The 57671-nt window shown below is 67.7% G+C and carries 41 protein-coding genes and 1 pseudogene (1 of these 42 running past the window's edge); 22 read left to right on the top strand and 20 right to left on the bottom strand.

All coding sequences use genetic code 11. From position 1 onward, the window contains the following. From ACFWP0_RS07735 to ACFWP0_RS07755, 5 genes are all read right to left on the bottom strand, one after another. Positions 1–1666: beta strand repeat-containing protein (locus ACFWP0_RS07735; RefSeq protein WP_377840943.1), on the bottom strand; the 1666-nt coding region annotated here is incomplete at its 3' end. Positions 1667–2331: 665 nt separating this feature from the next. After that, positions 2332–4227 carry a PepSY-associated TM helix domain-containing protein gene (locus ACFWP0_RS07740; RefSeq protein ID WP_377840944.1) on the bottom strand — a complete coding sequence of 632 codons (1896 nt, stop codon included), beginning with the start codon at positions 4225–4227 and terminating at the stop codon, positions 2332–2334. A gap of 46 nt (positions 4228–4273) precedes the next feature. Beyond that, positions 4274–6757: a TonB-dependent siderophore receptor gene (locus ACFWP0_RS07745; protein ID WP_377840945.1), complete on the bottom strand. Its 2484-nt coding sequence runs from the start codon at positions 6755–6757 to the stop codon at positions 4274–4276. A 119-nt stretch (positions 6758–6876) separates the two neighbouring features. Then, complete coding sequence (locus ACFWP0_RS07750; protein ID WP_377840947.1) at positions 6877–7941, bottom strand: FecR family protein; 1065 nt, start codon at positions 7939–7941, stop codon at positions 6877–6879. Further along, positions 7938–8606 carry an RNA polymerase sigma factor gene (locus tag ACFWP0_RS07755; protein WP_377840948.1) on the bottom strand — a complete coding sequence of 223 codons (669 nt, stop codon included), beginning with the start codon at positions 8604–8606 and terminating at the stop codon, positions 7938–7940. The genes ACFWP0_RS07750 and ACFWP0_RS07755 overlap by 4 nt, the downstream gene beginning before the upstream one ends. 377 nt (positions 8607–8983) lie before the next feature. Here ACFWP0_RS07755 and ACFWP0_RS07760 point away from each other — a divergent pair, with 377 nt between their 5' ends. The 6 genes from ACFWP0_RS07760 (at position 8984) to ACFWP0_RS07785 (ending at position 25130) form a co-directional block, all read left to right on the top strand. After that, a complete protein-coding gene (locus tag ACFWP0_RS07760; RefSeq protein WP_377840950.1) occupies positions 8984–9667 on the top strand; it encodes a TonB C-terminal domain-containing protein in 684 nt (227 codons plus the stop codon). Positions 9668–9671: 4 nt separating this feature from the next. Beyond that, positions 9672–10220: an RNA polymerase sigma factor gene (locus ACFWP0_RS07765; protein ID WP_377840951.1), complete on the top strand. Its 549-nt coding sequence runs from the start codon at positions 9672–9674 to the stop codon at positions 10218–10220. Positions 10221–10236: 16 nt separating this feature from the next. Then, entirely contained in the window at positions 10237–11202 is a 966-nt protein-coding gene (locus ACFWP0_RS07770; RefSeq protein ID WP_377840953.1) for a FecR family protein, read from the top strand. 172 nt (positions 11203–11374) lie between these two features. Next, a complete protein-coding gene (locus tag ACFWP0_RS07775) occupies positions 11375–24070 on the top strand; it encodes a filamentous haemagglutinin family protein (protein WP_377840954.1) in 12696 nt (4231 codons plus the stop codon). 9 nt (positions 24071–24079) lie between these two features. Further along, positions 24080–24769, top strand: a complete 690-nt coding sequence (locus ACFWP0_RS07780; protein ID WP_377840956.1) for an RNA polymerase sigma factor — start codon at positions 24080–24082, stop codon at positions 24767–24769. A 28-nt stretch (positions 24770–24797) separates the two neighbouring features. Beyond that, entirely contained in the window at positions 24798–25130 is a 333-nt protein-coding gene (locus ACFWP0_RS07785; protein ID WP_377840957.1) for a four-helix bundle copper-binding protein, read from the top strand. Between the two features lie 18 nt (positions 25131–25148). Here ACFWP0_RS07785 and ACFWP0_RS07790 read toward each other — a convergent pair whose 3' ends face one another. After that, a complete protein-coding gene (locus tag ACFWP0_RS07790) occupies positions 25149–26048 on the bottom strand; it encodes a LysR family transcriptional regulator (protein WP_377840959.1) in 900 nt (299 codons plus the stop codon). A 214-nt stretch (positions 26049–26262) separates the two neighbouring features. On the opposite strand from ACFWP0_RS07790, the gene ACFWP0_RS07795 reads away from it, so the two are divergent. Beyond that, positions 26263–27183 (top strand): aromatic alcohol reductase, encoded by a 921-nt coding sequence (locus tag ACFWP0_RS07795; protein WP_377840960.1) that lies wholly within the window; start codon positions 26263–26265, stop codon positions 27181–27183. 90 nt (positions 27184–27273) lie between these two features. Continuing rightward, positions 27274–27882 (top strand): LysE family translocator, encoded by a 609-nt coding sequence (locus ACFWP0_RS07800; protein WP_377840962.1) that lies wholly within the window; start codon positions 27274–27276, stop codon positions 27880–27882. 13 nt (positions 27883–27895) lie between these two features. On the opposite strand, the gene ACFWP0_RS07805 is transcribed toward ACFWP0_RS07800, so the two are convergent. After that, positions 27896–29977, bottom strand: a complete 2082-nt coding sequence (locus tag ACFWP0_RS07805; protein WP_377840963.1) for a PIG-L family deacetylase — start codon at positions 29975–29977, stop codon at positions 27896–27898. A gap of 313 nt (positions 29978–30290) precedes the next feature. On the opposite strand from ACFWP0_RS07805, the gene ACFWP0_RS07810 reads away from it, so the two are divergent. Beyond that, positions 30291–30677, top strand: a complete 387-nt coding sequence (locus tag ACFWP0_RS07810) for a BlaI/MecI/CopY family transcriptional regulator (RefSeq protein ID WP_377840964.1) — start codon at positions 30291–30293, stop codon at positions 30675–30677. Between the two features lie 87 nt (positions 30678–30764). Beyond that, positions 30765–31514, top strand: a complete 750-nt coding sequence (locus ACFWP0_RS07815; protein WP_377840966.1) for a GntR family transcriptional regulator — start codon at positions 30765–30767, stop codon at positions 31512–31514. A gap of 87 nt (positions 31515–31601) precedes the next feature. On the opposite strand, the gene ACFWP0_RS07820 is transcribed toward ACFWP0_RS07815, so the two are convergent. The 7 genes from ACFWP0_RS07820 to ACFWP0_RS07850 all read right to left on the bottom strand — a co-directional run bounded on the left by ACFWP0_RS07820 (position 31602) and on the right by ACFWP0_RS07850 (position 39204). After that, the gene (locus tag ACFWP0_RS07820) at positions 31602–32573 is read right to left on the bottom strand and encodes a Bug family tripartite tricarboxylate transporter substrate binding protein (RefSeq protein ID WP_377840967.1); all 972 of its coding nucleotides are present in this window, start codon (positions 32571–32573) and stop codon (positions 31602–31604) included. Between the two features lie 80 nt (positions 32574–32653). Continuing rightward, a complete protein-coding gene (locus tag ACFWP0_RS07825; protein ID WP_377840969.1) occupies positions 32654–33619 on the bottom strand; it encodes a tripartite tricarboxylate transporter substrate binding protein in 966 nt (321 codons plus the stop codon). 47 nt (positions 33620–33666) lie between these two features. Further along, positions 33667–34422 carry an SDR family NAD(P)-dependent oxidoreductase gene (locus ACFWP0_RS07830; RefSeq protein ID WP_377840970.1) on the bottom strand — a complete coding sequence of 252 codons (756 nt, stop codon included), beginning with the start codon at positions 34420–34422 and terminating at the stop codon, positions 33667–33669. Between the two features lie 100 nt (positions 34423–34522). Further along, complete coding sequence (locus ACFWP0_RS07835) at positions 34523–35269, bottom strand: SDR family oxidoreductase (RefSeq protein ID WP_377840972.1); 747 nt, start codon at positions 35267–35269, stop codon at positions 34523–34525. A 30-nt stretch (positions 35270–35299) separates the two neighbouring features. Then, on the bottom strand, positions 35300–37033 hold the full coding sequence (locus tag ACFWP0_RS07840; RefSeq protein WP_377840973.1) for an acetolactate synthase catalytic subunit: 1734 nt from the start codon (positions 37031–37033) through the stop codon (positions 35300–35302). A 121-nt stretch (positions 37034–37154) separates the two neighbouring features. Continuing rightward, entirely contained in the window at positions 37155–38177 is a 1023-nt protein-coding gene (locus tag ACFWP0_RS07845) for a Bug family tripartite tricarboxylate transporter substrate binding protein (protein WP_377840975.1), read from the bottom strand. Positions 38178–38205: 28 nt separating this feature from the next. Continuing rightward, positions 38206–39204, bottom strand: coding sequence for a Bug family tripartite tricarboxylate transporter substrate binding protein (locus ACFWP0_RS07850; protein ID WP_377840976.1), 999 nt, complete (start codon positions 39202–39204; stop codon positions 38206–38208). A gap of 219 nt (positions 39205–39423) precedes the next feature. Here ACFWP0_RS07850 and ACFWP0_RS07855 point away from each other — a divergent pair, with 219 nt between their 5' ends. The 11 genes and pseudogenes from ACFWP0_RS07855 to ACFWP0_RS07905 all read left to right on the top strand — a co-directional run bounded on the left by ACFWP0_RS07855 (position 39424) and on the right by ACFWP0_RS07905 (position 49401). After that, positions 39424–40332: a LysR family transcriptional regulator gene (locus ACFWP0_RS07855; RefSeq protein ID WP_377840977.1), complete on the top strand. Its 909-nt coding sequence runs from the start codon at positions 39424–39426 to the stop codon at positions 40330–40332. Between the two features lie 138 nt (positions 40333–40470). Continuing rightward, positions 40471–42096 (top strand): thiamine pyrophosphate-binding protein, encoded by a 1626-nt coding sequence (locus tag ACFWP0_RS07860; protein ID WP_377840978.1) that lies wholly within the window; start codon positions 40471–40473, stop codon positions 42094–42096. 34 nt (positions 42097–42130) lie between these two features. After that, on the top strand, positions 42131–42853 hold the full coding sequence (locus tag ACFWP0_RS07865) for a succinate dehydrogenase/fumarate reductase iron-sulfur subunit (RefSeq protein ID WP_377840980.1): 723 nt from the start codon (positions 42131–42133) through the stop codon (positions 42851–42853). A gap of 3 nt (positions 42854–42856) precedes the next feature. Then, positions 42857–43192, top strand: coding sequence for a succinate dehydrogenase (locus ACFWP0_RS07870; protein WP_377840981.1), 336 nt, complete (start codon positions 42857–42859; stop codon positions 43190–43192). After that, the gene (gene sdhC / locus ACFWP0_RS07875; RefSeq protein WP_377841188.1) at positions 43192–43539 is read left to right on the top strand and encodes a succinate dehydrogenase, cytochrome b556 subunit; all 348 of its coding nucleotides are present in this window, start codon (positions 43192–43194) and stop codon (positions 43537–43539) included. Before ACFWP0_RS07870 ends, sdhC begins: the two co-directional genes overlap by 1 nt. Before the next feature lie 3 nt (positions 43540–43542). Continuing rightward, entirely contained in the window at positions 43543–45300 is a 1758-nt protein-coding gene (locus tag ACFWP0_RS07880; RefSeq protein WP_377840982.1) for an L-aspartate oxidase, read from the top strand. Positions 45301–45313: 13 nt separating this feature from the next. Further along, on the top strand, positions 45314–46249 hold the full coding sequence (locus ACFWP0_RS07885; RefSeq protein ID WP_377840984.1) for a fumarate hydratase: 936 nt from the start codon (positions 45314–45316) through the stop codon (positions 46247–46249). Further along, complete coding sequence (locus ACFWP0_RS07890) at positions 46243–46923, top strand: fumarate hydratase C-terminal domain-containing protein (RefSeq protein ID WP_377840986.1); 681 nt, start codon at positions 46243–46245, stop codon at positions 46921–46923. The genes ACFWP0_RS07885 and ACFWP0_RS07890 overlap by 7 nt, the downstream gene beginning before the upstream one ends. A gap of 24 nt (positions 46924–46947) precedes the next feature. After that, positions 46948–47805: pseudogene (locus tag ACFWP0_RS07895) on the top strand (amidohydrolase family protein); the annotation flags it as partial. Positions 47806–47906: 101 nt separating this feature from the next. Then, positions 47907–48845, top strand: a complete 939-nt coding sequence (locus ACFWP0_RS07900) for a LysR family transcriptional regulator (protein ID WP_377840988.1) — start codon at positions 47907–47909, stop codon at positions 48843–48845. Positions 48846–48984: 139 nt separating this feature from the next. Continuing rightward, positions 48985–49401, top strand: coding sequence for a hypothetical protein (locus ACFWP0_RS07905; RefSeq protein WP_377840990.1), 417 nt, complete (start codon positions 48985–48987; stop codon positions 49399–49401). A 30-nt stretch (positions 49402–49431) separates the two neighbouring features. On the opposite strand, the gene ACFWP0_RS07910 is transcribed toward ACFWP0_RS07905, so the two are convergent. From ACFWP0_RS07910 to ACFWP0_RS07925, 4 genes are read right to left on the bottom strand one after another with little or no spacing between them, the layout of a single operon-like run. Continuing rightward, a complete protein-coding gene (locus tag ACFWP0_RS07910; RefSeq protein WP_377840992.1) occupies positions 49432–51195 on the bottom strand; it encodes a gamma-glutamyltransferase family protein in 1764 nt (587 codons plus the stop codon). A gap of 16 nt (positions 51196–51211) precedes the next feature. Beyond that, positions 51212–52234: a Bug family tripartite tricarboxylate transporter substrate binding protein gene (locus ACFWP0_RS07915; RefSeq protein WP_377840993.1), complete on the bottom strand. Its 1023-nt coding sequence runs from the start codon at positions 52232–52234 to the stop codon at positions 51212–51214. A 19-nt stretch (positions 52235–52253) separates the two neighbouring features. Beyond that, positions 52254–53240, bottom strand: a complete 987-nt coding sequence (locus tag ACFWP0_RS07920; RefSeq protein ID WP_377840994.1) for a Bug family tripartite tricarboxylate transporter substrate binding protein — start codon at positions 53238–53240, stop codon at positions 52254–52256. 10 nt (positions 53241–53250) lie between these two features. Further along, on the bottom strand, positions 53251–55170 hold the full coding sequence (locus ACFWP0_RS07925; RefSeq protein ID WP_377840996.1) for a CocE/NonD family hydrolase: 1920 nt from the start codon (positions 55168–55170) through the stop codon (positions 53251–53253). Between the two features lie 176 nt (positions 55171–55346). Here ACFWP0_RS07925 and ACFWP0_RS07930 point away from each other — a divergent pair, with 176 nt between their 5' ends. Next, positions 55347–56276, top strand: a complete 930-nt coding sequence (locus ACFWP0_RS07930) for a LysR family transcriptional regulator (RefSeq protein ID WP_377840997.1) — start codon at positions 55347–55349, stop codon at positions 56274–56276. A gap of 22 nt (positions 56277–56298) precedes the next feature. Here ACFWP0_RS07930 and ACFWP0_RS07935 read toward each other — a convergent pair whose 3' ends face one another. Together ACFWP0_RS07935 and ACFWP0_RS07940 are read right to left on the bottom strand one after the other, a co-directional pair. Further along, complete coding sequence (locus tag ACFWP0_RS07935; RefSeq protein WP_377841189.1) at positions 56299–57492, bottom strand: alpha-hydroxy acid oxidase; 1194 nt, start codon at positions 57490–57492, stop codon at positions 56299–56301. After that, on the bottom strand, positions 57489–57671 hold the 3' portion of the coding sequence (locus tag ACFWP0_RS07940) for an RraA family protein (protein ID WP_377840999.1). Its footprint extends 492 nt past the window's final position; only the last 183 of its 675 coding nucleotides appear in the window; the start codon falls outside the window, past its right edge; its stop codon occupies positions 57489–57491. Before ACFWP0_RS07940 ends, ACFWP0_RS07935 begins: the two co-directional genes overlap by 4 nt.

The following is a 57671-nucleotide window of genomic DNA, read 5'->3' on the forward strand; positions in this document are numbered from 1 at the left end:
CGTCGTTGGCCACATTGCCCACGATGGCGCCAGTGGCGCCGCCGTTGCCGAGCTGCAGCGTTCCCGCGGAAATCGTGGTGCCGCCCGTGTAGGTGTTGTCTGCCGTCAGGATCGTGGCGCCCGCGCCGGCCTGGCTGACCACGCCGCTGCCGGAGATCTGGCCTGCGAAGGTCTGGACATCGGAGCGATTGAACGCCAGCGTTCCGTCGTTGGCCACGTTGCCCACGATGGCGCCCGAGGCGCCGCCGTTGCCGAGCTGCAGCGTTCCCGCGGAAATCGTGGTGCCGCCCGTGTAGGTGTTGTTGCCGGTCAACACCGTGGCGCCTGCGCCGATCTGGCTGACAGAGCCGGCGCCCGAAATCTGGCCGGCGAACGTCATGGCGTCAGAGCGATTGAATGCCAGCGCCCCATTGTTCGCCACATTGCCCACGATGGCGCCCGTGGCGCCGCCATTGCCGAGCTGCAGGGTTCCCGCCGAGATCGCGGTGCCGCCGGTATAGGTATTGTTGGCCGTCAGTATTGTGGCGCCGGCGCCATTCTGATTCACCGCGCCGCTGCCGGAGACCAGGCCGGCGAACGTCACGGTGTCGGAGCGGTTGAAGATCAAGCTTCCGTTGTTCGCCACGTTGCCCACGATGGCGCCGCTGGCGCCGCCGTTGCCCAGCTGCAGGGACCCTCCGGCAATGGTGGTGCCGCCCGTGTAGTCGTTGTTCGCGGTCAAGACCGTGGCGCCGCTGTAGGTGCTGAGCCTGCCCGCGCCGGTGATGCCCGGAGCGAATACATAGCCGCTGGTGTTGGTGTGATTGAACACCAGCGCCCCGGTGGCGCCCAGCGTCAGTGCAGGGCCGGGACCCGTCAGCGTCAGGGCGCCGGGCGCCGCCGCGGCAGCCGATGCCGCGGCGCCGATATTGATGACGCCCTGCGAACCGGCAGCCACGCCTGCTCTCGCGCTTACCGCGCTAACCACGGCGTTGTTCGAAATGGTCAATGCGCCGGAGCCGGAATTGCCTACTGTGAGAGTGCTGGAATTGGTCCATGAGGAGCCGGTTCCGTCGACGGTGACCGCGCCCGTGGAATTCGCGCCCGCGCCTATCGCGCCGAGCGTGCTGGACACGGCGCCGCCATTGGCGATGTCGAGCTTGCCGTTGCCGGAAAAGCCTACGGTGAGCGCGGCGCTGCTGTTCCACTGCGACCCCACGCCGCTGACCGTCACTGCGCCGACGCCGGCCGGGTCATAGCCCACGTAAGCGAGGCCGTTTGTCACGACCGCGCGATCGCTGATCTGCAGCGTGCCGTTGCCCGTCTGGCCTACCCGCAGGAATCCCGTGCTGTTCAGCTGCGATCCCGGGCCGCTGACCGTCACGGTGCCGGTGCCGCTGGCCCCCACGCCCACGTAGGTGTTCGTCGTGCTTGTGACATGGCCGCCATTCGAGATGCCCAGCGTGCCCGTGCCCGAGAACCCCACGGACAGTCCCGAACTGTTCGTCCATTGCGCCCCGATGCCGCTCACGGTCACGCTGCCCGTGCTGCCGGCCTGTCGGCCGATGAATCCGGATCCGTCCGACACGGCGCCGCCGGCGCCGATTTGCAGCGTGCCTGTGCTGGTATTGCCCACCGTCAGGGAGCTGGCGCCGAGATTCCAGGGAGAGCTTTGCGAGCCGGGCACGCTGACTACCGATCCGCTATCGATAGACTGGGAAAAGGAGGGAAATGCGCCCAACGCGATCAATGATGCGCTGGAAAGCTTGAACAACAAACGTACGTCAATTGGTGACAAGGGCTGCATCTTCTCTACTCACTAAAAGGAAATCCAGTGGAGCGATCGTCTGCGCGTAATGCCTGCCAATTGTTATCGCCAGGGCGGTATCGCCGCGGCAAGGGGCAGGTGACTAGCATAAGCCTGTTTATCGTTGCTGTTGCAGCGATAAGTACGGCCGCACGGTCGGACGCGCAGGGGGATATGACCCCGTTTGTTCAAACGGAATCTGAACTTGCGTAGGATCGTGTCAGGCAGTCAGGGAACCGAGGTGACCGCAGGCAGAGGGCCGAAATGGCTGGAACCCAGGCTGCCGCGCGCGAACAGGTCGGCGCTGCGGCAAATTGAGCCAGAGAGGAGGGAGGACGAACAGGCAACGCGCATGGCGGATCGAATCGACAAAAAGAACTGCGAAGCCTCAGTTGTTCTGTTCCATGGCGCGGCAGCTGGAGCCTCCGGATTCAGCGCATGGTTGGAAATGCACGAACGAGGATTTTGCAGAGGAGGCTGTAGCCAGATTAGCGCCCAAAAAATCGGGCCTTATTGATGAAAATCAATGGCCATGCGCGGCATCTCTACAGGCGCAAGCCCAGCAGCAGCGCGCCACACAGCGCGCAAGCCATGGCCAGCCCGATCCATGCCCGCCACGCGCTGCGGGCGCCAAACACGCCCACGACGATCGCGGCATACAAGACAAAACTCAACAGCGTCCCGGCCAGTACGCCGACTGCCGGCGGTGCGCCGGCCACGGCCGGCAGGATCAGCGCCAATGCCGACATTGCCAGGGCGGACACCAGATAGCCGCCCGCCGTCGCCGCCAGCACCCGGCTGCCGACTCCCCATCGATAGGCTGCGCCAGGGTGGCCGCCGGGCTGGGCTTTCCGCGTCTGCTGAGCCATCGCAAGCGGAGCGTCCGTCCAGTGCCGCCGCAGCGCCTGGGCCGAGCAAGCCAGCGCCAGGCCGAAGGCGAGCGCGGCGATTTCCACTGCGGCAGGCTGCCAGGTCCCGTTCCTGGCATAGGCCCACAAATGCTGGCCTGTCGTTGCCCAATTCAAGACCGGCAGTCCCAGGCACAGCAACGCCGCCACGGCCATTTGCTCAATCCAGGCGCGGCGGGTCGGACGCCACAGCGCGTGAGCCAATGAGGCGGCCCACACCGCAAAGAAGAACCTGATCTCCCACGTGCTCCGTTCCGGCACGGTAGCGGGAATCAGCCTGTTGCCGTAAAGATAGGCGATGCTTGCCAGCGCAATGCCCGCCAGCGCCGCTACGTTCATTGCCTCGACCCAACGATAGACCTGCGTCGTCGCCTCGCCGAACTCATGCTCGCTTCTCTTGCGCCGCTTGATGGCGAAAAGCACCGTGCCGGTGGCGATCATCGCGGTGCCCGCCAGGCCGCTGAAAAAGTACAGCCACTTTATCGTCCATCCGCCAAAGTCCGCCTTGTGCAGGGTTTCAATCACCTCATGGACGTGCCTGGCGGCCACGTCCTCGCGATAGGCGGGCAGAACCTGGAGTACCGCTCCGCTCTCCGCATCGAATGCGACCCGGCTGACATCAGTGAGCAGGCGCGGATCGGCACTGATCAGGGGCTTGCCGCCAATCACCCGAATGACGCTGCGCGCCTCGCCCGGGTTCTCGACCCTTACCTGCGCCGCTTCTTGCCCGGTCAGCGCGCGCGCATGCGCGAGGAAGGGCGCCAGCGCCGGAACGCCGCCCATGCCCGGCCTCGCGATGCGCGGCTCGGGGACAGCCGGCGCCAGCTCCGCCTGATAGCGCCGGTAGGCCGCGTCGTCCCCGCCATACGCCGCGTGCAGTGGCCACGGCATATAACTGGTGTAGAAAAATGCCAGCCCCGTGTAGCAGATCATGAACAGGAAGGGCAGCGTCAGCACGGCCGTGGCATTGTGCGCGTCCAGCCAGCTGCGCTGGCCCTTGCCGGGCCGGAAGGTGAAGAAGTCCTTGAAGATGCGCTTGTGCACCACCACGCCGGAGACCAGCGCGACCAGCATGCCCATGGATATCCAACCCACGAGCCAATAGCCGGCCAGGCCGCCGTGCAGGGTGTAGTGGAAAGACATGAAATGGCGGCCGCCTTCTGTCTCGCGTATTCGCGGCGGCGCGGCCACGTCGCCCGTCTGGGGGGCCATCCAGATCTCATGGGCCTCGCCATCTCCGGCGCGCCAGGACAGCCGCATCGGCCAGCCGGGCCGGGCCGGCAAGGAGATGTCCCAGGAGGCCGCGCCGGCCCCCCGGGCCGCAAGCATCTGCGTGGCGCGGGCAAGCCATGGCGCCGCGTCGGCATCGCCGGGCGCGGCGTCCGCCAAGGGGCCGGCTTCCATCCACCGTGTAATGGGTTCGCGAAAGACGCTGAGCGTGCCGGTCAAGAAAATGGCGCACAACAGCCAGCCGCAAGTCAGGCCGCACCAGGTGTGCAGCCAGGCCATGCTTTGGCGGAATCCCGGCTTCATGCCGGCGTTCGGGGGTGGCCGTGACACAGCGCGGCGGCGCGGCCGGTCATAGCGTTCCGCGCAGCGTCAGCATCACATTGCGGGGTTCGCCGTAATGGTTGCCCCGGCGGATCTGGCTCAGCATCCCGTAATAGTGCTTGTCGAACACGTTCGCCACGTTCAGGCTCGCGCTCCAATGCTTGTTGATGCGGTAGCCGGCGCGCAGATCCCATACCGCGCGTCCGGGTGCCCCCATCCGGACGGACGTGTCGTCGTACGCCGGGTAGGAATAGCCGCTTTGCGCCGACACGCCGCCGCCGACAGAGAAGGCGTTCCAGCGGCCGGGCAATTGGTACGACGTGGACAAGCGGAACAGATGGCGCGGCGTCTCCGCGCTGATCGTCTCGCCCTCGTCATCGCGGCTGGTGACGTACGTGTAGCCTGCCATCACTTGCCAGCCCGGCGACAGTTCGCCGCTGGCTTCCAGTTCGATGCCCTTGCTGCGCAGGGTGCCGCCGTTTCGATAGCAATCGGGCGAGGCTAGCGACCCCGGGCAGCTTCCCGGGTTGGCGTCGTCCAGTACCGCAATGCCGGATTTCTTGACCGCGAACACCGCCGCGGACACGTTCAGGCGCCCGTCGTAGAGTTCGCCCTTCAGTCCCGCCTCGTAGTTGGCGCCGATGGCCGGATCCAGAGGCGCGCCCGAAGACGTTACATAGGTGCTCTGCGGCTGGAAGGTGTCCGCATAGCTGGTATAGACCGACCATTGCTTGTTCAAGTCGTAGACCAGTCCGGCATAAGGCGTGAATTCGTGTTTTTGTTCGTAGTCCCGGGTCTTTTCACCCGTCAGTCCGTCGGTGGACCGGTACTTCAGCCAACTGAGCCGGCCTCCCAGCAGCAAGTGCAGCGGGTCCGCCAGCTGAAGCCGCATGCTGGTGTACAAGCCGGTCTGTTCCGACTCCGACGTTTCCTTCCAGTTCCAGGCCGGACGCGCAGGCTCGGGGATGGAGGAATGGTCGGGGTTGTACACGTCGATCGGCGTGTCGCTGTCCAGGTTTGTCGACCTCTGATTGGCGCGCTTGCGCGACCAGGTGGCGCCGACCACCACCTGGTGCGTTCCGCCCAACGCCTGGAAACTGCCCGTCGTGTTCAGGTCGACGCCGTCGCTCAGCACGCGCGTGCGGCTGAAGTAGATGTCGTAGAAGCTTGAGCCGACGCCCGTCGTCCTGTCCACGCCTCCCAGGGGAATGGCCACGCGCTGGTCCAGGTCGGCCTCCGTCCAGTTGACAGACAGCCGCGCCTTCCAGTCGGCGCTGAACCGGTGCTCGGCTTCAGCGAAGATTTCGTCGACTTGCCCCTTCTGGCGGTTCCAGTCCTGGATCAGCGAGGTCGAGCGCGATACGTCCAGGGCGCCGCCGTCGGTATAGCGGGGCAGGCCGAAGAGCCAATAGCCGTCGGTGTCGTTGGCCTGGTGGCGCGCGCCGAGCGTAAGCGTCGTGTTCTGCCCGATATCGGCGTCGATCACGCCGTAGAGGAGCGGCGAGGTCGACTTCGTGCCGTCGTAGAAATAATGCCGGTCCTGGTAAGCCGTGACCAGGCGGCCGCGCACCGTGCCGGAGGCATTGATCGGGCCGCCTCCATCGAGTTCCATGCGGTAGTTGTCCCACGAACCCGCCGTCGCGGCCATATCAAGATGCGCCTCGCCGCGCGGACGCTTGCGCACCATGTTGATTGCGCCGCTGGGGTCCGCCGAGCCCAGCATCAGCCCGCCCGCGCCGCGCAGCACCTCCACCCGGTCGAACACGGCGGTATCGATGGGCAGCCAGCCCACCGGGGCATAGACGATGCCGGCGACGCCATCAACCAGGTAGTTGTTGTCGTCGACCGTAAAACCGCGTATCGAGAATTTGTGGTTGCCGAAGTTTCTTGCCGTCTTCGTCACGCCCGTCGTCTGCGCCAGCGCCTCGTCCAGCGTGGTCAGGTTCCTGTCGTCCAGCTGTTGCCGCGTGATCACGCTGACTGACTGCGGCGTCTCCCGGATCGACTGCGTCAGCTTGCCGATGGTCACTGCCCCAGTCGTGTACGAGCCGGTCAGCTCGGTGGTCGGGTCGCGCAGGCTGTTGCCGGTAACCGTCACCGCCTGCAGGGTCAGGGCATCGGCCGAAGACTGCGCCGACTGCCCGACGACCGTCAGGGTAAACACGTCAGGCCGCGCGCTGTTCACGCGCACGTTCGTGCCGGCCAGCAGTTGGTCCAGAGCCTCGCGGGGCGTATAGCGACCGTTGATGGCCGGCGAGTGCTTGCCCGCCACCACCGCCTCGTCAAACAGCACCTGATGTTTGGATTGCTCCGAAAACAGCTTCAAGGCGCGGTCCAGCGCTTGCGCCGGAATACTGAAATCCACCACTGCCGCTTGTTGCTGCGTTTGCGCCGCCGCCGGCTGCGCCAGGGCGGCAAGGGCGCACGCCACCAGCACCGGTGCTGCCTTGAGTTGCATGCCTGCCGTCAACGCGCCGCCAGCAAGCGCGTCCTTCAACATTCCCCGTCCCATTCCCGCTCCATCGTTATTGGCCGGTACCGGCCTTGCAGGAGTAAACGGATTTCAGGGCAGGATTGGGAACCCGCGCATGGCGCGCACAGAAAAATAAAATTCAACCGGAGCCCGGATGCTCAACGCTCCAGGATGAGATAGCCGCCGTCAGCCGTGCGCCGCACCTGCACTGGCAGCAGATCCGGCAACGCTTCCAGGAATGCGGCGGGAGCGTTCGTCGCGGCAAAGCCGGAGACCGGCAAGGACTTCAGGCCCGGGCTGTCCAGCGCCACCGGCTTGCCCAGGTATTGCGCCACCTCCTGGGCCACCTCGCCCAGGGGGGTGCGCCGAAACACCAGGCACCCATTGCGCCATCCGCCTACGCTGTCCGACACCGCCGCCACGGCCCGGTAGGCGGCCCCGCGCGCATCGACGGACACGCCTTGCTCCGCGCCCAGCGACAGCTCCGCGCCCGCCTTGTCGCGATCGGGCTGCACCCGCACGCGGCCATGCAACACCTTGATGACGACTTCATTCGGCGTATTGCGCACATTAAAGGCCGTGCCCACCACCGTGACGCGACTTTGGCGCGCCTCGACGGTGAAGGGCCGGCCGGCGTCCGGCGCCACGTCGAAGAATCCCTCGCCCTGGTTCAACACGAGCTCGCGGCGGCGCGGGTAGTACCGGACCTGCAGCGTGCTGCCGAAATTCAGGGCAACGCGGGAGCCATCAGGCAAATCCAGCTGGCGTACTTCTCCTGCCGCGGTGCTCACGTCCAGCACATAGCCGGGGGTGCTATCCCACCGGTGCCAACCGTAGCCTGCGCCCAGGACCAGCACCGCGCAGACGGCGGCGTACGCCTTCGAGAAGACCGGCTGGCCCAACAGCGCCCGCCAAAACCCTGGCCTGGCGGTGCGGCGGCCAAATGCCGGCTGGGGGGCCGGCTGAGGCGGCGCCTTGGGCGCGCTGGAAGCGGCCCGTCCGTCCGACGCCAGCGCGGGCCGGGGCGCATCCGACAAATCCTGCCAGGTGCGCGACACCTGCGCGTACACCTGCCGGTGCGCCGGGCGGGCAGCCAGCCAGGCGTCCAGCTCGCGTTCATCCGCGGCCGACCAGCTGGCATCCTGGCGGCGCACCAGCCACTCGGCCGCTGCCTCATGCAAGGCAAACGGATCGGGCGGGGCTGAGGAAGGCGAATCGGTCATGAGGGGGCAGAGTCGCTATTGTTGTTATTGTCCCGGCCATCGTTATCGCCGGCGGGCCGATGCAATTGCCGCATCTGCGCAACCGTAGCATAGTGCACCCGAACCTCGCAGTAGGCGATAGCCCGCGCCAGATGCTTGACGACCATGCGCCGCGATATCTGCATGCGGGCGGCGACTTCATCCTGCGTCAACCCGTCGAAGCGGCTCAGCACAAAGGCCTCGCGCTGGCGGTCGGGAAGTTCCTGCAGCGCCTCGCCCAATCGCTTGAGCCGCTGTTGATGCGCCGCCGCGCGCATGGGACATGACGCATCGCCCGCCACCCAGGCCTGGCCGCCCTCCGCGGCCTCATCGAGCGAAACCGTCTGCAGGCGCCGACCCGCCTGGCGCTCGCGGAACTCGTCCGCCACGCCGTTCAGCACCGTCTTTCGCAAGTACGCGCCCTGCTCATCGGCGGAGTCCAGCGCGGGGTTGGCGGCTACCCATTTGACGACGCCATCGTGCAGCGCGTCTTCGGCGCTGCCGATGCTGCCCTTGAACCGGGCCAGGCCGCGCAGCAGCGGCAGCCGCCAGCGCGCATAGGCTTTCGCGATCGCGCTTGAGTTTTCGTTCTGGGCGTCAGCCGGCGCGGCGCTTGCGTTGGACGCCAGCAAAGGGTTGCGGCTCATTCCGTGCTTCCCGTCTTGCGCGCGCGCGCTGGCCACGGCGTGGCGGGCCTTGGATAGGCCCAGGCCAGGGAAAGGGAGAAAAGAGGAAACGGGATGACGAACACGGAGCCCGCTGATTAGCCGTCGACCTGCCGCGCAAGCGGCGCCGGCCAGTTGAAATTGGCGGGATTGTACTGAGATTTATTCTCAGTAGCAACGCTATCGATTCCACGCTCGTCCCGCTGTCACGGCCGAGTCATGTCGCTGGGCTAGCCTGCTGGCCGGCGTGGTCCTGCCTGGACGCGCGCCGGCCCCATTCCATTTTCGGACCTCGATATCGCGCGATGATATGCACCCCGGCACCGCTCAGTGTGTTGGCGCTGGCAGGCGTGTGTCTCATGTGCCTGGAGACGCCCGCGCTGGCGGGCGGCGCCGCGTCCGCGACGTCGCCGGACCGCTTGCGCGGCGAGCGATATGACTTTGCGCTGCCTGCGCAGGCGCTGGGCGACAGCCTGGAAGCGATAGGGCGCCTTGCGGGCGTGGCGGTGCTGGTTGACGAGCGCTACGCGCGCCAACCCGCGCCGGCGCTGTCCGGCCGCCATGCGGTCATGGAGGCCCTGCGCCGGTTGCTTGACGGGTCGGGCCTGCGCATCCGCCAGACGGACGGCGAAGCCATCGTGGTCTATGCGCCGCCGGCCGACGGACCGGCCCGGGCGTCGGCGAACGCCGCAGCCCCGCTCGCTGCGCGTGACATCCCGGGCGCGCGCGCGGGCGGCGCCGATTTCAGCGGCTATATAGGACGGGTGCAGAAGGCGCTCTTGCGCACGCTATGCGGCAATGCCGCCGCGAGGCCGGGCGGATACCGCCTGGCGCTGCAGCTGCGGCTTGACGGGGGCGGTCAAGTGGCGCGCATGCGCCTGCTGGACACCACCGGCAGCGACCGGGTGGATGCGGCCGTGACGCGCGCCATCCAAGGCATGGACGTGGGCGCGCCGCCGCCTGCAGGCATGCCGCAGCCCGTGTCGGTGCTGCTGCTGCCCGGCGGCACGCATTGCGCGGCTCCGCGCCGGCCGGCGGAGTGACCGCATGTCCATGATTTCCGCCGCCCTGCTGCGATTGCGCCTGATCGCCCGCTATCCCGAACTGCGGCGCAGCCTGGAACGCATCGTCGGCTCGCGCGACCAGGCGTCGGCCGCGCTGCACGAAACCTGGTTGCGCCTGGACGTGGCCAAGCCCGCCAGCCCGGTGCTGAATCCGGATGCCTACCTGTTGCGCATGGCCGCGCGCATCGCCACCGACGACTGGAGGCGCAACCGCGAACCGCTGGGCGACGACGAGCGCGAGGCGCTGCTGCACGTGGCCGACGAGACCGCGGACCCGCAGCGCATCGTCGCGGCGCGGCGCGACGTGCGGACGCTGGAGGCGGCGATGGAGGAGCTGCCGCCGCGTCAGCGCGCCATCCTGGCCGCGGCGCGCGTGGACGGGCTGCTCAACGCCGAGATCGCGGAGCGCTTCCAGATATCGGTGGCCATGGTGAAAAAGGAACTGGCCGCGGCCATGCGGCATTGCCGCGAACGCCTGGCCGACACGGAGGCCGTGGCCAACGGCGATCTTGTAGGCCGGCGGAAATTCTGACACGATGCTCGGCGCCATGAACTCCCCAGAAAATCCCGACCGCCTGCGGCGCGAAGCCGAGCAATGGTGGTTGCGCCTGCGCGACCGCGACGCGACGCGCGGCGACGCCGAGGCGATGAAGCAATGGCGCGCGCGCAGCCCATCGCATGCGCATGCCTGGAACGAGGTGGCGCGGCTCTGGCAGGACATGGATCCGGTGTTGCGTCAGGCCGCCCGCCGCGATCCGGGGCTGGCGCATCCTCCCGCCAGGGGGCCGAGCCGCCCGGCCCGCCGGGCGTTCCTGGGATCGGCCGTGGCCGCGGGCGGCGCCGCGGTGGCGCTGTGGCCGCCGCTGTCCTTGTGGCCTTCGCTGCTGGATTTCACCGCGGACTTTCGCACCGGCACGGCCGAGCAGCGCGAGCTGGCGCTGTCGGATCAGCTGCGCGTGCAGATGAACACGCAGACGCGCATCAACCAGCGCGGCGCGCAAGCCGGGGCCGAGGCCATCGAACTGGTGGCGGGCGAAGCCCAGATCGAGGCCGCCGGCGGCGGCGCGCCCGTGACCGTCTACGCCGGGTCCGGCGCCACGCGCGCGCGGCAGGCGCGCTTTAACTTGCGCTACACCGGGCCGCAGGTCTGCGTCACCTGCCTGCAGGGCACCGTCCAGGTGGAGCAGGCCGGCGCGCTCCAGACCCTGGCGCAGGGCGAGCAAGTTATCTATGACGACGCCGGGCTGCGGACAACGCTGGCGGTGGACATGGCGCAGGTGGACGCCTGGCGCACGGGCACGCTCAGTTTCGCGGGGCAGACGCTGGCCGAGGTGGTGGACGAGATCAACCGCTATCGGCCCGGGCGCGTGCTGCTGCGCAATGCCGACCTGGCCGCCCGTCGGGTCCGCATGCGCTTCGAGATCACGCAGACCGACCTGGCGCTGCGCATGCTGCGCGACCTGTACGGCGCGCAGCTGACGCGCCTGCCGGGCGGCGTCGTGCTGCTGAGCTGATTGCGCAGTTACAAAAAAGCCGGCCGTTTCCGGTAGCCATTCCATCGCGTCCTTCCGTCTTCGAAGTATGAGCCGCCATCACGCGCACGACCGCGCCGATGACGCGCCCTTACTTCCTTGGCTACTCGGATCAGGATTGCCCGCTATGACATCGCGTTTCCGCAAACTCCCCATGACCCGTTCCGTTGCGGCTGGCGCGCGGGGAGGCCGGCTCAAGCCGCTGCCGGCCGCACTGGCGGTGCTGCTGGTATCGGGGGGCGTTGCCGTGCCGGCGTCGGCGCAGCAGGCGTTCAGCAGCGGCTGGTTTGCGGCCAAGGGCGCGGCGCAGGCCCAGGCGGCCGCCACGGGCAGGCTGCCCGGCGGCGCGCCCGTCACCACGCTTACCGGTGCGCGGCAGTCGCAGGCGGCTCGCGAGCAGCTGCGGCGTTCGGTCGACAACCTGGGGCGCACCGCGGCCTCGATTGCCGCCCAGCAGGCGGCGCAGCGCGCCGCGCGCGACGCGGCCCTGGCATCGGGCGCGCCGCTGCCGGACGGCTTGGCCGAGGGCGGCCTGAAGGTGGACGCCAATCCGCTGACGGCGGGCTGGCACAACGCCAAGGCGCCCGTGCAGACGGCCGAGGGCGGGCGCGTCAAGGTCGCCATCGAGCAGACCGGCGCGAAGGCGATCCTGAACTGGGAGACCTTCAACGTGGGCAAGCGCACTACGGTCGAATTCAGGCAGGAATCGGGCTGGGCGGTCCTCAACCGCGTCAACGATCCGCAAGCGCGGCCTTCGGTGATCCAGGGGCAGATCAAGGCCGAAGGCACGGTCATGGTGGTCAACCGGAACGGGGTGGTGTTCGACGGCACGTCGCAGGTGAACGTGCGCAACCTGGTGGCGGCGGCCGCGCGCATCACCGACGCGCAGTTCGAGAACAGCGGCCTGTACGGGCCGGACGACAAGACGCCCAGTTTCGCCGATGCGCTGGGCAAGGTGGAATTGCGGCCCGGCGCGGTCATCGAGACCAACCGCCCCGCGACCGTGACGCAGTCCGGCGGCTACGTGCTGTTGCTGGGCCGCGAGGTCGACAACGCCGGCACGATCGCGACGGCCCGGGGGCAGGCGGCGCTGGCGGCGGGCGACAGTTTCGTGATCAAGCGCGGCCAGGGCACCGAAGGCAACGCCGCATCGACCACGCGCGGCAGCGAGATCGTTCCTTCCGGCGCCGGCGTCGTGGCCAACCGCGGCCTGATCCTGTCGCCGCAGGGCGACATCACGCTGGCGGCGCGTTCCGTTGAGCAGGCCGGGGTGCTGGCGTCCAGCACGTCGGTGGATTCGCGCGGCTCCATTCATCTGAACGGCGCGGGCGCCGATGCCGCCGTGACGCTGCGTCCGGGCGCCATCACCGCCATCCTGGTGGACGCGGACAACGCCACGGCGCTGGACGGCCAGCGCGACAACCTGATGCTGCCCAGCGCCAACCCGACCGGCGCGCTGGCGGCCACGGACCGCAATCGGCGCGACCTGTCGCTGGTGCGGGTCGACAGCGGCGGCACGGTCGACTTCCAGGGCGATTCGCTGACGCTGGCGACCGGCGGGCAGGTCGCGGTCAAGGCTGGCGCGCGCAGCCTGGTGCGCGACGGCGCGCAGATCGACGTGGGCGGCGCGATCGGCGTGGCCGTTTCCATGGAATCGAACAACATCAAGATCAATCTGCAGGGCAACGAACAGCGCGATTCACCAGTCAACCGCGACGACGCCCGGCTCAACAATACCGACGTGTGGCTGGACCGGCGCACGCTGGTCCGCGTGGCCAGCGGCGCCGGCGGCTACGATGGCGACCGCTGGTACAGCGGCGGCGGCCTGCTCGAAGTGGGCGGCTATCTGGGAACCCTGGCGGCGCCGGCCAGCCATTGGCTGGCGCAGGGTGGCCAGGTCCGCTTCGAGGGCGCGGAGGTGGTGACGCAGGCCGGTTCGGCGATCAACCTGTCGGGCGGCACGCTGGACGTACAGTCCGGAACCTTGCAGCAGACCTGGCTGCGCGGTCAGGACGGGCGTCTCTACACGGCCGACCGGGCGCCCGCCGACCTGCTGTACACCGGCGTCTACCGCGGCTACGAACAGCGCTCCGAGCGCTGGGGCGAGAAGGCCACGCGCCGCTTCTACAACGAGCTGCTCGCTCCGCGCACGCGCTACGAGGACGGCTACACGGTGGGACGGGACGCCGGCGCGCTGGTCATCTCGACCCGCAGCGCGGTGCTGGAAGGCGACCTGATCGGCGATACCTACCAGGGCGTGCGCCAGGACCGCGCGCCGCTGGCCGGGCTGGACGGCTACAGCCAGTCGCAGCGCGCCGTGGCGCGCGGCGCCGCGCTGGTGGTCGGCAACGACTTGCGCTATTACGACCCGGTCGCCAAGCTTGTCCATTATCAGCTGGGCGCCACGGGCGACACCGTGGCCGAAGTGACGCTGGGCGCGGGCAGGGAGCGATTGGCCGACGGGCTGGACCTTGCCGCCGCCTTGCCGCAGGAGAACCAGGGCAAGCTGTTCCTGGACGTGGACCGGCTCAATGGCTTTTCGCTGGGCCGGTTGCGCATCGCCGCCGGACGATCGATCACGGTCGACTCGGCCCTGCGCAGCGCCGACGGCGGCGAGATCACGCTCTACGCGCCCGAGGTGGACATCAACGCCGATCTGGTCAGCCGCGGCGGCTTGATCCAGGCCGGCAACGTACTGCTGCAACCCAGCTTCCAGGCCCCTCGGATCGAGGATACGGCGCTGGCGCCCCAGCCCAAGCAGCTGGCGCGGCTGCACGTCGCCTCCGGCGCGATGCTGGATGCCCGCGGAGTCTGGGCCAACCTGCTGCGCGACGCCGACGGCCTGGCCGGACTGCCGGTGCGCGACGGCGGCCGCGTGGCCCTGCGAGGCACGGGCGACGTGACCGTGGACGCGGGCAGCGTGCTGGACGTGTCGGCCGGGGCCTCGGTGCTGACCGACGGCAAGCTGCAGGGCGGCAAGGGCGGCAGCGTGACGCTGGCCGCCCATGCGCTGAGCCAGGCGCCGTCCAGCGGAGGCGTCCTGTCGTTTGACGGTGAAGTGCGTGGCTACGGCGTCACGGGCGGCGGCACGCTGTCCGTGGCCAGCGGCGGCCGCATCGTATTGGGCGGCTCGTCGGAACCGCCGGACGCCGAGACGTTGCGGCTGGATCCGTCCTTGTTCCGCCGCGGCTTTGGCAAGTACGAGATCAACGGCTACAAGGGCCTGGCCGTCGCGGACGGCGCGCAGATCGAAGTGGCCATGCCGGTGCTGCGGCTGGAGGGCGGCGCCGCGCAGGCCCCCGGCTCCGGCGCCCAGCCTGGCGACGTCCTGTCGCTGTGGACGCCGCCGCTGTACACGGAAGACCCCTTGCGCGGCCGCTTGACGCAACGCGCCGGCGCCGACCTGGCGCTGTACTCGGACCGGGCCGCGACAGGCGGGCCCATCGTCGTGGGCGAGGGCGCGCGCGTGAGCGTCGACCCCGGCGGGACCATCCAGATCAAGGGCGCCGACCAGCTCACGTTGCTGGGCCGGCTTGACGCCTGGGGCGGGCGCATCGCCATTCTGGAGCCGCGCATCGGCGAGCAGCCCTATGTGCACAAGGCCAATCCCCGTTCGGTCTGGATCGGCGGGCAGGCCGTGCTGGACGTTGCCGGGCGCAGCCACGTCGCGGTGGACGCCAAGGGCCGGCGCTATGGCGTGGCGCAGGCCGGCGGCACGATCGAGATCGGCGGCAAGCTCGACTGGGAGGCCGACACCGATATCGCCAGCCGTCCCATCGACCGGCACATCATCCTGAGGCCGGGTTCGCTGCTGGACGCGTCGGGCACGCAGGCCGTGCTGGACCTGCCGGGACGCGGCGCCACCGTGGTGGGTACGGACGGCGGCGCCATCGTGCTGTCCTCGGCCAACAGCCTGCACCTGGACGGCGCGCTGCGCGCGGCGGCCGGGTCGGACCGCGCGGCGGGCGGCACCCTTGGCGTCTCGTTCGGCGGCGCCTTCTACCAGCGCAATCTTTCGCCGGAACTGGCGGTGCAGGCGGAGCGGCAACTGGTCCTGGCGCAGCGGCAGGGCGAGAGCAGCCTGGCCGCGGACTTGCAGCCGGGAGAAACCAGCCCCGACCTGGCCTACGGCCGCGCGCGCCTGGGCGTGGACCGCATCGCGGCGGGCGGCTTCGACAACCTGGCGCTGAATGCCGACGTGCGCGCCGACGGCAGCGTCGCGCTGGCCATGCGCCAGAGCCTGCGCCTGTCGGGGGCGCTGTCGCTGCTCGAAGGCTCGCCCGCCGCCAGCGTCGTGAGCCTGGGCGCGCCCTACGTGCTGTTCAATCAGTCGCGCTACAAGCCGCTGGATGGCGCCGATTTCTTCCTGCAGCTCGTTTCCGCGCCGCTGCGGTATTTCAAGGCGGGCCACCGGCTGGACGTGTCGGCCGGCCTGCTCGATGCGCGCGGCAATCAGAATCTGATCAGCTTTGACGACGTGCGCTTCGACGTCCAGGGCGACATGCGCCTGGGCAGCGTGGGTTTCCGCGACCGGGGCATGCCCAACAAGCTGGCGGCGCCCAACCGCCTGACCGTGACGGCTGCGCAGATCTATCCGACGACCGGATCGGGCGGCGCCATCTCCATGGGCGAGTACACGGTCAAGGGGCCGCAGGGCGATATCTACAGCTACAACCCCGATGCCGTCCTGACGCTGCGGCGCGCCGCCGGCGATCTGCCGGCGACGCCTTACTCCGCGTTCGGCTCCATCACGCTGGTCGCGCCGCTGATCGAGCAGGGCGGCGTGCTGCGCGCGCCGCTGGGCATCATCACGTTCGAAAGCAAGTCCGAGGCGCCCAGCACGGTCCGGTTCCTGCCGGGCAGCCTGACGTCCATCAGCGGCGGCGGATTGCTCATGCCCTACGGCGGCACGGTCGACGGCGTGAAGTATCTCTATGCCGGCAAGGAGGTAGAGCTGGACGCGACCCGCTCCGACGGCTTTCTGGGCCGCAAGATCAACATACAGGGCAAGGCGATCGAAGTGGCCGAGGGCGCCGTGCTGGACCTGTCCGGCGGCGGCGAATTGACCGGCGGCGCCTTCGTGCGCGGACGCGGCGGCTCGGTCGACGTGCTGCGCTACGCCATGGCCGACGCCAATCCGGGGTTCGCCTTCAGCAGTTCGGGCAATGCGGTCTACGCCATCGTGCCGGGCTACACCGCAAGCCAGGCGCCGGTCGCCGCCGACGCCGGCGCCGGCAGTCCCGCGGTGGGGCGGCAGGTAACCATCGGAACCGGCGTGCCGGGCCTGCCGGCCGGCACCTATACGCTGCTGCCGTCGACCTATGCGCTGCTGCCCGGCGCGTTCCGCGTCGAGCTGGGCGCGCAGGGCGCGAACGACGCTTCCGTGGCGGCGCGCACGCGCGGTGGCTCGTGGGTCGGCAGCGGCTGGCTGGGCACGGCCCGCACCGGGCAGCAGGCGGCGTTGCCGAACCGTCTGCTGATCACGCCGGCCGATGTGCTGCGGCGCCATGCGCAATACAACGAGACGTCCTACAACGCCTTCGTGCTGGCGGACGCGGCGCGCAAGGGCACCATGCGGGGCATGCTGACCAGCGACGCCCGCGCGCTGCACCTGAGCCTGGCGCAGGGCGCGGGCATGGAAGGCAGTCCCGCGCTGTCGTTCAAGGGCGTGGCGCGTTTCGATGTCCCGCAAGACAGCGGCGCGTACGCGGGCCGCCTGGTCGTCACCGGGCCCGCGGCGGGCCTGGAGGTCCTGGCGCCCGGGCAGTCGCCCGTGCTTGCTCCGCCGGCCGCGGCGGTGTACGCCGCGGACCTCAATGCGCTGACCCCCGGGGCGCTCTTCGTGGGCGGGCTTGCCAGCGCGGGCAGCTACGAGCAGGGCTCGCGCGACATCGGCGGCGACGCCTCGCGGGTGTTGGTGCGCAGCGGCGCCACGCTGCGCGCGCCCGAGATCTTGCTGTACGCGGTCGACGGCGGACGCGGCATCGTGGTCGAGCAGGGCGCGACGCTGTCCACGCTCGGGCGCGGGGCGGTGGCCCAGGATGCGAGCACGGGCCTTTACTACTCGACGATCAGCGGCGCCGTTCTGGCCGTATCGAACGGACGGGTGAACCTGCTGCCGCCGACGAGCGGCACGGGCACCGCCGTCGACGTGGGCGGCTGCGTCACGGCCTGCGCGGGCGCCGCCCGCCTGTTGTCGGAGGGTTCGATCGGCGTGTCCACCAACGGCGCGTTCACCTGGCGAGACTCGGTGCAATACGGCACGCGCCATCTGGCGCTGAGCGTATCGGCCGTCAACCTGGGCAGCGCCCAGGCGTTGGAGCAGGCCGGCGCGGCGGGCCGGCTGCCGCCGGGCATGGCGCTGAACCAGGAGGTGCTGGGCAACCTGCTGCGCGGCAACACGGCCCTGGAAGCGCCGGCGCTGGAGAGCCTGATCCTGAACGCGGGCGAGTCGGTCAACGTGTATGGCGCGGTATCGCTGGATGCGCGAGGAGCGGGCGGCAGGTCGCTGCAGCGCCTGGTGCTGGGCGCGCCGGCCATCTACGGCTATGGCGCCGCGGGCGACACGGCGACCATCGCCGCCAGCGAGTTTGTCTGGGCAGGTTCTCTTGCCGCGGACCGCAGCGGCAACAGCGGGGCCGGCGCCGCGAAGCCGCAGGCGCCCGGGGGCGCGATACTGGACAGCCTGGGGCACGGCAGTTTGAACGTCGTGGCCGGCGCGATCCGCCTGGAGGCTTCGCCTTATCTGCTGCCGAATTCCCTGGTGCCGGCCGAGCGCCTGATGCTGGGCTTCTCTTCGGTCGTCCTGGATGCCGCGCAGATGATCTCAGGCCGGGCCAATGGCAGCCTGTCGGTCTATCACGGGCAGGACGGCTATGCGGCGCAAGAAGGCTGGCGCTATCGCGGCGGAGACCTGCAGATCCGCACGCCGCTCCTGACCGGGGAGGCCGGTTCGGTCATGCATATCAAGGCCGGCGGCGCGTTGGCCATCTCCGGCACGGGCGCGGTCCCCGCCGCGCGCGACGCGCTGGGCGCCACCCTGAGCCTGGCCGCCCGCAGCGTCGCGCTGGATACGACGGTGGCGCTGCCTTCGGGCAAGCTCTCGATCAAGGCCGACGGCGACATCCTGCTGGGCGCTGGCTCCCGGATCGACCTGTCCGGCCGCGAGGTGCGCCTGCTCGATGCGCTGCGCTACAGCTGGGGCGGCGATTTGGAGCTGCAGAGCATGGCGGGCAACATCGCGCAGGCGCGGGGAGCGCTCATCGATGTGTCGGCGCGGAACAACCGCGCGGGCCGCCTGCAGGCCATCGCGCTGGGCGCAGGGGCCGGCAGGGTGGACCTGGGCGGCGCGTTCCGCGGCGCGGCGTCCGGCTTGTATGACGCCGGCGGCACGCTGGTGCCGTACGAAAGCGCCGAAGCCGTGCTGCGGGCCCAGACCCTGGCCGACTTCGCCGACCTGAACGCGCGCCTGACCGAAGGCGGCGTGTTCGGCGCCAGGCGCTTCCAGATCAAGCGCGGCGACCTCGTGGTCGGCGACGAGTTGCGGGCCAGGCACGTCGAGCTGGCGCTCGACGGCGGCAGCCTCACCGTCAACGGCCGCATCGATGCCAGCGGCCCGCAGGTGGGCAGCATCCGCCTGGCGGCCATGCGCGACCTGGCGGTGAACGGCATGCTGGACGCCCACGGCGCCGGCCTGCGCGTGGACAGCCATGGCAAGATCATCGACAGCGCGAATCGCGCCATCGTGGACCTGACCTCGCGCGAAGGCACGCTGACGCTGGGCGCCGGCGCGGGAGTGGACCTGCGCGCCGGCGTGCAGGCGCAGAACCACGATGGCGTTGCGCGCGGCACGCTGGACCTGAACGCGCGCCGCCTGGGCGGCGGCGCGGAGCAGGGCGCCATCGCCGGTTCGGGCGACGGCGCCAGCGACGTGGCCGTGGTGGTGGCGGGCAGTCCCGCCATCCTGGGCGCCAAGACGGTGGCGGTGAATGCCTTCCGCCGCTACGACGACGCGCCGCTGGCGGCCGCGCCCGACGTGACCGGCAAGCGCCCGCAGGAGATCACGCAGGGCTACCTGGACGACATCGACCGGCAAAACCAGCTTTTCATGAATGCGGCGTCGGCCAATTCCGCGCTGGGCGCGCGCCTGTCCGGCCTGGGCGGATACCGCCTGCGCCCCGGCGTCGAGATCGTCAGCGCCACGCCGGACGGCGACCTCAGCGTGGTCGGCGACATCGACCTTTCCAATCACCGCTACGGCCCGAACGCCGACCGCGCGACGCCCGCGCTGCGCGGCTACGGCGAACCGGGAGTGCTGGTGCTGCGCGCCGGCGGCAATCTGAGTATCTACGGCAGCATCAACGACGGCTTCGCGCCGCCGCCGGATTCGCCCGACGATGCCGCCGGCTGGCAGTTGGTCGAGGGGCGCTATGGCTCGCAGGCCGTGACGCCGTATGGCGGCGACCTGGTGGTGCCCATCGGCGGCGTCAAGCTGGAAGCCGGCACCTCCTTCCCGGCCGGCCGCGCGCTGAACTACGACCTGCCCGCGAATCCGGCGACGCTGCCCGCAGGCACCGTGCTGCCCGTGGCGCTGACGCTGGACGCGGCCCTGTCCTTGCCGGCCGGACTGGTGCTTACCGGGGATGTGACGACTGCCGACGGCAGCGTTCTGCGCGCCGGCACCGTGCTGGCCGGCGCGGTCGGGCTCGCGCCGGGTTCGACGCTCGGCGCCGGCTTCGTCCTGCGCAGCCAGGCTGCGGTGCGCGCATTCACCTGGCCCAAGAACGTGGCGCTGCCGGCCGAACTGGTGGCAAGCGGGCGCATCGTGCTGGCGCAGGGCTCGCTGATTCCCTCGCAGACCAAGGTGGTCCTGCTCGACGGCAAGCCGGTGGATCTGCGGCCCAAGGGGCCGGACGGCAAGCAGGGCCGCAACTGGGCGCTGGCGCCCATGCTGGGCCCGGGCGCCAGCGCGTGGAGCCTGACGGCGGTGGCCGGCGCCGACCTGGAGTCGGCCGACGTGCGCGCCCGCAACGTGCTGAGCAAGGGCGACCTGGTGCTGGCCGACACGCACTATGGGTTGTCGGCCAGGGCGACCGAAACCAGCAAGACGATCTTCGTCGGCATGATGGTGCTGACGGCGGCGGGGGCGGCCGAACTGTTCGGGGACCCCGCCCTGGTCGGCCGGTCGGTCAAGGAAGTGGCCGAGGAATACGGCTTTGACTCGTGGGAACAGCTGTGCACCTGGGGCGACTATTGCGCGCCGGCGCCGCGCACGGTCTCGGAAAGCGGCTCCTTGAACTGGTGGGGCGATCTAAGCTGGGTCGGCAAGCCGGTGGAGGAGTTGGCCGTCGTGATCGGCGTGACGCCCGAGGAATTCTGCGCCGATGCCAGCAATTGCGCCGGCGGCGGCTCGTCGGAAACCATCGTCACGCGCGAATACAAGTATGGCTTTGGCTCGCCCGCGTTCAGCGTGTTGCGCACCGGCGCCGGCGACCTGTCGCTGCTGGCCGGGCGCGACGTGGGCATGGCCTCTTTGTACGGCGTGTATACCGCGGGCACGCAGGCCTCGCTCGGCGCGGCCGACGCGCGCTTCAACCTGCCGCGCGGCTACGACGGCAAGACCGGCCCGCTGGGCCTGATCCAGATGGACGGAAAGTACGACGCAGCCATGGCGGCGTACCAGGCCTGGTATCCCGATCAGGGGGGCAACCTGACCGTGGAGGCCGGGCGCGACGTCTACGGCGACGCCATGGGGTCCAACGCGGACAACGGCGTTCCGTTCGACCAGACATCCGCCCGCGGGCGTTACGCCAGCACGATGACGGGCGCCTGGCTGTGGCGCCAGGGCAGCATCGGCACGCCGGGCGTGGCCGACATCGCGCCGAGCTGGTGGATCAACTTCGGCGCCTATGCGGTCGAGGGCGCCATGGGCGGCGGGAACAAGGAGCCGAGGCTGGTGGGCTTTACCGGGTTCGGCACGCTGGGCGGCGGCAACCTCAGCATCTCCGCGGGCCGCGACGCGGGTGTGCGGGACGCGCGCGGCGATGCGGCCAGATATGTCAACGGCGTGGAGCCGCGTTCGCAAGGGTTGACCGCCGTGGTCGGCAGCACCGGCCGGGTGCTCGACGGGAGCCTGGTGCAGACGGGCGGCGGCGACCTGGACGTGCGCATCGGCGGCAGCCTCAACCCCTCGTTGAGCGCCACGCAGCTGAATGCGACGGGGCCGTATACCGGCGGCACCGACCACCTCGACCTGAACGGCGTACTGGTCAACCTGCGCGGCCGGCTGGCCCTGACGGCCGGCCAGGTGGGCGGCATGGCGCTGCGTTACGGCGACGGCGCGGGGCTGCGCGCCAAGGACCCCTATGCCGTGGGGGGAGCCAGGCCCATGGGCGGGCCGCGCCTGGTGCTGGGCGACGCCACGGCGTGGATAGACACGCGCGGGGACCTGGTGTTGGCGGGCGTCAGCGATCCCGGCCGCGTCACGCAGGTCAATTCCAGCCCCTACCAGCGCGCCGGTCAAGCGCAGCCCGCCACCGGCGGCGGAGATGGCTGGTTCACGCTCTGGACGCCGGCCACCGCCGTCAACCTGTTCTCGGCCGGCGGCAACCTCACGCCGATGACCGTCTCCAACAGCCGCTTTCCCGGCGACGAACTGAAACCGGAATTCACGGAGATCGGCTCGCAAGGCCGCAGTTATTTTGTCTATCCGTCCATCTTGCGCGCCGTGGCGGCCAGCGGAAACATCATGCTGGCCCCCAATGCCGCGGAGGACGCCAACCCGACGCTGCTGCTGGCGCCGTCGGCGGGCGGCCAGCTGGAATTGCTGGCAGGCCGGTCCATCCTGGCCGAGGGCGCCCACACGGTGTCGATGTCGTCCGCCGACGCGCCGCTGCCCACGCCCTTGCGTCCGGCCTTCAGCGCTTTCGAAGCCGGCGGCTTTTTCAATTTCATCCTGACCAACACCAGCCGGGAAGGCGTGCTGCAAGCGAGCGCCTGGTATTCCAAGCCGCTGTTCGCATTCGGACCCGGCACGCCGCTGGACCGCGCGCTGCACGCGGGCGATTCCACCGTCGCCAGGTTCTACGCAGCCACGGGCGACATCGTGGGCCTCAAGAGCGGAGCGGTGGTCGACATGTCGCGCGGCAGCGGCGCGGTCCGCAGCATCGACACCTGGTACGAGGCCGCCGTGCCGGTATCGGTGCGGGCCGGCCGCGACATCCTGCGGCTGGACGTCACCGCCGTGCACAGCAACGCGCGCGACCTGTCGCTGATCGAGGCCGGCCGCGACATCGTCTACGCCAATGCGCAGGTGGCCGGCCCCGGCACGCTGCTGTTGCAGGCTGCGCGCCAGTTCCGGCAGGACGACGCGGCCAGCGTGCGCAGCCTGGGCGCGATCGTGCGCGGCGACACCCGGCCCGGCGCGGACCTGGCCGTGCTGGCCGGCGTGGGCGCGGCGGGTCCCGACTATGCGGGCTTCCTGTCGCGTTATCTCGATGGCGCGCGCGGGCTGCAGCCCGGCGCAGGCCTGGGCCCGAATCCGGACAAGGTGGCGCAGGCTTATGGCGGCGAACTGACGCTGCGCGGCTGGCTGCAGGCCGAGTTCGGCTATGCCGGCGACGAGGCCGGGGCGCCGGCCGAGCTGGCGCGCCAGCAGGCGCTGCGCGATGCCGATGCCGGCAAGGGCAGGCGCGACCTGGCGCGCGATTTCGAGCAGGAAAGCGGTATTCATCTGGTGAACTGGCTGCGCAAGCACCATGGCTACCAGGGCGGCGAGCAGGACGCGGGCGCGGCGCTGGCGGCGCTGGCGCCGGCCGAGCGCGGCATCTATGCGCGCCAGTTGTTCTTCGCCGAGCTGAAGGAGGGCGGGCGCGAGTACAACGACGACGGCGGCCCCCGCTTTGGCAGCTACCTGCGCGGGCGCCGCGCCATCGCGGCGTTGTTCCCCGACGCGAATGCCGCGGGCGCGCCGGCGCGCTACGAGGGCAGCTTCACCATGTATGGCGGCGCGGGGCTGCGCAGCGATTTCGGCGGCGGCATCCAGCTGCTGACGCCGGGCGGCCAGCAGGTGCTGGGCGTGGAAGGCGTGGCGCCGCCCGCCAGCGCCGGCGTGGTGACTCAGGGGCAGGGCGACATCCAGCTGTATGCGCAAGGCAGCGTGCTGTTGGGGCAGAGCCGCATCATGACCACGTTCGGCGGACACATCCAGGCCTGGTCGGCCGAGGGCGACATCAACGCCGGCCGCGGCGCGAAGACCACGGTGCTCTACACGCCGCCGCGACGCGTGTACGACGCCTACGGCAATGTCACGCTGTCGCCCACGGTGCCGTCCACCGGCGCGGGGATCGGCACGCTGGCGCCGATTCCGGAGGTTCCGGCGGGCGACGTGGACCTGATCGCGCCGCTGGGAACCATCGACGCCGGCGAGGCCGGCATCCGCGTGTCGGGCAACGTCAACGTCGCTGCGCTGCGGGTAGTCAACGCGGCCAATATCCAGGTACAGGGCGAAAGCAAGGGCATCCCGGTGACGGTGTCGGTCAATACCAACGCGTTGACCAGCGCCAGCGCGGCGGCGGCCACCGCCGCCACCGCGGCGCAGGACGTCATGCAGCGCGAACGGTCGGCGGCGCGGCAGAATCAGCCGTCCATCTTCAGCGTGCAGATCCTTGGCTTCGGCGGCGAGCCGCTGCCGGCGGGCAGCGGGGGCCAAACGCCGCCGCCCAGGCCGCCGACGCCGACGGCCTCCTATGACCCCGGCAGCGCGGTGCGGGTGTTGGGGCTGGGCGAGCTGCCCGCGCAGGCGCAGCAGCAGCTGACCGAACGCGAGCAGAGCAATCTGGGTCAGCTGTAGCGGCTGAACATGATGAACCCGATATCGACCGCAAGCCGGCCGCCGGCTCCCGCCGCGCCGCCGCCGTGGCGCGAAAGCGATGCGCGGCGCGCGCCGCGTTCCCTGGCATGGCCTGTCCCGCAGGCGGCGGCGCTGCATGGCGACACGGCGAACGGGCCCAGGCAGGCGCTCGCAAGCCACGCCGCCGGCATCGACACCGCGGCGCGCCTGCGCGAGCACCTGAGCGGCAGTTACGCGGCGCTGCATGGCCGGCTTGCCCGGCGGCTCGGCTGCGCCGACCTGGCGCGCGAGTGCCTGCACGATACCTGGCTTCGACTGGCGCGGCCGGTGGCCGCAGAGGTGCGGGAGGCGGACGCCTATGTGTTTCGCATGGCCTGCCATCTGGCCGTGGACCGCCTTCGCGCGCAGGCGTCGTGGCAGTCGCTGGATGACCCGGGCGCCGGGCTCCCCGAGTTGATTGACGAGAATCCGGGCCCGCAGGACGTGGCCGAGGGCCGGTCGGCCCTGTCGGCGTTGTCCCGGGTGATGGAGGGATTGCCCCGGCGGCAGCTCGCCGTGCTGATCGCATTGCGGGTGGAGGGGCGCAGCCGCGGCGATGCCGCCGAATGGCTGGGCATGTCGCTGCGGTCTGTGGACACCGCGCTGCGCCAGGCGTTGCGGCACTGCGAAAAAGTTTCAGGCATGGCACGTGCTGACTAGTCAGCACCACGCGCGAAAGGAGCGGACCATGGAACCTGATTCTGTTGAGATGGAGCGATGTATAGACAGCTGTCTTGCCTGCTACCGGCGCTGTGTGCAAACCGCAATGGGGCATTGTCTGGAAGCGGGCGGGGAGCATGTCGAACCCCGGCATTTCCGCCTGCTGGTGGCGTGCTCCGAGCTTTGCCGGACTGCGGCGCACGCGATGCTCGTGGGGGTGGAAAACCAGAAATTCGTCTGCGGCGCCTGTTCAATGCTGTGCGATGACTGCGCAACCAGTTGCGAGGGCATGGAAGGCATGCGGGAGTGCGCCCGCGCCTGCCGGCAGTGCGCGGATTCGTGTGCCCGGATGGCGGCCTGAGGCGCCGCGCGCGCCGGTTCAGCCCGCCAACTCGGGCCGCGCAATCTCGATGACCCAATCCACGAACGTCTTGACCGCCGCCGTGGCGCGGGCCTGCGGATAGACGATGGAAATCGGCATCGGGGCGCAGCGGGCGTCCGCCAGCACTTCCCGCAGGCGACCGCTACGCAGGTAGACGGACGCAGCCAGTTCGGAGAGCTGGATCAGGCCCAGGCCCTCCAGGCCGCAGTGCAGATAGGCCTCGGTCTCGTTGACGGCGTAGCGGCTGGGCAGGGCAACCGCCACGGCTTCGCCGTCAACGCGGAAACGCCAGTCCAGCGGCCGGCCGGTGGCGTAGGACAGGTAGTTGACCACCCGGTGCGTTTCCAGGGCGGTCACGGAATCCGGCTCGCCGAAGCGGGCCAGGTATTTGGGCGACGCGCAGGTCAGCCAGGTCAGTTGGCCGAGCTTGCGCGCCACCAGCGCCGAATCCGCCAGCGCGCCGCTGCGGATCGCGCAGTCGATGCCTTCGTAGATCAGGTCAGCCGGCCGGTCGCTCAAGCCCATCACCACTTCGATGTCCGGATAGCGCGCCTCGAATTCGAGCAGCCTCGGCACCACGATCGCCCGTCCGATGGTGCCCGGCATGTCCACGCGAACCCGTCCTCGCGGCGCCTGGACCGCGGCGGAAACGTCGTTTTCCGCGTCGGCGATATCGGCCAGGATGGCCTGGCACGACGCCAGATAGCGCCCGCCCGCTTCCGTCAGGCTGAGGCTGCGCGTGCTGCGCCGGAGCAGCGGCGTGCCCAGGTGGGCCTCCAGGTTCTTGATCATCGTCGTTACCGACGAACGCGGCATGCCCAGGGACTGGGCCGCCTTGCTGAAGCTGCGCGCCTGGACGACCCGCACGAACGTTGCCATCGCTTGAAGTTTGTCCATAAGCCTTGCCTGCCGATAGTGCGTGCGCCGTATTCGGCGGGGAGCCCCGATGTTAGCAATGCGGCCGGCCCGGCGCACCCGCTGTCCGCGCGTTGTGTATTCAAGCGCGGCGAACAATGGGCGGATTGCGCGCTCCTACACTGAAAGCCACTTCAGGGCCGCATGTTTGCGTAGCGGCGCATCTCCAAACACCCATTTGCTAACGGGATTTTTCATGTCTGACAACAACGCCATCCTGGTCCTGGGCGCGGGCCAACTCGGCATGGCCGTGCTGCGCCATCTGGCGCCGCACGTCGAACGCGCCGCCGGCGCTTCCCTTTCGGTCCTGTTGCGTCCGTCGACCGCCGCATCCGCCGATACGGCGAAGCGGCACGACCTGGCCGCCCTGGGCGCCCTGGGCGTCGATATCGTCGAAGGCGACCTGGCCGCGCAATCCGGCGCCGAACTCGCCGCCACATTCAGCCGCTTCGATACCGTGATCCCGTGCACGGGATTCGTCGGCGGCCCGGGCGTGCAGCGCAAGATCGCGCGCGCCGCGCTGGACGCCGGCGTCCAGCGCTTTGTGCCGTGGCAATTCGGCGTGGATTACGACGTCATTGGGCGGGGCAGCCCGCAGGACCTGTTCGACGAACAGCTGGACGTGCGCGATATGCTGCGGGCGCAGCAGGGCACCGAATGGGTCATTGTTTCCACCGGCATGTTCACCAGCTTCCTGTTCGAACCGGCCTTCGGCGTGGTCGACCTGGCGGCCAATACCGTGAACGCGCTGGGCAGCTGGGACACCGCCGTTACCATCACGACCGCCGAGGACATCGGCGCCCTGACGGCGGCGATCCTGTTCGCCGAGCCGCGCATCGCCAACCGCGCGGTGCATGTCGCCGGCGATACCGTCACCTACCGCCAGGTGGCCGACGCCCTGGATCGCGCGCGCGGCGTCAAGGTCCGCCGCCACGAATGGACCGTGCCTGAACTGAAACGCCAGCTGGCCGCCGATCCGGAAGACGCATTGCGCAAGTACCGCGCCGTGTTCGCCGAGGGGCGCGGCGTGGCCTGGGACAAGGCGCAAACGTTCAACGCCCAGCGCGGCATCGCCGTTTGCGGCTTGGATCAATGGCTGCGCGACCATCTCCATTGAGTCCGGGGCCATTTTTGAGTCCGGAGCCATTTGCCCCGCCCGGCCCGCCGGCGCTAGACTGGCCTCCCCATCACTCTCCAGCCTTCCGCCATGGCGCTGCATAGTTGGCTCATCTATCTGGTCGCGGTCATCGGCCTGTCGGTCACGCCCGGCCCCAACACCCTGCTCGCGCTCACTCACGGCGCGCTGCACGGCCACCGCAAGGCCTTGTGCACCATTGCCGGCGGCGCGGTGGGCTTCATCGCCCTGATCGCCTTGTCCATGCTGGGCATCAGCGCGCTGCTCAAGGCCTGGGGGCCGGCGCTGACGGTGCTGAAGTGGGCCGGGGGCGCCTATCTGATTTGGCTGGGCATTCAGCTCTGGCGCTCGCCCGGCGTGCAACTGCGTCCGGGGCCCGAGGCGCTGCGCACGAGCCGGGCCCGCATGTTCAGCCAGGGTTTGCTGTCAGCCATTTCCAATCCCAAGGCGCTGCTCTTCTACGGCGCGTTCCTGCCGCAGTTCATCGACCCGGCGCGCAGCCTGTTCACGCAGTTCGCGATCATGGCCGGCACCTTCGCCGTCATCGAGTTCCTGGTCGAATACGTGCTGGCGCGGCTGGCGCACCGCGTGCGCCCCTGGCTGGAGCGCACCGGCCGGCGCTTCAACAAAGTGTGCGGCGGCCTGTTTGCCGCCATGGGCGCGGCACTGCCGGGCTCCTGACTTTTCCCCGGCCTTATTGCAACTTGGTCGGCGTCGCCGTGCGCGAGGCCTGGGTCGGCATGCGTTCCACGGTCAGCGTGTCGGGCTGGGTCGGGGAAGGGCGCACCACCACGGCGCTGTTGGTGTTGCTGGCGCCCAGGTTGGGCAGGTCCGCCGGGCGCGCGGCCATGGCCGCGAACGCGCCGCCGCCGGTGGCGGGCACGCCGTCCAGGGTCAGGTTCCCCGCCCAGGCCCCGTCGCGGCGCGACAGCACCTGGTAGCGTTGCGGCCCGCCGGCGGCGCGCGCAACGATATACAGCGTGCGGTCGATGATATTGATCGCCGGCGGCGACGCGGCCTCGGCGTCCAGCTTGGCCGACTTTCCGTGCTCGACCAGCCAGAGCTTTCCGCCCGCGCGTTCGAGTAGCGCGAGAATGACATTGCCCTGCGCATCGGCGTTGACGGCCGGGCGTCCGATGTAGGGCATGCCCATATCGGTCGGCGCGCTCCAGTCCATGTCCAGGTCGGTGGTGTCGCCAGTTTCCACCAGCTTGGTCAGGTGGTTGTTGCCGCGCTCGCGGAAGTAGAGTTCGACTCGGTTTTCATGGTTGCGGATGGCTGCCAGGCCGCCGGCCGCCACCGGCGCCGGCACGCGGCGCCAGCCTTGCCATTCGGGACGTTGGCCTTTGGCGGCCGGTAGTTGCCGCGTGTAGAAGAGCTCGCCCCCGGCGGCGGCGGCAAAGATGACGTAGCGCCCGTCGGCGCCGCGCACCGCGGCGGGAGCGCCGGTGGCGCCTTCCAGCAGCGGCAGGGCTTGCCAGGTGCTCCAGCTGCCGTCGATGCCCGACGGCGCGATCCAGTGGAGCAGGCCGTCATAGCCCAGCGCCACGGCGGCGGCTTCGCCTCGCGGCGCCACGGCCGGGATCTGGGTCACGCGCAAGCCGCCCAGCGCTTGCCATCCTTGCCAGGTGCCGTCATGGCGCTGCTTGTTGGCCCACACGCCGCCCAGCGGGTCGCGCGCCATCAGGCCGGCCGTGCCGTCGGCGTGGGCAAACGAGACCAGCGGGCCGCTGGTGCGCCCGCCCAGGCTTTGCCAGCGGCCCTGGCCGGAATCCCAACGATTGACGGCGGCATTGGTTTCGCCGGCGGCAAACACCACAAGGCCGCCGCGTCCATCCGGGTACAGCTGCGGCGCGATGTCCTGGCGCGACACGTAATAGGCGCGCTGCACCCACGCGGCCGCCGGCCCGGCGGGCTCCTTGCAGCCGGTGGGCCCGGCGCAATAGTGATAGTCGTTCCAGGCGTAGTGCTGGAAGATCACCGATTTGCTGGCGATCTCGGCCTCGGTCAGGTTGCTGGCGCGCTCCTGGCTCGGGTAGTCGATATAGCCCGTCTCGGCGTAGTTGCCGGGCGCGCGCAGCATGGCTTCGCGCACCAGCCGCGCGCTGGCGATGTGATCCGGATGGCCGTGTCCGGCGCAGCGCCAGCACAGTTGCGTATACGGAACGACGATCGTGTCGTCCAGATGGCGCACCGTGGTCGGGCCATACTGGCGGATCAATTCGGCCAGGGTATCGATCAGCTGCGCGCGCGTGTAGACCTCGGCATGGGGGCCCAGCGTGTCGACGCTTTGCCCGGGTTCGGATTCGGTGCGGCTCAGCGGCGTCAGGCTGCCCCAGCCGTTGCCCAGCCAGGGGTCTTTCAGGCGCATGTGCCAGAGCTGCACGCGGGGGTTGTCCTGCAGGGTAAAGCGCGCAATCTGGCGCCCGTCGGCGATTCCGGCGTCCTCCTTCCAGAGATCGGGCTTGCGCGCCATATAGGCATAGGCGGCGCGCACGCCGCGCTCTCGGCCCAGCATATAGCCTTCGCCTTCGCCGGCATCGCTGGCGGTCAGGTAGACCACGCGCACGCAGCCGCCTGCCTCGATGTTGGAGGCGACGTCCGGATTCATGAACAGCAGGTCGTCATCCAGATGGGCGATGAAAACCAGATCCTTGATGCCGTGGCATTGCGCCAGCGACGGAGGGGCGGCTGACGCCTGGCCGCAGGCCAGGGCGGCGAGTACAAAACATAGCGCCTGGCCAACAGGACGCAGCAAGGCCATCAGAGCGGGCATAAAAAAGGCGCTGCAGACAGGTGCAGCGCGGAGGGGATTAAAAGTCCCGAAAGTATAGCGGCGGGGAGGCGTTTGCCGGCGGAGGAGGCCGGATGGCGTGTTGGATATGGTGTCCGAATGCAATGCGATGCTGCCTTGCGGGCGCTGCTCGGCCATGCCGATTCTTCGGGCGGGCGGCGCTCCGGGTGCGAATGGCGAGCGCCAATATTGGGCAATGGCGCGAGCGGCATAGAAAGTTTTTTCTAGACAAACTAATCTAGAAAAAATATTCTACGAGTCTTCAGTTACGAAACACCCGCCGCGCCGATCCGCCATGACTCATCCGCCCGCCTCCGTCAAACCCACCAGCGCCGAACTCGGCGTGCTGCAGGCCATATGGCAAATCGGTCCGGCCACGGTCAAGCAGGTCCACGCCGCCATGTCGTCCGGCCGGGATGATCTGACCTACGCGAATGTGTTGCGTTTGATGCAGATCATGCATGCGAAAGGCTTGCTGAAGCGGGACGAGAGCGAGCGTTCCCATGTGTACGCGACGGCCCAGAGCCAGAAGGCGACACAGGGCGGGCTGGTGAAAGACCTGATCCGCAAGGCCTTTGCCGGTTCCGGCAAGGCGCTGGTGCTGGCGGCGTTGCGCGATGGCCATGTGAGCAAGCAGGAGCGCGCGGAGATCGAGGAACTGCTGCGTGGTGAAGAGTCCTGAGCCTGGAGGCGCGGCAGTCTTCCGTTGTTTCATTTTATTATAAAATAATGCATAGCCCCGCATCAGGGCTTGCACCTGGGGTTCACCATGTCCAAAGTCAATCACACGGATACCGTTCGGGAAACGCTGATCGCCAAGCTTACCTATGGCGAGTACATGCCGGGCCACACCTTCAAACTGCGCGAGCTGCTGGAGGACGAGGCGTTTCAGGGCATGAGCCAAACGCCGATCCGCGAGGCGCTGCTGCAGCTGGTGGCCAAGGACATCCTGATCGGCCAGCGGGGCTTCAGCGTGCGGGTGCCCATACCTTCCGTCGAGCACCTGACGGAAGTGCGCGCCATCCGCACCAAGCTGGAGGTCATGGCCGCCCTGCAAACCCTCGACAGCTGGACGCCGAAGGATATCGCCCAACTGGAAAAATTCCACCAGGCGCTGGTGAAAGCCAAATCCCGGGGCGATGTGCGCAACCAGCTCAAGCAGAACGCGCTGTTTCATATGGCCTTGTGCCGCATGCAAGAGAAGTCCTACCTCAAGACCATGATCCAGACCCTGTGGGCCATCACGGGCCCCAGCGTGGGATTCCTTTACGAAGCGGGTTCGCCCTCCGTCTTCAGCGGCACGCATCCGCATGAGGACATACTCGTGGCGCTAAAGACCAGGAATGCCTTGCTGCTGGAGAGCGCCCTGATCCGCGACCTGGCCAGTTCCGGCACCAGGATCATGGAAGTGCTGCACAAAAAGCTCAGCCCCGAGGCGCTCACCGTGCAGCCTTTCAAGAAAATGGAACTGGTGCGCGACCGCCAGCGCGTGGGCCGGCAATTGCAGCAGGGCGAATAATCCCGCCGCGGTCCAGGCTGGCGTGGCCGAAAGCCCGCCAAAGCCCGCCAAAGCCGGCCTGCGCCGGCTTCGGCGGCCGCCGGTGACTTACTGGTTGGTGGGAATGTTGGCCGCTTTGATGGCCTGACCCATGAATTCGCGGCCTTCGATCAGCATCTTTCGGTACTCGGCGCCATTGACCGCCACGGGTTCCATGCCGCCCAGCACAAAGACCTGCGATGTCTCGGGCGATTTGAGGGCGCTCATGGCGACGCGTTCCAGCTTGTCGCGCACGCCCTTGTCCACGCCCTTGGGAAATGCAAGGCCCAGCCACGAGTCCACTTCCACGTCATAGCCTTGCTCTTTCATCGTGGGGATGTCGGGCAGTTCCGTCCAGCGCATGGGGCTGGCGCTGGCGAGCATGCGCATCTTTCCGGAATTCACGTGGGGGACAATGTCCGACGGGTTTTGCACGATGACATCGACCTGGCCGCCGAGCAGCGCCGATACGGTCTCGGCGCCCGACTTGTAGCTGACCTGTTCGAACTTTCCGCCGGTCTTGCGGCCCAGCTCATACATGGCGATGTTGTTCGGGGCCGAAGGCGCGCCAAAGAAAACGCCCTTGCCTTCCTTGCTTGCCTTCACCAGATCGTCCAGCGTCTTGTAAGGCGAGTCGGCGCGCACGGCAACGCCGTACTTGAAGCGGCCCACGCCTGCGACGAAGTCAAAGCTGTCCGCCGTGTAGTCCACCTTCATCAGGTGCGGCGTAATGGAGATGGTGGAGTACGTCACGATGCCGAAGGTGTAGCCGTCCGCCTTCTGCTTGGCCAGCTGGGAGACGCCCAGCGTGCCTTGCGCGCCGGCGCGGTTCTGCACGACCACGGGCTTTTTCAGGATGTTCTCCATGCCCCTGGCCAGGCCGCGAGCGGCCACGTCGGTATTGCCGCCCGCGCCATAGTTCACGTACATGTTGAGCTCGCGCTCCGGGTAATTCTGCGATTGCTGCGCGGCGGCAGGCAATGGCATCGACGCGGCGGCCGTCACAGCGGCCAGCGCGAAAAGAAATTGTCTCGTCGTCATGGTTGTTCTCCTCTCTTTGGTGTCAGCGTCAGTTCATGAAGACGCCGCCTTGCGGGGCTTGCCCCCCTTGCGCCTCCCGCTCAGTTGAGCATCGGGATATTCATTTCCTTGATGAACGCTCCCATGCTCGTGTAGCCGTTGCGCAGCTTTTCGTGGAAGGCCGGGCCATCAACCTGGTTCACGTACATGTGCTGGGTCTTCATGAAGTCCACGTACTGGGGGTTTTGCAGCACTTTCAGCGTGGCGTCCTGCAGCTTCTTGCGCACCTCTTCAGGAATGCCCTTGGGCGCGGCCAGGCCCAGGCTGCTATACACCTGCACGTCATAGCCCTGCTCACGCGCCGTGGGCACGTTTTCCTGGCCCATGATGCGCTGGTCGGTCATGGAGGCAATCAGGCGAACCTGGCCCGATTGCACCAGCGGCAGGATGTCTTGCGGGTTTTGCAGCGCCGACTCCACGTGGTCGCCCGCCGCGGCCGTGGCGGCTTCGAGGCCGGACTTGTAGTTCACTTCCTCGAACGTGCCGCCCGTGGTTTTCTTCAGCGTGGCATAGGGGATGTTGTTGGGCGCGCCCGTCACGCCATAAGTGATGCCCTTGGGCTGCTTGCTGGCGGCGATGTAGTCGTCCATGTTCTTGATTCCAGACTTGCTGGGCACCACCAGGCCATACGAGAAGGTGCCGATCTCGCCGAAATAGGTGAAGTCGTCGACCGTGAATGGCGGCTTGGACATGCGCTGCACCGTATAGGTCAGGGCGTTGTAGCCGGCCACGCCCAGCGAGTAGCCGTCGGGCCTGGCCTTGGCCAGCTGATTCATCTGCAGCGTGCCCTGGGCGCCCGGGCGGTTCAGCACGACTATCGTCTGGCCCAATTCCTTTTCCAGAAAGGTCGCAAACTTGCGCGCCATCACGTCGGTCGCGCCGCCCGCGCCATAAGGCACGCTCAACTCGATGGGGCGGTTGGGGTAGCCGGCTTGCGCGTGCGCCTGGGCGGCGGCGCCAGAGAGCAGGCCCAGCGCAATGGCCAGGCCCATGGCTTTCAATTTCATGCTTGTCTCCTTTTGTTGTAATGGGTCGGTTGAAAACCGCCTGTGCGTCACTGCATGAACAAGCCCCCGTTTACGTCCAGGACCGCTCCGGATACGAACTCGCCGGAGGGAGCGCAGAAGAACGCGATGGCTTTGGCGACCTCCTGGGGGGTGCCCATGCGGCGCAGCGGCGTGTTGCTGTTGAGCCGTTCGGTCACTTCCGCGCCGGCGGAAGCGGTCATGGGCGACGCGATGCGTCCAGGCGTCACGGCATTGCAGGTGATGCCGTAGGGTCCGAGCTCATCGGCGGCGTATCGCGTCAGCCCCAGCACGGCGGTCTTCGTGCAGACGTAAGCCACGCCGGGCACGGTGGATCGGGTGCGGGCAGCCTGCGAAGACAGGTTGACGATGCGGCCCCAGCCTTGGGCCATCATGTCGGGCGCCGTCTTTTGAATCAGCGTCAGCAGGGATGTCAGGTTGATGTCCAGGACCTTTTGCCATTCGTCCGGAGCGACCTCCATGATGCCCCGTCCCTTCCCTTCGGGCGTCTTGGGGGAGATCCCCGCGTTATTGATGAGAACGGAAACGCCGCCCCATTTTTTCCGGATTGCGGCCAGCGCCTTGTCGACTTGTGCGGCATCGGCGACATCCACGACCTGGGTCAGGACACGCTCATCGCCGGGGCCTGGCTCAGTAGGAAAGCGGGCGGTCACATCCCAGAGGACAACCCTGAAGCCGGCGGCATGCAATTCCATGGCGGTTGCCGCGCCAATTCCGCCTGCTGCGCCCGTGATCAAAGCAACATTCAATTTATCCTGGCCCATCTTTTCTCCTGAAGTCTGCCTTCGTATGCCGCAAGCGCGCGAACAGCGCGCTCGGGCGGCGGCTTGGGAATCGAAGGCGGCGCACGCCGCCTTCGATTGTTCAGCTCATGAAAAAGCCGCCATTGATGTCAATGACCGCGCCGTTGGTGAATCCGGCGTGTTCGCTGCACAAATAGGCGATGCCGCTGGCCACTTCGATGGGCTCGCCAATGCGGCGCACCGGGATTTGCGCGGCATAGCCTTCGTTGACGCCGGGCGCGGCCTTGTCGGTCATTGCGGAGAGCACGCGGCCGGGCGCCACCGCATTGCAGGTGATGCCGTGCGGGCCCATCTCCGCCGCCGTGGCGCGAGTCAGGCCCAGCACCGATGACTTGCTCATCATGTACAGCGGGCCGGAAACGATGGACTTGCTGCGACCCGCCAGCGAAGCCACGTTCACAATGCGGCCCCACTTCTTTTTCATCATGCCGGGCAGCACCAGCTGCGTCATCTGCATCAAGGCCAGGGAGTTGACGCGCATGATTTCAAAGAACTGCGCTTCCGTGGCGTCCAGCAAGCCTTGCGGCTTGCCGTCGGCGCCCTTGATGGTGATGCCGGCGTTGTTGACCAGGATGTCGATGCCGCCGTGCCGGGCCAGGATGTCTGCCGCCACCTTCCGCATGTCCGCCGAGCTGTTCAGGTCCAGGATCACCGCGTGGGCGCGTTCGCGCAGCGGCTCTCCGATCTTCGCGAGATCCGTGGGATGGCGGTCCGTGAAGTAGACGATGTGCCCGGCCTTGAGCAGCTCCACCCCGGTGGCGAATCCGATGCCGCTGGCGGCGCCCGTAACCAATGCAACCCTACTCATACGTCACCTCATACATTGCGGGCTGCTCCATCACACCAGGGCCTCGGGGCTGTAGAAGGTGATCGGGGGATATGCCTGGTCGGTGCAGATCACTTCGATCAGGGTTCCCTTGCCGCTTTGCGCCGCCATCTCCAAGGCCTCTCGGATCTGGGCGGGGTCGGTCACGCGCACCCCATTCAGGCCCGCCGCGCGGGCCACGGCGGCGTGGTCCACCGGCGCGAAGTTCACCGCCGTCGTGTGGGAGCCGTACTTCAGGCATTCGGCATGCTTCTGGTAGCCCAGGATGCTGTTGTTGATGAGGATGGTGACCACCTTGATACCCATGCGCGCGGCCGTTTCCATCTCGGACCAGACGTGCCCAAAGCCGCCGTCGCCGACCAGGCAGTACGTGGTGCCGGCTTCGTTGGCCACGCGCGCGCCCATGGCCATGGGCATGCCCCAGCCCAAGCCCGCCAGGCCGCGGGGGGTGAGAAAGCGCTGGCCGCACTTGCGCACCTTCAGGTAGTTGGTCACCCACAGCGTGGAGTAGCTGGCGTCCGCCACTACGGTGTCGTCGGCGGTCAGCAAGGCGTCCAGCTCGGCCATGATGCGCTCCGGACGGATGGGCGCATCATGGCTTTGCAGCAGAGGCGCCGCTTCGCTCTGGTGCCTGTCGCGGCCACGCAGAATGCCGGCGGCCACGTCCTTGCGCGCCGCCTTGCGGGCGCTCGTATCCGCGCCCTTGGCCAGTTCGGCCATGGCTTGCAGCGTCGCCTTGGCATCGCCCACCAGACGGACTTGCGCTTCGTAGTTGCGGCCGATTTCCTGGGGATCGATGTCCAGGTGGATATAGGCGGCGTTCTTGGGGTAGAGGGCCCAGCTGTCGGTGCCGTTCTGGTTGGTCCGGTTGCCCACCAGCAGCACCACGTCCGCTTCGCTGACGAAGGGCTTGAGGTAGCGCCCGGAACCATTGGGGCCCAGGCAGTTGGCGATCACGCCCAGCGCCAGTTCGTGGCTGTCGGCGATGATGCCCTTGCCCATGTTGGTGGTGGCCAGAGGAATGCTCATGGCATCGGCAAAGTCCACGAGTTCCTGTGCCGCCTGGGACACGTGCACGCCTCCGCCGCCCACGATCACGGGGCGCTTGGCGGCGGCGAGCAGGGCCACGGCCTGTTCCATGGCCAATGGGTTGGCCACGGGGCGGTCCAGCGGGAAGCGTCCCAGCGAGACCGTGCGCTTGAAGGGCGCCGTCACGGCCTGCTCTTGCAGCAGGTCGGCGGGCAGCAGCAGCGCCACCGGGCCGGGGCGCCCCGACGTGGCCGCCACGAACGCCTGGTCTATGTAGTCTTCGACGCGCGAGGCCTGGTCGATGCGGCGCACCCATTTGCACACCGAGTCCAGCATGGCGATGTGGTCCAGGTCCTGGAACGCGTTCTTGTCGTGCTGGTCCCGGTTGACGTCCTGGATGAGCGCAATCACAGGGATGGAGACCTTCTGCGCTTCCGCCAAAGGCGCCACCAGCAGGGCGGCGGCCGGGCCATTCTGCGCGGTCACGACGGCGGGCGTGTTGCTCATGCGGGCGTAGGCATCGGCCATGTAGCCGCCCGCATTCTCGCTGCGGTAGGACACCTGCTTGATGCCGATCTGCTCGGCGGCCAGCACGAACATGCTGGGCAGGCTTTGGCCGAAGAAGTGTGTGATGCCGTGTTTTTTCAGCGCATTCGCAAGCACGTGCGCCACCGTGTCTTGCTTGGTGAAGCCCGTTTTCGTCAGGGGATTGGTCATGAATTGCCTCCGCAGTTGTCCGTCGTACCGGAGGCAGTTTAAGTGAATTATTTTATAAATTAATACTGGTTAGCCCTAATCCCCTGTTTTCGCCGCCGTCGGCTGACGGCGGCTGGCCACGCTATTTGATTTGAATTCCCAACGCCTGCCCCAGGTCTCCGTACAGCCGCACCTGGTCCTTCACGAAGTCGGACGTGGCCTTGGGCTCCAGGATGCGAGGCACGGAGCCTAGCGTTTCGACGGCCGTGCGCCATTGCGCGTTCTGGTCCACCTGGCGCAGCAGGCCCGTCCATTTCTCCAGCAGGGCCCGGTCCATGCCGGGTGGGCCGAGCAGGGCGCTCCAGCCGCTGACCGCTTCCAGTTTCGGATGGCCGAGTTCGCTGGCGGTCGGCGCGTCCGGCAGGTCTTTCAAGCGCGTGGGCGAGGTGGTCACCAGGACGCGCAGCTTGTCGCCCTTGATATGGCCCAGCAGCGAGGTCAGGTTATTGCAGGTGAAGTCCACCTCGCCCGACAGCACGGCGGTCGTCGCCTCGTTTCCGCCCTTGTAGGCGACCGGCACGGCGGCGGTCTTGGGCAGGCTGGCGGATTTCAAGAGGGCCTGGCTCGCCAGGTTCAGCACCGTGGCGGGTCCCGACGTGCTGTAGTTGAGTTTTCCCGGATTCGCCTTGATCGCGGCGATCAGATCATCGAGGTTCTGGTATCGCGACTTTGCGTTGACCACGCAAACCATGGGGTTCAGTTCAAGAACCCCGATGAACGTGAAGTCGTCCCACTTGTACGCGAGGTCCGCCTGCAGCGCGGGCAGGATCGCCTGCGAGCCCACCCGGCCCAGCAGCAGGGTATAGCCGTCGGGCGCCGCGTCGCGCACGAACTTTGAACCGATCGAGCCGTTCGCGCCGGCCTTGTTGGCGACGACCATCGCTGCGCCCAGGGTGTCGCGCATGCTGGCGGCCAGGTTTCTCGCGGCCAGGTCGGCGTCGCCGCCCGCGCTGAACGGCACGATGAGCGTGATCGGGCGGTCCGGGTACTTGTCGGCGGCATGCGCGCCGGCGCCCAAGCAGGCGATGGACACCATCAATGCGGCGACGCTTGCGCGCGCCGCCATCGCCGCGATGCCCTCGCGGCGGGCTTTTCTTGTCGTCATGGCTGTTCCTTCCTTGGCGGACGCGGGCTCAATCTGCTTTCAGATGGCGGCGCGCCACTACCTTGGACCACGTCTCGGATTCCGCCGATATGGCCTCGGTCAGTTGCGCCGATGTCGTCACCGAGGCGTTCATGCCTTGTGCGCGCAGGACGGCCTTTGTGTTCTCGTCGGCCAATGCCTGCGCGATATCGCTATGCATCTTGCCGATCAGCTTGGGGGGCACGCCCGCCGGCGCCATCAAGGCGAACCATCCGACCATCTCGAAGCCCGGCATCCCGGATTCGCCGCTGGTGGGAACATCGGGCAGCATGGGCGACCGCTGTTCGCTGGTCACGGCCAGCGCCCGCACCTTGCCGCTGGCGACCAGCGGCGTCACGCCGGCGATGTTGCCCACCACAAGCTGCACGTGGCCGGCCATCAGGTCCGCATAGGCCAGGGATTCGCCTTTGTAGGGGACATGCACGAGCTCGATTCCGGCTTTGTCGGCCAAGGCCTCGCCCGCCATGTGCACCTGGCTGCCGATGCCGGCCGACCCGAAGTTGAGCTGCTTGGGGCGGGTTTTCGCGTAGGCGATCAGCTCGGCCATGTTTTTCGCGGGCACGCTGGGATTGACCACCACGACCATCGGGCCTGTCGCGACCTTGGTGATCATGCTGAAGTCTTTCGCGCCGTAGGAAAGCTTGCTGTAGATGTGCGGGTTGACCGTGAACATGCTGCCGGATGCGATCAGCAGCGTGTAGCCGTCGGCCGCGGACTTGGCCACGACTTCCGCGCCCACCATGCCGCCCGCGCCGGGGCGGTTCTCCACCACGACGGGCTGCTTCCAAAGCGTGCCCAGGCGCTGGCCCAGCGCCCGCGCGATGACATCGGTCGCGCCTCCCGCGGCGAACGGAACAATCATGCGCACGGGCCTGTCGGGCCAGTCGCTGGCCGCGCCCGCGCTCCCCGCGGACGTACAGAGCGCAAGCGCCGCCAGCCCTGATGCGGCGGCGCGCGACCAATGATGCCTGCCTGCAAGTAACCCCATTTCTGTCTCCTTTCGTGGATACAACTGGGTGTCGTCTCTACGGACAACATCTGTGCCGCCAGGCGCGCCGACGCATGCCGCCGGGGGCGATGATGGGCGCTTGCAATGGCATGGCGCCATGCGGGCGGCTACACAGTATTGGCGATTGAATGGACGGTGGAAAGCTAGTAATTTTCGCGGGAAGGTAAAGATTTCCTTTATCAAATAGCCGAGTCCGCGATGCCATCGATCCGCACGTTGAAGACCTTTCTCGCCGTCTCGCGCTATGGCACCTTCGCGGCGGCGGCCAAGCACATCGGGCTTACGCCGGCGGCGGTCGGCCTGCAGATACGCAGCCTTGAAGAGGACTTGCGATGCCGTCTCATAGACCGCGGCGCGCGCTCGGCGTCGCTGAGCGCGACGGGGCGCAGCATGCTGCCCGAAATCGAGGAAATCGTCAGTCGCTACGAGTCCCTGCCCGCCGTGGCGGAGCTTCCGGGCCTGCAGGGCACGGTGGTCATGGGAGCGCTGGTATCGGCCCTGATGGGCGCATTCTCGGATGCCCTGTGGACGATCAAGCAGCAGCATCCCAGGCTGGACGTGCGCCTGCTGGCCGGCTTTTCCAGCGATTTCACCCATCGCGTCGAAACCGGAGAGCTGGATGCCGCCGCCATCGTCCAGCCGCCCCGCGCCATGTCGAGCGGCCTGGTCTGGACGCCGCTATACAGCGAGCCCATGGTGCTCATCGTGCCCCAGCGCCCGCACTTCGCGCTGGCGTCCGGATCCGACCCCATTCATATCCTGCGGACCGCGCCCTTCCTGCGTTTCGATCACAACGCGTGGACTGGCCTGCTCGTTGAGGAAGTCATCCGGCGCAGCGGCGTGCGCACGCAAGAGAGCATGGAACTGAACTCGGTGGAAACCATCATCGAGCTGGTGCGGCAGGGGCTGGGCGTCTCCATTGTGCCGAAACTGGCCAACGTGGCCTGGGAGCGGGACCAGTCGCTGCGCGTGCTGGACTTCACGAGCATTGACGTTGCGCGGCGGGTCGGCCTGATGGAGCGCAAGCAGCACCGGCGCATGCGCTTCACGGAAGTCATCAAGGACTACTTCGCGCAGGGCGGGCGGCGGGACGACTCCGCGGCGTGACGCCGCGGGCGGTCGCTTCATGCGCATGCGCACGCCCTTTATGTTCAAATTTATTGAAGTAAATAAAGATTGATTGAAAGTAGAAAAATAAATAGACTCTTCTCGAAAGGCGGCGAGAACCGCCAGCCAGGAGAAGACATGTCAGGAGCAGCGCTAGTCACGCAGTCGTTGGCCGATGCCGGCGTCAAGACGATTTTTAGTCTTTCGGGCAACCAGATCATGCCGATCTACGACGCCTGCATCGACGCCGGCATCCGCATCGTCCATGTGCGCCATGAAGCGGCTGCCGTGTACATGGCCGATGCCTGGGCCCAGGTCACGGGGCAGGTCGGCGTGGCGCTCCTGACCGCCGCCCCAGGTCTCGCGAATGGGCTGGCGCCGCTTTATTCGGCCCGGATGGCCGAGAGCCCGGTGCTGCTGCTGTCGGGCGATTCGCCCTTGCAGGCCGATGGCATGGGGGCCTTCCAGGAGCTGGCGCAGACGCAGATCACCCAAGCGCTCGTCAAGCACGCCAGGCGCGCGCGCAAGGCGAGCGAGCTGGGACGGGACGTTGCATGGGCTATCTCGGAAGCGCTGTCCGGCCGCCCCGGCCCCGTGCATGTGGCCTTGCCGTTCGATCTGCTGACGCAGAAGGCCGAGCCGGACCTTGCGGGCGCCATGCCTGCCGAACGCCGCAGCGCGAAGCCCGACGCCCAAAGCGTCGAACTGATAGGCCGCCTGCTCGCCGCGTCCGCCCGTCCGCTGGCGCTGACTGGCCCCGCCAACAACCGGAGCCGCGCGCCTGCGCTGCTGGAACGCTTCAGCCGATCCACCGGCGCGCCGGCCATACCGATGGAGAGCCCGCGCGGCCTGCGCGACCCGTCGCTTGGCGCCCTTGCCGAAAGCTTGAGGCAGGCCGACCTGATCCTGCTGATCGGAAAGATCATCGACTTCACCGTGGACTTCGGCCGCCAGCCTTCGTGGCATCCCGAAGCGAAGGTCGTCGTTGTCGACCCGGACCCGGCCGCGCTGGAACGGGCGCGCCGATTGCTGGGCGACCGCATGGCGGCCGGCGTGTGCGCCGACGCGGATGCAACGCTGGCGGCGCTTGCCGAGGCCGCGCGGCATGCGCCGCGGGAAGACTGGAACGCCGCCGTCGCGCAATCCTGTGCGCTGCGCGACGCGCCCGAAGGCAAATCGGAAAAAATCAGCCCGCGCGCATTGTGCGATGCCGTGCAGCGTGTGCTGGACCAGGCGTCAGACCCCATTCTTGTGTGCGATGGCGGGGAATTCGGCCAGTGGGCGCAAGCGTATTGCACGGCCCCCACGCGCGTCATCAACGGCATGTCGGGGGCGATAGGCGGCGGCATTTGCTATGCCATCGCCGCAAAGATTGCGCGCCCGGACGCCACGGTCGTTTTGCTGATGGGCGACGGCACCGCCGGGTTCCATCTCACGGAGTTCGACACCGCGGCCAGGGAGAACGCCCCGTTCCTGGCGGTGGTCGGCAACGACTACCGCTGGAATGCGGAACACGTCATCCAGGTGCGCGAGTACGGCCCCGACCGCCTGATCGGTTGCACGCTCAGCCCGCATGCGCGCTACGACGCGGCGGCCCAGGCCCTGGGCGCGTTCGGCGCGCAGGTGCTGCACGCGGGCGATCTCGACGCGGCCTTGTCGGGCGCGCTCCAGAGCAATCGGCCGGCGTGCGTCAACGTCGAGATGGACGGCCGCCCGGCGCCTGTCTTTCGCACGGACGGTTCGCCCGCGCCGTCTTCCCATTGATGCCCGGCACGGTATCCCATCAGCAGAGGAAGCCATGGAAACAGATCAAAACGTGTTGACCGTCAAGATTTTCCGGGGCGATGCGACCGGCAACTTCGTCACCTATTCGGTGCCGGCGCGAGAGAACCAGACCGTGCTCGACGTCGTGACGGAAATCCAGCGCCGCCTGGATCCGACGCTGGCCTACCGGTTTTCATGCCGGGTCGGCGTTTGCGGCTCCTGCGCCATGACCGTCAACGGCAAGCCGCGCTGGACCTGCCGCACGCACGTCAGCCGCGTCGCAAAAGACGGCGTCATGGTCATCGAGCCCATGAGGAACATGCCGCGCGTCAAGGACCTGGTGGTCGACATGACCGAGTTCTTCCAAAAGTGGGACAAGGCTGGCGGCCGTTTCGCCGGCACCACCACCCGCGCGGACCGGCCTGCGCGCATAGACCCCGCCAGCCGCAAGCGCAAGCAGGCGGACGCCGCCATCGAGTGCATCAACTGCGGCGTTTGCTATGCCGCGTGCGACGTCGTCGAGTGGGACAAGAATTATCTGGGGCCGGCCGCATTGAACCGCGCATGGACGCTGGTGAACGACGAGCGCCATGCGGGCATCGCCGACGTCATCCGCAAAGCCACCGCGGACGGCGGCTGCAACTCCTGTCATACGCAGGGCAGCTGCATGACGCATTGCCCCGTCGGCCTGAGCCCGACGGGCAGCATCGCCGGCCTGAAGCGCCGGGCGATGCTCCAGGTGCTGAAGGGAGGCTAGGCCATGGACAGAACCTTGTTCGCGCTGCAGCGCCTGACGGCGATGCTGATGGCGCCCTTCGTGCTGGTGCACCTGGGCCTGATCCTGTATGCGGTGCGCGGGGGGCTCAGCGCATCCGAGATTCTCGGCCGCACGCAGGGGAACTGGATCTGGATCCTCTTCTACATGGCCTTCGTCGTGTGCGTGGCCATCCACGCGCCTATCGGCGTGCGCAACGTCCTGATCGAATGGTGCCGCGCAAGCCACCGCGCCGCCAATGGCATCAGCCTGGTGTTCGCGCTGGTGGCGCTGGCCCTGGGCGCGCGCGCCGTCGTTGCTGTCGGAGGGCTCGCGTCATGATCAAGGCCGTCAGGAACCACAAGGGCTATTGGGCGTTCATCGGGCATCGCGTCTCCGGCTTGCTGCTGGCGCTGTTCCTGCCGTTTCATTTTCTGGCGCTGGGCCTGGCGCTGGAAGGGGAGGCCAGGCTGGATCGCTTTCTCAGGTTTTCCGAGCTTCCCCTCGTCAAGTTCGCCGAATGGGGGCTGGTGCTGCTGCTCAGCGTGCACTTCTGCTTCGGCATCCGGCTGCTGGTGCTTGAGTTTCTTCCCTGGCCCTCTTTGCGCGATGCGCGCCTGGGCTGGATCAGCTGGGGGGCGGCGATCTCCGTCGTCGTCGGGGCGGTGTTTCTGACAGGAGTCGTCTGAACCATGCAGATCGAGCGGATTAAAACCGACATCCTCATCCTGGGCTCGGGCGGAGCCGGCCTGTTTGCGGCGCTGCACGCCAAGCAGGCCGACCCCTCGCTGGAAGTCATGGTGACCGTGAAGGGACTGATGGGAAAAAGCGGCTGCACGCGCATGGTCCAGGGCGGCTACAACGTCGCGCTGTCGGCCGGCGACTCGGTCGAGCGCCATTTCATGGATACGATTGCCGGCGGCAAGTGGCTGCCCCGCCAAGACCTGGCATGGCGTCTGGTCGAGGGCGCCATCGAACGCGTGCAGGAACTGGAAAACGAACTGGGCTGCTTCTTTGACCGCAACCCCGATGGCACGCTGCACCAGAAGGCGTTCGCCGGCCAGAGTTTCGACCGCACGGTCCACAAATCGGACCTGACCGGCATCGAGATCATCAACCGCCTGATGGAGCAGGTGCGAGGCGCGGGCGCGCGCGCCATGGAAGACCACCGCGCCATCGAACTGGTGCCCGCGCGCGACGGCTCGGGCATCTCGGGCGTGTTGTTCATTGATATCCGCACCGGCAAATACCGCTTTGTCCAGGCCAAGGCGGTGCTGCTGGCCACGGGCGCCGGACCCACCATGTTTCTCTATCACACGCCGTCCGGCGAGAAGACCTGCGACGGCCTGGCCATGGCCCTGCGCTACGGCTTGAAGCTGCGCGACATGGAAATGGTGCAGTTTCACCCCACGGGCCTGCTTGGCGGTCCCGACACACGCATGACCGGCACGGTGCTTGAAGAAGGCCTGCGCGGCGCGGGCGGCTATCTGCTCAACGGGGCGGGCGAGCGCTTCATGCTGAATTACGACGCGCACGGCGAACGCGCCACCCGGGACGTCGTCAGCCGCGGCATCTACGCCGAGATGCGCGCCGGACGCACCAGCCCGATGGGCGGCGTGTACATCCAGATGAACCACCTGGGGCCGGACAAGGTGCGCAAATCCTTTCCGGGCATGGTGAACCGTTGCGCCGACTGCGGCTTTGACCTGGCCGGCGGCCGCGTCGAGGTCGTGCCGACGGCCCACTACCTGATGGGAGGCGTGGAGTTCGAAGTGGACTGCTCGACCGCGTCGCCAGGCTTGTTCGCCGCCGGCGAGGATTGCGGCGGCGTGCACGGCGCGAATCGCCTGGGCGGCAATGGCGTGGCCAACTCCACCGTTTTCGGCGGCATAGCCGGCGATTCCATGGCGGCCTATATCAGGCGCGGCGACGGCGCCTGGCGCGACCCGGACGAGCGCGCCATCGAGGCGGGCGTGGCGCGGGCCGAGTTTCCCTTTTCGCGTTCGGGCGGCGTGCTCGTGGAGCAACGCGAAGCGCTGTCGAAAACCATGTGGAACGACGTGGGCGTGCTGCGCACGCGAGCCGGCATCGAGCGCGGCCTGGACAAACTGGCCGTTCACCGGGCGGAGCTGGCCGCCACCGGCGTGCGGGACGGGCAGCGCGGCTTCAACCTGACCTGGCATGACTGGCTGAACCTGGACAGCCTCACCACCATCTCGCGCGTCATCGCGACGGCCGCCCTGGCCCGCGAAGACAGCCGCGGCGCGCACTTTCGCGAGGACTTTCCGCAAACCAGCGAACTGCACGCCAGTTGCTACACGCAAGTCCGGGCCGGCGGCGACGGCGATGCGCTGCATCTGGAGATGGTTCCGGTGTCGTTCGATATCGTGCGGCCCGGGGAATCGCTGATCGCCGACGAGGCGGGCGCCCCGCCGCTAGTCACCGCTTGAAAAGGAGCCATCGATGACGATCGCCATCAATCGCATAGAAGAAGCCGCGCTCGAGATCATGACGCGCGCGGCCATCGAGATTCCCGAGGACTACCGCCTCGGGATCAAGAACATGCAGAAGACGGAAACGGGAAAATTGCCGCGCTTTGTGCTGCATGCCATGGTGGACAACTGGGAGGCGGCCGACGCCGACCGCCGCCCCATGTGCGCGGACACCGGATTGCCGCGCTATTACGTCAAGGTGGGCAACAACGCCAGCGTGGAAACCGGATTTGTCGGCGTGGAGCGCGCCTTGCGCGCCGCCACGGCGCAGGCGACCCAGGACGTGCCCTTGCGGCCGAACCGCGTTCATCCGCTATGGCGCACCGACAACAATAATAACGTCGGCATCAACGCGCCCGAAGTCGAATGGACCTTTGAGCCGGACGTCGACTGGATCGACGTCACCACGGTCCACAAGGGCGGACTGTTCGGCACCGACTACCGCATGCTTTTTCCCGGCGACGGCATCGACGGCATCAAGCGTTTTGTCCTCGATACCTTGATCGCGTTCGGCAAGCGCGGCCTGGCCTGCCAGCCGGCCATCGTGGGCGTGGGAATCGGGGGCTCCAAAGACACCTGCATGCAGTTGGGCAAGCAGGCGGCCTGTCTGCGCGCGGTAGGCGACCGCAATCCCGATCCCAGGATTGCCGAGCTGGAACTTGAACTGCAGAAGCTGGGCAACTCGATCGGCATGGGCGCGATGGGATTCATCGGCTCGTCGATGGTGGTCGACTGCCACATCGAGGTCGGACACACGCATACGGGCGGCATGCCGGTAAGCATCCATACGTTCTGCCTTTCTTCACGCCGCGCCACCGCGCGGATCCATGCCGATGGGGCGATCGAATACCGGACTGACCCGCATTGGTTCACCCCCTACATGCGCCGGGAGACAGTCGAATGGTAGACGACCAGAATGACCTGAAGATCTTTCACCTGAATCTGCCGGCCACGCCCGAAGACCTCGCCAAGCTTGAAATCGGCGCAATCGTGTACCTGACGGGCATGGTCTACACCGCGCGTGAAGGCGTCTATCAGAAGGTGCTGGGCGAAGGACTGCCGATGCCGGTGGACCTGCCCGCCGTGAGCAACGTCAATTTCCATTGTTCGCCGGCCGCGGCGCCCGACGCGAGCGGCGGCTACAACGTCGGCGCCGTCACCGCCACGGCCAGCTTTCGATTCTCCAAGTGGATGCCGGACTGGTTCAAGATCAGCGGCACCCGCATCGTCATCGGCAAGGGCGGCATGCCCGCGGAAGATTACGTCAACGTCTTCGTCCCCGCAGGCGCCATTTACCTGACGACGGTAGGGTACGGCACCGGCGCGTTGCTCGGACGCGGAATCAAGCGCGTGCAGGACGTGTTCTGGCTGGACGAGCTGGGCATCGCCCAAGCCATGTGGATGTTCGACGTTGAAGAGTTCGGCCCGTTCATTGTCGAGAGCGACCTGCAGGGCAATTCGCTGTTTGCCCGGCACGGCGAGCAGATCAACGCCGGCATCGAGGCGCTATACGCCGGCCTCAAGCCTCCCGCGCTGCACCGCTATGGCGAAACCGACGACAGGAAAAAGGAAGTGATGTAGCCGCCCCGGCTCCACACCCATCCGCCAACCAGGAAGGCATCCGCGATGACCGTGATCGATTTCAGGCTGAGACCGCCCGTGGCGGGCTTTCTCGATACCTTGATGTACGCCGCCGGCGAACGCCGCGACGGCTTTACGCGTTCGGTCGGCTTTGAGCCCTCCGCCGCCGCGCAGCGCCAGTCCATGGCGCTGCTGCTGAGCGAGATGGACGACGCCGGCGTGGAGCAGGGCGTGGTGGTCGGCCGCTTGGCCGGCGCCCTGGGCAGCGTGCCGAACGCCGACGTGCTGGCCTTGGTCAACGACCACGGCAAGCGCTTCATCGGGGCGGCGTCAATCGACCCGACCTCCCGCCGCCAGGCCTGCGACACCATAGACGCGGCGATCGCCCAGGGGTTCAGGCTCATCAACATCGAGCCGGGCTCCTATCCCATCCCGCTGTATGCGGACGATCGCCGGCTGTATCCGATCTACGCGCACTGCGAGGACCGCGGCGTCCCCATCATTCTCATGGTGGGCGGCACGGCCGGCCCAGACCTCGGCTATTCCGACCCTATCCGCACGGACCGCGTGCTGGCCGACTTTCCCAAATTGAACGTCGTGGTCGCGCATGGCGGCTGGCCTTGGGTCACCGAGATTCTGCATATCGCGTTTCGCCGGCCCAACCTGTACCTGTCGCCCGATATGTACTTCTCGCGCATGCCGGGCTGGGAGGAGTACGTCAAAGCCGCCGATGGCTTCCTGGCGGACCGGATGCTCTACGCCAGCTCCTTTCCCTTCTGCCCGGTCAGGGAATACAAGCAGTGGTTCGAGACCCTGCCCATCCGCCCCGAGAACCTGCGCAAGATCATGGGCGGGAACGCCCGGCGCCTGCTCAACCTGTAACGCAAGCGATCGGGGCCGGGGCCTGACTAAAATGCCCGTAGAAACGCCAAGGGCGGGCGCAGCCGCGCGTCCGCGGCAACCTGGCAACTCGAAGGACAACAATGGATGTAAAAACGCTCTACACCCTGGTGGCGGTCGCTGATCGCGGCAGCTTTGGAGAGGCAGGCAAGGTGATCGGCCTGTCGCTCTCCGCGGTCAGCATGCAGATGGGAGCGCTGGAAGAGGAGCTCGGCATTGTCCTCTTCGACCGCAGCCGCCGTCCGCCCGTCCTGACGCCCAGCGGCCTGAGCCTGATTCACCGCGCGCGGGACCTCATCGCGCACTGGGAGAGCCTGAGCGAATCCCTCAAGCGGGAAGCGGCCGGGGGCGTGCTCAAGCTGGGCGCCGTGCATACGTCGGTGTCCGGCCTGCTGCCGCTGGCTCTCAAGCGGCTCCAGCAGCAGGGGCAGGGCATCGAGATCCGTCTTACCGTGGGCCTGACGCATGAGCTGGAAATGGCGGTCTATCATCGCCAGATCGATGTCGCGCTGGTGACCGAGCCGGAAGTCTGCCGGGGCGAGCTTGAATTCACGCCATTTTTCGACGAACCGTTCGTGGTCATCGCGCACAAGTCCGCCGTCGGCGCCACCGACCAGGAAGTCCTGGAAAACAACCCCTATGTGCGGTTCAACCGGCTTGCCCGCGTTGCCCGCATCATCAATGACGAGATCGAGCGCCGCGGCCTGCGGGTGGAATCCACGATGGAAATCGACTCGCTCGACGGCGTGGTGGCGATGGTGGCCAACGGCCTGGGCGTGTCGGTCGTGCCCGCCCGCGGCGTCACGAATGAATTTCCCGCGTCGATCCGCATGCTGCCCTTCGGCGACCCGCCGCTGACCCGCCGCCTTGGCATCCTGGTTCCGCGCGACAACCCTCGCACGCATTTTTCGCAGGCGCTGCTCGACGCGCTGCGAGAGGTGGCCAACCCCGCCAAGACGCGCGCGGCGCTGCCGCCCAAGCCTCGCGGCAAAGCGCCCGCGGCCAAGGCGCGCCGCGCCTGACTGGTGTTGCCCTCCGGCGGCGCGCTTTAGCCATGAAAGATGCGAATCCCAGGATGCGCATATTGAATGCAGGGGTTTGAGGATATTGAATTAGCATCCAAAAACACGGCTGCTACTCTTTCCTGGACGGGGAATACTCATGGCGCGACTTATCCATTACGCGGCGGCGTGCACCAAGGCACTTAGCGACGGCGATCCGGGTTCCCGTCTCTTTCAGCGGCGCGGCGACGAGGTTTTCGCCAACCCCGCGGTCGGGCGCCACGCCGGCAAGGGCGGTCAGCCGAAAGCGCAGGGCAAACTGGCGACTTTCGAGGACTACGCCAGCCTGCAGGCGCATCTTGAGGTCGCGGCCGAGGCGGGCAGGGACCCCCAGGACGTGCTGAAGGAGCATGGCCTGACCGTTTATGAATTTTCCCAGGAAACGCGCCCCTGGGTAGAGGCGATGGCCCGCGCGGCCGGCGGCGAAGGCGGCTTCGAACGCATGAGCCGCATACGCGAGCAATTCGACGCGCAATATCGCCAGCGCTACGGGCTGGCGGCCAAGGAAGCGCGGTAAGCCCGCGCCTTTGAGGCCAGGCCTGGTGAATCACCACCCCATGGCATAGGCAGGGCGCCTGGGGTCGGCCCCGGCCCAGCGGATGCCTGTGTTCAGGTCGTGGCGGACGGCGCACATGGCTCCCGCGCGCCAGTTCCGGCCGCGCCACCATTGCACCGCATGGCCCATTGACACGAGGGCGTCGCCGACCCGCTGGTCGATGAGATCTTCGATCATCAGCCGGCCTGGCTGCGCGTTGTGCGGCTCGAACGACGAAGGAAAGCTGAACGACGCGAACCGCGGCGCTTCGATGGCTTGTTGCAGGTCCATGCCGAATACCTCCACGTTCAGGAAAGTCTGCAGCATCGCCTGGCACTGGACGTCGCCTCCCGGCGTGCCAAAGGGCATGACATAGCCGTCCGGGCGAATGGCCAACGAGGGATTGGGCGTCAGGCGCGGGCGGCGGTGCGGGCCGATTTCGCACGGATGGCCGGCGACGGCCCAGGATTGGCTCCCGCGGCCGGATGCGCACAGGCCGGTGCCCGGTATGACCGGCGTGTTGTAGGAGCCGTCGCTGGGCGTCGCGGAGAAGGCGTTGCCGTGCTTATCGACGACCGCGACGTATGAGGTGTCCAGGCGAGGATCCGTCCGCGACTTGTCCTCGGCCCGGGCCGGGCGCGGGCCTGTCGGGTCGGCGTTGTGTCGCGCGCCGGCGTCAGGCATGTCCGGTCCCGCGCGATCCGCCCGTATCAGCGCCAGGCGTTGCGCCGCGTAGGCTTGCGACAGCAAGGTGTCGGCGTCGATCGAGCGATGGCGAGGGTCTCCGTAGTGAAATTCCCTGTCCGCGAAGGCGAGCTTTATCGCCTCGGTAAGCAGGTGGATGTAGGCCGCCGAGTTGTGTCCCAGGCTCTTGATGTCGCGGGACGACACGATGTTCAGCATTTGCAGCAAGGCCGGGCCCTGGCACCAGAATCCGCAGCTGTAGAGATGCGTGCCGCGAAACTCCGTAGTCAATGCCTGTTCGACTTCCACGGAAAAATGCCGCAGGTCGTCGTGGGTGAGCAGCCCGCCTTCCTGCTTGTGATAGTCGACGATGCGTTTCGCGATATCGCCCTGGTAGAAGGCGCGGCGGGCAGCGGCGAGCCCCGCTTGCCGTCCCCGGGAACGATGCGCGCTTTCCTCGTCGGCCATGTACTGGATGGTGTCGGCAAGATCGGCTTGCCGGAATATGGAGCCGGCCGCGGGCGGCCTGCCTCCCGGCAGGTAGATGGCCGCGCTCGAGGCCCAGCGCCGGTAGCTGGCTTCATGTTCGGCAATGACCTCGGCCATGAGGGGATACATGACGAACCCTTCCCTGGCAAGGCGGATGGCGGCACTGGCGACATCGCCGAATCCCATCGTGCCGAATCGTTCAAGCGCGGTTATCCAGGCGTCCGGCGCGGCGGGGATGACGGTGCGCAGCACCCCGGCGGGAATGGCGCCGCGATGCTTGCCGAGAAACATGTCCAGGCTGGCCGCCCGGGGCCAATAGCCCAGGCCCGAAATGCTCCAGACGCGGCGCGTGTCGGCCAGATAGACGAGGCAGGGCGCGACGCCGCCGAAATTCACGATGTCGCTCTGCACCACGCCCAAGGCTATGCCGGCCGCCACGCCTGCGTCGATGGCGTTGCCCCCGGCCTGCAGGATCTCCATGCCTGCGTTGGCGGCCAGATAGTGGCCGGCCGAGATCATGTGATTCAGCCCGGCCAGGGTGGGGCGCATCGCCAATGGAGCGCTACCCGCGGTCAGGTCTTCAGGAGTCGGTGACGAGGTCATGGTTGCGCGGCTCCGGTCATTGCGGCGTTACGCCAAGGCGCTCGGTGACCTGCTTCCATCTGGCATATTCGGCGCCGATGAACTGTGCGAACTCTGCAGGCGTGGTGCCGCGGATCTGCACGTCGCGCTCGGCCATCACGGCGCGCATTTCAGGCGTATCGAGGCTGGTGCGCGTGGCGCGGTAAAGGGTGTCGATGATGTCGGCAGGCGTGCCCTGGGGCGCAAGGATTCCGTACCAGGAGCCGCCGACGAGCTGCGGGAATCCCGCTTCCTTCGCGGTGGGAATGTCAGGGGCCTGTTCAAGGCGCTTTTCGTCCAGCACCGCCAGGGCCTTGAGCTTTCCCTGGCGGATCAGGGGCAGGGTGGTGCCGGGCGTGTCGAGCGTGTACTGCACCTGCCCGCCCATCAGGTCGTTCAGCAGCGCCGCGCTGCCCCGGTAGGCCACGGCGGTGGTTTGAATTCCGGCGTCCATGTTCAGGAGTTCGCAGAAGAAGTAGTTTGCGGTGCTGTTGCCCGGGGACGCGTAGTTCACCTGGCCGGGATGCGCGCGGGCGTATTCGACCAGCTCACCCAGGGTGTTCGGCGCAAAGGCCGGGTGGGCGACCAGCATGAACGGGCCGTTGCCCACGAGCGTGATGGGGGTCAGGTCGTTCACCGGGTCGTACTGCAGGCCCTTCATGGTCAATGGGGCTCCGGTAAGCGGCGAGGCGGTCGAGAACAACAGCGTGTAGCCATCGGGAGCCGAACGCACGACCTGCTGCGTGGCGATCGTGCCGCTGGCTCCCGGTCTGTTCTCAACCACGACCTGCTGACCCAGCACCTTGGAAAGCTGCAGCGCAAGAAGACGCGCCACGGTGTCGGTGCCTCCTCCCGGCGGATAGCCCAGCAGCAGGCGTATCGGCCGGGCGGGCCAGGCGTCCGCGGCTGCGGCGCAAGGCGCGGCGGCCAGCGCACCCGCGCCTATCCCGATCAGCGCCAGCAAACGGCCAAGCGCAAGCCGGCGCGAAAATGTTTGGCGAGGCAATGCGATCCTGGTCATCAAGTGCCCTCCCGATGCGCTACTGGGGCGCGACGCCTGCCGCCGCCGCTGTCTTGCGCATGAATTCCGTCTCTTCGACGATCCGTTTTGCCAGAACGGCGCTGCCGCCCGTGCCCGGCTCATATCCCAGCTCCCGCAGGCGCGCCTGCGTCTGCGGCAGTGCGCGTACGCGCTGCACCGCAGCGACCAGTTTCTCCACGACGGGCGCGGGGGTTCCGGCCGGCGCGAACACGGCGTTCCAGACCGGAAATACGCAACCCGGCACGCCGGCCTCGACGCACGTCGGCACGTCGGGCAGGCCCGCCAGCCTGTTTGGGCCCAGCACCGCCAGCGCCCGCAGTTTGCCGCTATTGACCAGCGACGCGGTCTCGACCGTGCCTAGCGAGAAATCGATCTGGCCCGCCAGCAAGTCCGCGATGGCAGGTGCGCCGCCCTTATAGGGCACGTGCAGGAACTGCACATTGGCAAGCGATTCCAGCATGGCGGTTGCCAGGTGCACCGCGCCGCCCTGCCCGGTGGAGCCATAGCTGACCTTTTGCGGATGGGCGCGCGCGTACGCGAGCAGCTCCTGCAAGGTTTGCACCGGCAATTTGGGGTTCACCATCAGCACATACGAGGTCGTGCCGATCAAGGCGATGGGCTGGAAATCCTTGACCGGGTCGTAAGGCATTTGCTTGTAGACGACCGGCGCCGTCGTATGGGTCGAGCCGGAACCCAGCAGCATGGTGTAGCCGTCGGGTGCGCTGCGCGCGACGGCGGTGGCGCCGATCGTGCTGCCGGCGCCGACGCGGTTTTCAACCACGATGCTCTGGCCCAGCTCGTCCTGCATGCCTCGCGCCATCATTCTGCCCAAGGTGTCCGCCGTGGCGCCAGCCGAGAAGGGAACCACCATCTTGAGCGGGTGGGCGGGAAACGACTGCGCCTGTGCGGCGCCGCAAGTCGCGGCGAGAGCGGCGGCGATGCCGGCCCATCGGCCCATCATCTTGCGCGTATGGCTTTGCTTCATGTCGTATCCTTCAAACGCCGCGCATGGGCTGCAATGGCAGGACAATATGAGAGGCGCGCAATCCGTCGACGAAGACGGTCTGGTGCGCGACCCGCGTGTGGGTGTGCGCGCCTGGCGGTTCGCCCGTGTTGGGGTTGACGTCATATTCGGGAAAGCTGGCGCTTGAAATATCAAGGCGGAGCCGGTGTCCCGGCTTGAACACATTGCTGGTCGGGTTCAGTTCGATATTGATCTCATAGGGCCTGCCGGGCTCCAGCAATTCCCCGATAGCCCGGTCATCGCGGTAGCGCATGCGCAGGATGCCTTCCGAAATCAACAGCGCAACCTCGTCATCCGATGCGGAGCCGGCAGGATAGACATCGATGAGCTTCGCGGTGAAATCCGTGTCCGGTGCGGATGACGCCACCCAAAGCCTGACGCTCAGCGGGCCCGTGACTTCCATCGCCTGTTCGAGGGGATCGGTCTGGAACACCAGCACGTCGTCGCGTTCGGCCAGCGGCCGGTCGCTGCCCCGGCAAGCCGAAAACGCCGGGTTGCACCGCTGGTCGCGGGGGCCGGGCAGGATGAAGGCGGGGAATGTCTCGCTTTGCAGGCTCGTGGCGCCGATGCCGGGGCAGGGGTCGTTCGGATCGAAGCGGTACGTGAAGGGCGGGGCCGTTGCCGGCCCGCGCGTCGGGCGCAGCGCGCCATCCTGCTGCAGGTAGTAGGGCGTGGGCGCCGTGCCGGGCAATGGCCATTGCGACGACGCGCGCCATTCGCCTCCGTGGAATACCCGCCCTTCGGGGGTTCTGTGTCCGTCGCCCAGTCCCATGACGAAGTACCGCAGGACGGGCGCGTCGTCGGGGCCCGGGTCATCGCGCACGTAACGGTCCAGCCACGCGAGCCAGACGGCGTTGATGGGCCCTTGTTGCGCCGCCATCGGGCCAAACTCCGCTTCCCCCGCATAGGTTTGTTCCAGCATGCCCGGGCCGTGGACCCAGGGGCCCACGATGAGTTTGACCGGCCGGGCGCTTCTGCGGCCGAGTTCGGCAAGCTTGTCGAAGTTCGCGTTGGCATGGTGGGCGAACCACCCCGACACCATGAGGATGGCGACGTCGGTCGGATACTCGTCCCAGCGTCCTTCCAGGCGCACGGTGGGGTTATGCCAATAGGGCGTGTCGTCCGAGGTCTGGAGCATCGTGAAGTACACGTCCTCATACGCGGGCGCCAATGCCAGCGGCGAGGCGCCGCGCGCAAGCGGCAATTCGTCGATCCAGCGCTCGGGCCGGTTGCGCATGGCCAGCAACGCCTCGCGCACGGCGGGGTCGCCGGTCGCCTCGCGGCTTTGCAGCCCGTGCTCGATGGCCCAAGGCAATGCCACGCCAACATTGAATGCCCCGTGATAGCGGAACATCCGCTGCCGGTAATTGGTGCCGGCATCGCGCAGCACCTGTGCCCGCAGGCCTTGCGGGTGGTGCAGCGCCAGCGCCTGCTGGTTGGCGGCGCTGAAGGAACCGCCGACGGTGCCCAGGCGTCCGTCGCACCAGGGCTGCGCCGCGACCCATTGCCAGGTATCGATGCCGTCGACCCCCTCGTCGGGGACATTGGTCATCATATGGAACTGGCCTTGCGAGTCTCCCCGGCCGCGCACGTCCTGAATGACGAAGACGTATCCGGCGCCGGCGGCGGCCTTGGCAAACTGGCGAAACCGGTCGCTCTGGCGGCCGTATGGCGTGCGCTCGATGAGCACGGCGACGGGTTCATCCGTCAATCGCCGCGCGCGGCCGGGCGCATAGAGGTCCGCGGCAAGAAGGGTCCCGTCGCGCATCGTGATCGTCACGCCCTCGAACCGGCAGACGTCGTCGTTGATCCATTCGACGGCTTGCGCCTCAAGCCGGAGCCAGGGCGATGCGTCGGGGGAAAGGCTTGCGGGAGTCGGTGTGGCTGTCATCGTGGCAATGGGCTCGGGGAGGCAGGAACTGCGAGGACAACGGCTAGGGCCATTCGGCATGTTGTGTATCGCGCCTAATACCGTCAAGCGATATTTGGCGACGATTCAATAACCATTTGGTTATAAAATTCCGGGCATGCAGTCCATGTGATCGCTCATGCAGATCGGACCCCGCCATGACCATTTCTTCGCGCATTTCGACGCATCTGAAGTTTCGCCACATACGCTTCATGCTGACCCTGGCCGAGACCCGCAGCATGGCCCGCACGGCCCTGCGCCTGTCGATCAGCTATCCGGCCGTCGTCAAGACGCGGCAGGAAATCGAAGACGTGATCGGGGCGCGCCTGCTGGACGGGCGCGGCGACGACACGACGCTGACCGAGGTTGGCGCATCGCTGGTGCGCGCATGCGCGCGGATTTCGGCTGAGCTGGATTGCGCCGGCGAAGAAATCACCGCGCTGCGGGATGGGCTGAAGGGCCATGTGCTCGTGGGCCTGCGCGTGCGCGATGCCCTGCGCTGGTTCGCTCCGGTGGCGGTCGCCTTCCGCAAGCGCTATCCGGGCATCTCGCTGTCGCTGGTCGACGGCTTGCACCAGGATATCGCCGAGGGCCGCGTGGACCTGGGACTGGCTCGCATCGGTCCGGCGCGCAAGGCGGACGAGCTTGAGTTCGCGCCTTTGTTTCCCATCCGCTCCGTCATCGTCGGAAGCGGCATCTTTGCGGCGGCATCGTCCGGCGGCATGCCGTGGCCCGAGATGGTCTCGGGAAGCTGGTGCCTGCCTCCGCTGAACACGCCGCTGCGCGACCGCTTCGACGACTTTCTGAACAACCGGAACCTGCCGAAGCCGAAGGACGTGATCGAGGTCAGCGACATCACCGCGCAAGTCGAGATTCTGCGCGCCGGCCCGTTCTTCGGCATCACCTCGCAAGATATCGGCCGGGAATTGCAGCGCACGAAGATCGCGCGGATCGTGGCCAATGTGCCGGAACTGGACGACGATATTGCGCTGATCTGGCGCGCAAAAGCCCGGCTGCATCCCGCGGTGTTCCAGTTGAAGCAGTTCATCCTGGAGCAGATCGATGCGCCAAGGGCAGGGCCCCGGTAGCCGGCGCCCCTGCGGGCGCGCTTCAGACCGGCATTCCTGGCGGCTTGGCGCCTTCCATCCGCATCAGTTTTTCAGGGCTGATGTCGCATAGCCGGTTCAGCCCCAGCATTCCCATGTTGCGGTGGACTTCGCTGGTCAACAGGTCTATGGCGTGCCGGACTCCCGGCTCGCCGGCCACCGCCGCGGCATAGTTGAACGGGCGGCCTATGAACACGAACGCCGCGCCCAGCGCCAGGGCCTTCAGCACATCGGTGCCGCGCCTGAAGCCGCTGTCTATCATCACGGGCATGGCGCCGACCGCCGCGGCGATGCCGGGCAGCACGCGCAGAGGCGACACCGTGCCGTCGAGCTGGCGGCCGCCGTGATTGGAGACCACGATGCCGTCGGCGCCGTTGGCCTGCGCCAGCAAGGCGTCCTCTATGCACATCACGCCTTTTATGATCAGCCGGCCACCCCATTGCTGGCGCACCTGATGCACGTGCGACCAGGTCAGATGGTCGCGGCCCCCGAAGTCCCGGGCCACGTTGCGCGCCAGTATCGGGGCGCCGCGCTGGGCGTAATTGTTCTCGAAATGCGGCATGCCATGGCGAAGCAGGGTGCGCATCGCGGTGCCGGCCAGCCACCGGGGATGGGATACGCCGTCCCACAACAATCGCAGGGACGGGCGCAGCGGCGTCGAGAACCCCGCCCGGATATTGTGCTCGCGGTTCGCGAGGATCTGCGAATCCACGGTAAGAACCAGCGTCTTGAATCCCGAGGCGGCGATGCGGCTGACCAGCTCCGAAATGCGGGCGGGCTCTCCTGGCAGGTAGGCCTGAAACCAGGTGTCCGGGCATTGCGCGGCGATCTCCTCCATGCGGATCAGCGAAGAGCCGCTCATCATCATCGGCACGTTTGCCTCGCGCGCGGCGCTGGCCTGCACAAGGTCGCCCCGGTACGCCGACAGCGCGCTGATTCCCATCGGCGCAATGCCGAAAGGCGCGGAATACTCGTGCCCGAACAGGGTCAGGGCGGTGCTGCGCCGCGACACGTCGGTGACATTGCGCGGGATGAAACCGATCTCGTCGAAGACGTTCCGGTTTTCGCGCAGTGTCGCGCCGTTTTCGACGGCGCCGGCGATGTAGCCGAATATCGGCTTGGGCAGGTGCCGGCGCGCGGCCTGCTCGAAGTCGTCCAGGGAGAGGATGCGGCGGAGCTTTCGGTTCACGATGTTCAGGCAGGCAGGACGTTGCGGGCGCGAAGCGAGGCGTCGATCCAGGTTTCGTCGTAGGTGCCGTCCGCGATGGCCGCGAACGTTGCAGCCTCGACGGCCATCTTCTTGCGCGACGCTTCGGCCAGCGCGGGGGCGTCTTCCGGCCGCACGAACACCACGCCGTCGTCGTCGCCGATCACGAT

The organism is Achromobacter sp. NPDC058515 (assembly GCF_042721735.1).
In the GTDB taxonomy this organism is placed as follows: Bacteria; Pseudomonadota; Gammaproteobacteria; order Burkholderiales; family Burkholderiaceae_B; genus Achromobacter.

Excerpts from the sequence above, each read along its gene's own strand:
- ACFWP0_RS07740 (WP_377840944.1), bottom strand. The coding sequence starts at position 4,227 with ATGAAGCCGGGATTCCGCCAAAGCATGGCCTGGCTGCACACCTGGTGC.
- ACFWP0_RS07745 (WP_377840945.1), bottom strand. The coding sequence starts at position 6,757 with ATGGGACGGGGAATGTTGAAGGACGCGCTTGCTGGCGGCGCGTTGACG.
- ACFWP0_RS07750 (WP_377840947.1), bottom strand. The coding sequence starts at position 7,941 with ATGACCGATTCGCCTTCCTCAGCCCCGCCCGATCCGTTTGCCTTGCAT.
- ACFWP0_RS07755 (WP_377840948.1), bottom strand. The coding sequence starts at position 8,606 with ATGAGCCGCAACCCTTTGCTGGCGTCCAACGCAAGCGCCGCGCCGGCT.
- ACFWP0_RS07760 (WP_377840950.1), top strand. The coding sequence starts at position 8,984 with ATGTGCCTGGAGACGCCCGCGCTGGCGGGCGGCGCCGCGTCCGCGACG.
- ACFWP0_RS07765 (WP_377840951.1), top strand. The coding sequence starts at position 9,672 with ATGTCCATGATTTCCGCCGCCCTGCTGCGATTGCGCCTGATCGCCCGC.
- ACFWP0_RS07770 (WP_377840953.1), top strand. The coding sequence starts at position 10,237 with ATGAACTCCCCAGAAAATCCCGACCGCCTGCGGCGCGAAGCCGAGCAA.
- ACFWP0_RS07775 (WP_377840954.1), top strand. The coding sequence starts at position 11,375 with ATGACCCGTTCCGTTGCGGCTGGCGCGCGGGGAGGCCGGCTCAAGCCG.
- ACFWP0_RS07780 (WP_377840956.1), top strand. The coding sequence starts at position 24,080 with ATGATGAACCCGATATCGACCGCAAGCCGGCCGCCGGCTCCCGCCGCG.
- ACFWP0_RS07785 (WP_377840957.1), top strand. The coding sequence starts at position 24,798 with ATGGAACCTGATTCTGTTGAGATGGAGCGATGTATAGACAGCTGTCTT.
- ACFWP0_RS07790 (WP_377840959.1), bottom strand. The coding sequence starts at position 26,048 with ATGGACAAACTTCAAGCGATGGCAACGTTCGTGCGGGTCGTCCAGGCG.
- ACFWP0_RS07795 (WP_377840960.1), top strand. The coding sequence starts at position 26,263 with ATGTCTGACAACAACGCCATCCTGGTCCTGGGCGCGGGCCAACTCGGC.
- ACFWP0_RS07800 (WP_377840962.1), top strand. The coding sequence starts at position 27,274 with ATGGCGCTGCATAGTTGGCTCATCTATCTGGTCGCGGTCATCGGCCTG.
- ACFWP0_RS07805 (WP_377840963.1), bottom strand. The coding sequence starts at position 29,977 with ATGCCCGCTCTGATGGCCTTGCTGCGTCCTGTTGGCCAGGCGCTATGT.
- ACFWP0_RS07810 (WP_377840964.1), top strand. The coding sequence starts at position 30,291 with ATGACTCATCCGCCCGCCTCCGTCAAACCCACCAGCGCCGAACTCGGC.
- ACFWP0_RS07815 (WP_377840966.1), top strand. The coding sequence starts at position 30,765 with ATGTCCAAAGTCAATCACACGGATACCGTTCGGGAAACGCTGATCGCC.
- ACFWP0_RS07820 (WP_377840967.1), bottom strand. The coding sequence starts at position 32,573 with ATGACGACGAGACAATTTCTTTTCGCGCTGGCCGCTGTGACGGCCGCC.
- ACFWP0_RS07825 (WP_377840969.1), bottom strand. The coding sequence starts at position 33,619 with ATGAAATTGAAAGCCATGGGCCTGGCCATTGCGCTGGGCCTGCTCTCT.
- ACFWP0_RS07830 (WP_377840970.1), bottom strand. The coding sequence starts at position 34,422 with ATGGGCCAGGATAAATTGAATGTTGCTTTGATCACGGGCGCAGCAGGC.
- ACFWP0_RS07835 (WP_377840972.1), bottom strand. The coding sequence starts at position 35,269 with ATGAGTAGGGTTGCATTGGTTACGGGCGCCGCCAGCGGCATCGGATTC.
- ACFWP0_RS07840 (WP_377840973.1), bottom strand. The coding sequence starts at position 37,033 with ATGACCAATCCCCTGACGAAAACGGGCTTCACCAAGCAAGACACGGTG.
- ACFWP0_RS07845 (WP_377840975.1), bottom strand. The coding sequence starts at position 38,177 with ATGACGACAAGAAAAGCCCGCCGCGAGGGCATCGCGGCGATGGCGGCG.
- ACFWP0_RS07850 (WP_377840976.1), bottom strand. The coding sequence starts at position 39,204 with ATGGGGTTACTTGCAGGCAGGCATCATTGGTCGCGCGCCGCCGCATCA.
- ACFWP0_RS07855 (WP_377840977.1), top strand. The coding sequence starts at position 39,424 with ATGCCATCGATCCGCACGTTGAAGACCTTTCTCGCCGTCTCGCGCTAT.
- ACFWP0_RS07860 (WP_377840978.1), top strand. The coding sequence starts at position 40,471 with ATGTCAGGAGCAGCGCTAGTCACGCAGTCGTTGGCCGATGCCGGCGTC.
- ACFWP0_RS07865 (WP_377840980.1), top strand. The coding sequence starts at position 42,131 with ATGGAAACAGATCAAAACGTGTTGACCGTCAAGATTTTCCGGGGCGAT.
- ACFWP0_RS07870 (WP_377840981.1), top strand. The coding sequence starts at position 42,857 with ATGGACAGAACCTTGTTCGCGCTGCAGCGCCTGACGGCGATGCTGATG.
- ACFWP0_RS07880 (WP_377840982.1), top strand. The coding sequence starts at position 43,543 with ATGCAGATCGAGCGGATTAAAACCGACATCCTCATCCTGGGCTCGGGC.
- ACFWP0_RS07885 (WP_377840984.1), top strand. The coding sequence starts at position 45,314 with ATGACGATCGCCATCAATCGCATAGAAGAAGCCGCGCTCGAGATCATG.
- ACFWP0_RS07890 (WP_377840986.1), top strand. The coding sequence starts at position 46,243 with ATGGTAGACGACCAGAATGACCTGAAGATCTTTCACCTGAATCTGCCG.
- ACFWP0_RS07900 (WP_377840988.1), top strand. The coding sequence starts at position 47,907 with ATGGATGTAAAAACGCTCTACACCCTGGTGGCGGTCGCTGATCGCGGC.
- ACFWP0_RS07905 (WP_377840990.1), top strand. The coding sequence starts at position 48,985 with ATGGCGCGACTTATCCATTACGCGGCGGCGTGCACCAAGGCACTTAGC.
- ACFWP0_RS07910 (WP_377840992.1), bottom strand. The coding sequence starts at position 51,195 with ATGACCTCGTCACCGACTCCTGAAGACCTGACCGCGGGTAGCGCTCCA.
- ACFWP0_RS07915 (WP_377840993.1), bottom strand. The coding sequence starts at position 52,234 with ATGACCAGGATCGCATTGCCTCGCCAAACATTTTCGCGCCGGCTTGCG.
- ACFWP0_RS07920 (WP_377840994.1), bottom strand. The coding sequence starts at position 53,240 with ATGAAGCAAAGCCATACGCGCAAGATGATGGGCCGATGGGCCGGCATC.
- ACFWP0_RS07925 (WP_377840996.1), bottom strand. The coding sequence starts at position 55,170 with ATGACAGCCACACCGACTCCCGCAAGCCTTTCCCCCGACGCATCGCCC.
- ACFWP0_RS07930 (WP_377840997.1), top strand. The coding sequence starts at position 55,347 with ATGACCATTTCTTCGCGCATTTCGACGCATCTGAAGTTTCGCCACATA.